Source organism: Bradyrhizobium elkanii USDA 76, from assembly GCF_023278185.1.
GTDB classification, from domain to species: domain Bacteria; phylum Pseudomonadota; class Alphaproteobacteria; order Rhizobiales; family Xanthobacteraceae; genus Bradyrhizobium; species Bradyrhizobium elkanii.
In genome coordinates this window covers 7,861,725-7,918,152 of record NZ_CP066356.1, presented here as the reverse complement: position 1 = coordinate 7,918,152, position 56,428 = coordinate 7,861,725, and the positions used below count along the sequence as shown (strand labels likewise).

Genomic DNA, 56,428 nt, shown 5'->3' with positions numbered 1-56,428 from the left:
GCGGACGCGACGCCGTTCTTGAATAGCCTACCCGGCTATGACGAGTTGAAGGCTGGTGCCGGACACGGCAAAGGACATCTAATGACGCTATCGACGCCGACCGCAATGTCCGGCCCAGACGCCACCACCAAGAAAAACATCACCCGCCTGATCGTCGCGACCTCGGTCGGCAATGCGCTCGAATGGTACGACATCTCGGTCTATGCCTATTTCGCGGTGTATCTCTCCAAGGCGTTCTTCCCGGCCAATGATCCGACCACCTCGCTGCTGTTGACCTTCGGCAGCTTCGGCCTGTCGTTTCTGATCCGCCCGATCGGCGGCGTCGTGCTCGGTGCCTATGCCGACCGGCACGGCCGCAAGGCTTCCCTGATGCTGTCGATCGTGCTGATGACGTTCGGCACGCTGGTGCTGGCGCTGATGCCGACCTATCAGACCATCGGCATCCTGGCGCCGATCGCGGTGCTGCTGGCGCGGCTGGTGCAGGGCTTTTCCGCCGGCGGCGAGTTCGGCTCCTCGACCGCGTTCCTGGTCGAGCACATGCCGGAGCGGCGCGGCTTCGTGGCGAGCTGGCAGTTCGCGAGCCAAGGCGTCAGCGGCCTGCTCGGCGCGGGCTTCGGTGCGCTCCTGACCTCGCTGATGAGCCCGGAGGATTTGCAGTCCTGGGGCTGGAGGCTGCCGTTTCTGTTCGGCGTCTTGATCGGCCCGGTCGGCATCTACATCCGCAACCATGTCGACGATGCGACCCCGCCGCCGGCCGCGAAGCAGGAATCGCCGGTCAGGGAAGTGTTCGCGCGGCAGAAGTTCGCCACGACGCTTGCGATCGGCGCGCTCGCGGTGTCGACCGCGGTCAACTATCTGATCGTCTACATGCCGACCTATGTGGTGAAGACGCTCAACCTCGCGCCATCGGTCGGCTTCATCGCCTCGTTCGCCGCGCAGACCGCGGTTGCGCTGCTGGCGCCGATCGCAGGCATGGTCTCCGACAGGATCGGACGCACCACCCACATGATCGTGTTCGCGCTGCTGCTGCTGGTGTCGATCTTCCCGGCCTTCCTCTTGCTCACCGGCAAGCCGACGCCTGCGATCATCCTGATCGGCGTGCTCTGGCTCGGCGTCCTCAAGTCGCTGTATTACGGGCCGCTCGCCGCGCTGATGTCGGAACTGTTTCCCGCGGCGACGCGTGCGACCGGGCTCGGCCTCAGCTACAACATCGGTGTCACATTGTTCGGCGGCATGGGGCCGGCGATCATGACCTGGCTGGGCGGCTTCGCGGCGATCGGCGAGCTCGCGCCGGGCTACTATCTCACCGCGGTCTGCATCCTCAGCCTCTGTGCGCTGTTCACGATCCGCAGGCTGCGGCTAGCGTAGCGCATGATCCGAAAAAGTGCGAAGCGGTTTTTCGAGAGATCATGCGCAAGCGGCATCAGATTTCGTGATGCGAAATTCAAATATCCTTATTGTTGCACAGCAGCGTAGATAGTCGAAATCAAAGTTTCATCTGACGAAAGTATACGGTGTCCGGCGCACGTCATCCGTCCTAGGATGATGTCCGCCGGGCGCGTCTCTCGTCGTCCCCGGTTCAGGATTTGGAATTGACGGCAAGGAAGGCCAGGGCATGAACGCCTCAACGACTGCGACCGCACGGACCAGCCGCAAGAGGCCACCGCCGCAGCCGGGCCAACCCGACAAGTTCAACGCGATCCAGAAGGTCTGCGCCATCCTGCGCGTGCTGGCGCAGCGCTCGCCGCTGCGGCTCACCGACATCGCCGACACCACCTCGCTGAACAAGGCGACTGCGCTGCGCATCCTCAACTCGCTGATCGAGGAAGGCTTCGTCAGCCGCGTCGCCGGCGCCAAGACCTATGAACTCGGCCAGGAGGCGCGGGTGATGGCGGTCGGCGCGCGCCGTTCGGTCGACATCGCCGAGCTGGCGCAGCCGAGCCTGCTCCGGCTGTCGGAGCGCTCGGCCGATACGGCGCTGCTGTCGGTGCGCTCCGGCGTCGAGGCGCTTTATCTGGCGCGCTCGGTCGGCAACCATCCGCTGCAACCGAACTATCTGCAGATCGGCAGCCGCCGTCCGCTCGGCGTCGGCGCCGGCGCGCTGGCGCTACTGGTCTGGCTGCCGGATGCCGAGATCGAGGCTGTGATCGAGGTGATCGTGCCGCGACTGGCGAAATCGCCGCGCATCACGCCCAAGTTCCTGCGCGAGCGGATCGCCATGGCGCGCAAGGCCGGCCACACCGTGCTGATCGACGCCGCGTTCCCCGGCATGGGCGGTGTCGGCGTGCCGGTCCGCGACGATGCCGGCGAGGTGGTGGCCGCGCTCTCGATCGGCGCCGCGTCCGACCGCATCCGCCGCCGCGAAGGCGAACTCGCCGACATGCTGAAGAAGGAAGCCCAGGTGCTGGCCCGCGCGCTGGCCCAGGCGCCGAAGAACGGACGGGCGGCGAAGATGGGTTGAGGTGGGTTGTTTCCGCGGACTGGCTTCACCTCTCCCGCTTTGCCCCCACCCGGATTGCATCGAAGATGCAATCCGGGTGGGGGCTCTTTCCGCGATGTGACTCGTGGAGATACCCCCACCCCAACCCTCCCCCGCAAGCGCAGGGCTATCGCATATGGGAGGAAATGGATTTGTCCGCACCGTCATGGCCGGGCTTGTCCCGGCCATCCACGTCTTTCTTCGCCTGGAAACAAAGACGTGGATGCCCGGGACAAGCCCGGGCATGACGAGTTTGTGGAGCGACCGAGCTCATATGCGATTCCCCTGCCCGCAAGCGGGAGAGGGGGCGCACCACCGACTTGACGCGACTCAACTCGCTCTCGTCGCGCGCTACGCCCCCTCATCCAGCGCCACCAGCTCGCGCTTCTTGCGCAGCGAGGGCAGCAGCGGGCCGACCAGCAGCAGCAGCGCGAAGGCGAGGCAGATCGCCGAGATCGGCCGCTCCACGAAGGTCATGAGGTCGCCCTGCGAGAGGATCAGCGACTTGCGCAGATTGTTCTCCAGCATCGGCCCGAGCACGAAGGCCAGCACCAGCGGCGCCGGCTCGTAGCCGAGCTTGCGCATGAAATAGCCGATCACGCCGAACGCGATCATCACGTGGACGTCGAACACGTTGTTGCTGGAGCAGTAGACGCCGATGATCGTGAACAGGATGATCAGCGGGAACAGCACGTTGTAGGGCAGCCGCAGCAGCTGCACCCACATGCCGATCATCGGCAGGTTGAGCACCAAGAGCATCAAATTGCCGATATACATGCTGGCGACGATGCCCCAGAACAGCGTCGGGTTCTGCGAGATCATCAGCGGTCCCGGCTGCAGGCCGTGGATCACGAAGGCGCCGAGCAGCAGCGCCATCACGACGTTCGGCGGGATGCCGAGCGTCATCAGCGGAATGAAGGCGCCGCCGGCCGCGGAATTATTGGCCGATTCCGGCCCCGCGACGCCCTCGATCGCGCCGTGGCCGAAGCGCTCCGGATGCTTCGAGAGCCGCTTCTCCAGTGCGTAGGAGGCGAACGACGCCACCACGGCGCCGCCGCCGGGCAGGATGCCGAGGAAGAAGCCGAGCACCGTGCCGCGCGCCACCGGCCCGGCGCTGGCCTTCCAGTCCTCCTTGCTCGGCAGCAATTGGTTGATCCTGGTCTTGATGATGTCGCGCTTGATCGCCTGCTCGGTGTTGAGCAGCACCTCGGCGACGCCGAACAGGCCCATCACAACCGGCACAAGGCCGATGCCGTCGATCAGCTCGAGGCGGCCAAAGGTCAGCCGCGGCTGCGCCGTGATGCTGTCGAGCCCGACCAGGCCGAGCACGACGCCGATGCAGGCCATCAACAGCGCCTTGGCCATCGAGCCCTGGGTGAGGAAGGTCAGCACCACGAGGCCGAGCACCATCAGGCTGAAATATTCGGCCGGCCCGAACGCGATCGCGACGCTGGCGAGCGAGGGCGCCACCAGCATCAGGGCGATCAGCGCGAAGGTGCCGGCGATGAACGAGCCGAAGGCGGAGATGCCGAGCGCCGGGCCGGCGCGGCCCTGCTTGGCCATCTGGTGGCCGTCGATGCAGGTGACGACGGAAGCCGCTTCGCCGGGGATGTTGACCAGGATCGAGGTGGTCGAGCCGCCATACATCGAGCCGTAATAGATGCCGGCCATCATGATGATGCCGGATTCCGGCGTGCCGGACAGCGTCACCGGCAGCAGCAGCGACATCGCCGAGATCGGGCCGATGCCGGGCAGCACGCCGACCAGCGTGCCGATGAACACGCCGATGAAGCAGTAGAGCAGGTTGATCGGCAGCAGCGCGACGCCGAGGCCGTGGGCGACGTTGACGAGAGTATCCATGGGCGCTCAACCGATCTCGAAGATGCCGCTCGGCAGCTGGATCGCGAGCAGGTGCTTCAGCACCCACCACATCCCGAGCGGGGCAAGGATGGACAGCGGGATCGCCAGCGACCAGCGCACCGGATCGATCACGCGGAGCAGCAACAGCATCAGCGGGATCGCCGACAGCAGGAAGCCAAGCGGCTCCAGCGCAAAGGCGAACGCCGTGAGGCAGACGATGACCAGCACCGGCTTGCCCCATCGCGCATTCTCCCAGCGCGAGGCGAAGGTCGGACCGCCCTCGGTCACCGCCGCGATCATGATCGAGGCCGCGAACACGCACATCAGGATGCCGGTGTAGAACAGCACGTAGCCGGAGCCGGGATCGTTGATTGTGCCGAGCTTCAGCTTGAGGCCCGACCAGATCACGAAGGCGCCGAGCCCGAGCCCGATCAGCCCGCCCCAGAGCTCGGAGTTGTTGAGGCGGAATTTGACGTTGGTTTGGTCTGTCATGGGAAGCGGCCTTTAGATCACCGTCGTCCCCCCGCGCAACGGCTTTGCCGTTGTCGCTGGAGCGTAGCCCTCGAAGGGCGGCGGTGCCCGTGTCCATCCTTCGAGGCGCGCAAGAGCGCGCACCTCAGGATGACGCCTGTGTTCGTGGTGAGCCTAACTCGAATTCTCTACTTCTTCGCCAGCCCGAGCGTGTCGATCACCTTGCGCTCGGATTCGGTGACCTCGCCCACGAATTTCCTGTAGTCCTCGGTGCTCTTGTAGTTCGGCACCATGTCGTATTTGGCGAGGGTCGCGATCACCGCCGGGTCCTCGATCGCCTTCTTGAAGGCGTCGTGCAGCTTGGCGACGATCTTGGGGTCCATGCCCTTGGGGCCGGCGATGCCGAACGGCGAGTCATAGACCATGGGGTAGCCGAGCTCCTTCAGCGTCGGCACGTCGGGATAGTTCGGCGAGCGCGCGCCGGTCCACACCATCAGCAGGCGGAGCTTGCCGGCATCGACCAGCGGCCGCCAGCCGGTGGAATCCGCCTGCAGCATGGTGTGCTGGCCGAGCACGGCGGCATTGGTCTCGGCGCCGCCCTTGAACGGCACCTGGGTCAACTTGATCCCGGCCATCAGGGCGATCTGCTCCATGCCGACATGCAGCGAGGTGCCGGTGCCGGGCGTCGCATAGGTCACCTTGCCCGGGTTCTTCTTGGCGAAATCGACCACGTCCTGCCAGGTCTTGAACTGCGACTCCGCGTTGGTGGTGACGCCGAAGGTGTAGCCGGTGAGGTGAATGATGTAGGAGAAATCCTTCGCCGGATCCCAGGACACCTCCTGCATCAAGGGCAGGCGGAACACGGTGATCGGGATCTGGGCGATGGTGTAGCCGTCGGGCTTGGCGCCGGCGGCCATCGTCGCGGGACCCACGGTGCCGCCGCCGCCGGCCTTGTTGTCGACCGCGATCGGCTGGCCCAGCACCTTCGAGGCGCTCTCGGCGATCGCGCGCATCGAGATATCGGTCGAGCCGCCTGCCGGCCATGGCACGATCAGCGTGATCGGCTTGGTCGGATAATCCTGCGCGAGCGCCGCTGTTGACACCAGCATGCCGGCGGCGGCGAGCAGGACCATCAAGCGATTGCGGTGCGACATCTCGATCTCTCCCTTGTGGCCGCGTTCAATCGCGGCCGCGTCTTGTTCGGTGTTGGCAATGATCGTCCCTGTCAGGCTGGGACCGAGGGCGCATTGGACAGAACGGGGCGGGCAACGGAAGCGCGAATTGCGCTCGAAGCGCCGGCTGCGACAATTGGTCTGCCGCGATTTGGCGCGACCTGCCGAGCCGCGGAATTCAATCGGCCTTTGGTCGGACGGATTGGCCGTTCCTGGCAATGTGCCGGGAGGGCGCGGGGTGTGCGCGCCTGACCGGCAAGCCGGGTTTGGTCAAGCGAATAATCAAGGGAACCCAAAGGCATCGGCGCCTTGCGGGATTGCGCGCTTGCCGTCATCATGGCGCCGCCCGCTGCAGGAACGCCGCCCGACAGATGACGCCATCGCCTGACGCCACCGACGACGCTGTGACGAGGGCGTTTGCCGGCCTTCCCGCATTGCTTGACGAGGCCCCTCGGCTGGTTGCGCGCGGGCGGCTGCTCGATTGCGACTGCCTGATCGGCCCGATGGCGCGGCCGTTTCATGCCGCGATCCGCGCCGGGCGCATCGTCGAGCTTGCGCCTTCGCCGGCCCTGATGCGCTCCTGGCGCTTTTCCTATCGCGCGACGCCGCAGGCCTGGTCCGCCTATTGGCAGGCCGAGCCGAAGCCCGGCTGGCACGATCTGCTGGCGCTGACCAAGCGCGGCGAGGCCGTGCTGGAAGGCGACCTGCATCCCTTCATGGCGCATCTGCAATACTTCAAGGACCTGCTGGCGCTGCCGCGGCAGCATTTCGCGGCGGCCGTATCATGAGCGGCAAGATCATGAACGGTCACATCGAGCCGATGATCGGCCGCTACGTTCACGTCGAGATCGGTGGCGAGCTGCACCGCATCTATTTCGAGGAGAACGGCACGGGCATTCCGCTGGTCTGCCTGCACACCGCGGGATCGGACGCGCGGCAATGGCGCCATCTGCTCGCGGATGCGCAATTTGCCGAAAATTTCCGCATCATTGCCTTCGATATGCCCTGGCATGGCAAGTCGAATCCGCCGATGAGCTGGACCGGCGATGAATACCAACTCACCACTGCGCGCTACACCGAGACCATCCGCGCTTTCTGCCGTGCGCTGCGGCTGGAGAAGCCTGTCGTGATGGGCTGCTCGATCGGCGGCCGCATCGTGCTTAACCTTGCGATCGAATATGCCGCCGAGTTCCGCGCGCTGATCGGGCTCGAGGCTGCCGATTTCCAGGCGCCGTGGTATGACACCAACTGGCTGAACCGGCCGGACGTTCACGGCGGCGAAGTCTGCGCCGCGCTGGTGTCCGGGCTGATCGCGCCGCAAAGCCCTGAGCCTGCGCGGATGGAAACACTGTGGGCCTACAAGCAGGGCGGCCCCGGCGTGTTCAAGGGCGACCTGTATTTCTACCGTGTCGACGGCGACCTGCGCGGCCGGGTCGCGTCAATCGAGACTAAAGTATGCAAGCTCTATCTCCTCACGGGCGAGTATGATTTCTCCTGCACGCCCGAGGACACGAGGCGGACCGCAGCGGCAATAGGGGGCGCCAGCGTCACGATCATGGAGAAGCTCGGTCATTTTCCGATGAGCGAGAATCCGGAACAGTTTCGCCGCTACATCGCACCCGTCCTCGCCGATATTCTCACACAGTAAATCGACCGTTTCCACGCAAGGAGTAGACGTATGACACGCAAGTATCTGATCGGCCTCGCGCTCGCCGCCGCGGTCGGCGCGAGCCAGGCGCAAGCCCAGGAGCTGACCGGCACGCTGAAGAACATCAAGGACACCGGCGCGATCACGCTCGGCTACCGCGATTCCTCGATCCCGTTCTCCTATCTCGACGACAACCAGAAGCCGGTCGGCTATGCCATGGACATCTGCTACAAGATCGTCGATGCCGTGAAGAAGGAGCTGAAGCTCGACAAGCTCGAGGTCAAGCTCAACCCGGTGACCTCGGCGACGCGTATCCCGCTGATGGCCAACGGCACCGTCGACCTCGAATGCGGCTCGACCACCAACAATGCCGAGCGCCAGAAGCAGGTCTCCTTCACCAACAGCCACTTCCTGACCGCCAGCCGCTACGTCACCAAGAAGGCGAGCAAGATCAATTCGATCGACGATCTGAAGGGCAAGACGGTGGTCTCGACCGCCGGCACCACCAACATCAAGCAGCTCACCGAGGCCAACCTCGCGCGCGGGCTGAGCGTCAACATCATCCCGGCCAAGGATCATGCCGAGGCCTTCCTGATGGTCGAGACCGATCGCGCGGTCGCCTTCGTGATGGACGACATCCTGCTCGCGAGCCTCGTCGCCGGCTCGAAGTCGCCGGATGACTACGTGATCTCCAAGGACGCGTTCTCCAAGCCCGAGCCCTACGGCATCATGCTGCGCAAGGACGATGCGCCGTTCAAGAAGGTCGTCGACGCCGCCACCGCCGCGCTCTACACCAGCGCCGAGGGCCAGAAGATCTACGACAAGTGGTTCACCCAGAAGATTCCGCCGAAGGGCCTGAACCTCAACGTGCCGCTCGGGCCGGAGATGAAGAAGCAGCTTGCCAAGCCGTCGGATTCACCGGATCCGGATGCGTATCTGGTCAACTGATCGCGTTGCTGCGTATGACCTGCCGCCTCGCGGCGGCGGGTCCTGAAAGTTTGCATGTCCGGCCATTTTTGGAGGAGAATGGCCGGACATTTGCATGGACGCCGCGCGCGATGCCGGCGTAATGCCGTGACCGGCGCGGCCGCGTGGGGGACCTGTGAACTACAATTGGAACTGGCACATCTTCCTTGAGCCGAACCCGATGGGGACCGGCACCTATCTCGACCTGCTGTTGGCGGGGCTGGTGGTCACCATCAAGGTGTCGGTGCTGGCCTGGATCATCGCGCTGGTGTCCGGCTCGGTGATCGGCGTGCTGCGCACGCTGCCGTCGCGGACCGCCTCGTGGATCGGCTTCTGCTGGGTCGAGTTCTTCCGCAACATGCCGCTCTTGGTGCAGCTGTTCCTGTGGTTCTTCGTGCTGCCCGAACTGTTGCCGCGGTCGGCCGGGCTATGGCTGAAGCAGTTGCCGAACGCGCCGTTCTGGACCGCCGCGATCGGCGTCGGCTTCTTCATGTCGGCGCGCGTCGCCGTGCAATTGCAGGCCGGCATCACCTCGCTGCCGCGCGGGCAGAAGCAGGCCTCGACCGCGCTCGGCCTCACCACGGTGCAGACCTATCGCTACGTGCTGCTGCCGATGGCATTCCGCATCATCCTGCCGCCGCTGACCTCCGAATTCCTCAACACCATCAAGAACAGCGCGGTCGCCATCACCATCGGCCTGATCGAACTGACCGGCCAGGCTCGCTCGATGCAGGAGTTCTCGTTCCAGGTGTTCGAGGCGTTCACGGCGGCGACCGTGCTCTACCTGCTCCTCAATTTCGTCGTGGTGACCGCGATGCGCTTCCTCGAGCGCTACGTCGCGATCCCCGGCTACATCACGGGCAAATGACGATGATCGGCAGTTTCGATTTCGACGTCATCCGCCGCTCGCTGCCCTACCTGTTCCTGGAGGGCATGCGCTTCACGCTGACCTTGACCGCGCTCGCCGCGTTCGGCGGCCTGGTGTTCGGCACGCTGATCGCCCTGATGCGGCTATCGAGCTACAAGGTGCTCGGGCGCATCGCGGGCTTCTATGTCGACTTCATCCGCTCGCTGCCGCTGGTGCTGGTGATCTTCTGGTTCTACTTCCTGGTGCCGTATATCGGGCAGTGGCTGACCGGCGCGTCGCGGCCGATCACGGTCGGCGCCTTCGCCTCGTCGCTGATCACCTTCATCGCGTTCGAGGCGGCGTATTTCTCCGAGATCATGCGCGCCGGCATCCAGTCGATCTCGAAGGGGCAGCCGGCCGCGGCCAGCGCGCTCGGCCTGACCTATGCGCAGTCGATGCGCTACGTCGTGCTGCCGCAGGCGTTCCGCAACATGCTGCCGGTGCTGCTGACGCAGACCATCGTGCTGTTTCAGGACACCTCGCTGGTCTATGTGCTGTCGATCCCGGATTTCCTCGGCGCCGCCAGCAAGGTCGCGCAGCGCGACGGCCGCCTGGTCGAAATGTACCTGTTCGCCGCGCTGGTCTACTTCGTCATTTCCTGTGTCGCGTCCTACGGCGTTCGCCGCCTGCAGGCGCGGATCGCCATCGTTCGCTGAGGCATGACCCGGAAAAGTGGGAACCGGTTTTCCGACAAGGTCATGCCTAAACAAAAAAGCTGAGCCATCATGATCGAGATCAACCACGTCAATAAATGGTACGGGCCGTCCTTCCAGGTGCTGAAGGACTGCACCACCAGCGTCGCCAAGGGCGAGGTGGTGGTGGTCTGCGGTCCGTCCGGCTCGGGCAAGTCCACCCTGATCAAATGCGTCAACGCGCTGGAACCGATCCAGGGCGGCGACATCACGCTCGACGGCGTCAAGGTCAACGATCCCAAGACCGATTTGCCGAAGCTGCGCTCGCGCGTCGGCATGGTGTTCCAGCACTTCGAACTGTTTCCGCACTTACGGATCATCGACAATCTCCGCCTCGCGCAGGAGAAGGTGCTCGGCCGCAAGGCTGAGGACGCCACCGCCAAGGGCATGAAGCTTTTGGAGCGCGTCGGGCTGAAGGATCATGCCAAGAAGTTTCCGGCGGAGTTGTCCGGCGGCCAGCAGCAGCGCGTCGCGATCGCGCGGGCGCTGGCGATGGATCCGATCGCGATGCTGTTCGACGAGCCGACCTCGGCGCTCGACCCGGAAATGATCAGCGAGGTGCTCGACGTGATGGTCGACCTCGCCCGCGAGGGCATGACCATGATGGTCGTGACCCACGAAATGGGTTTTGCCAACAAGGTCGCCGATCGCGTCATCTTCATGGACCGCGGCGAGATCGTCGAGGACGCCAAGAAGGCCGACTTCTTCGGCACGCCCCGCAGCGACCGCGCGCAGAAGTTCTTGTCGAAGATCCTGCAGCACTGAGGGGCTGCGCATCGGCCAAACCCGTCATCCCCGCGCAAAGGCGGAGCCTTTGCGCGGGGTGACGGTAGTGGAGTTACGCAGTTCACGGGCGCCGTCGGGAGGGTTTTCCCCCGTCAACAATTTGCGTATACGAAGGCCTGAAACCCCCTTCGTCCGCAGGAGAACTCGCGTGGAAAAGATCGCTTACGTCAACGGCTCGTTCGTGCCGCATTCGGAGGCCAAGGTCTCGGTGTTCGACCGCGGATTCCTGTTCGCCGACGGCATCTACGAGGTGGCGGCGGTGCTCGAGGGCAAGCTGATCGACAACGCCTCGCATCTGGCGCGGCTCAAGCGTTCGGTCGGCGAGATCCAGCTCGCGTTGCCGGAGACGCTGGAGCGGATCGAGGAGATCCAGAAGGAGCTGGTTGCGCGCAACGACCTCGTCAACGGCATGGTCTATCTCGAGGTCACCCGCGGCGCCGACAAGGGCCGCGACTTCGCCTTCCCGAAGGCCGACGTCAAGCCGACCCTCGTGATGTTCACCTCGGAAAAGGACATCATCAACGCGCCCTCGGCCAAGACCGGCATCAACGTCATCACGGTGCCCGACATCCGCTGGGAACGGCGCGACATCAAGAGCGTGGCGCTGCTCGCGCAGGTGCTGGCCAAGCAGGCGGCCGCCGCGGCCGGCGCCGGCGAAGCCTGGATGATCGAGGACGGCAAGGTCACCGAGGGCGGCTCGTCCTCGTCCTTCATCGTCACCCACGACGATGTCATCGTGACCCGGCAGAACGGCAACGAGATCCTGCCTGGCTGCACCCGCAAGGCCGTGGTCAAGCTCGCCGAGGAGCGCCAGCTGCGCATCGAGGAGCGCACCTTCACGGTCGAGGAAGCGCTCGCGGCCAAGGAAGCCTTCATCACCAGCGCTTCCGTGTTCGTGCAGGGCGTGGTCGCGATCGACGGCAAGAAGATCGGAGGCGGCAAGGTCGGCCCGATCACCGACCGCCTGCGCGAGATCTACATCGAGTTCGCCCGCGCGACGGCGGTTTAGGACCGTTGCCGCACTTTACGCTGTCATCGCCCGGCGCGACCGGGCGATCCAGTATTCCAGAGACTGCGGTGCTTGAGTCGAGGCGTCGCGGCGTACTGGATGCCCCGCATGAAGCGGGGCATGACAGCGGAATAGATGGCGGAGAGTATGGTCCTCACGCCGCCGCCTTCGCCTTCACCGGATGCAGTGCGCGGAAGCCGATCGCGATCCGGTTCCAGGCGTTGATCGCGCCGATCAGCGTGGTCAGGTTGACGAGCTCGCTGTCGGAGAACTGGGCGCGCACGGCTTCATAGTCGGCGTCCGGTGCGTGCGTCTCGGACACCAGCGTCAACGCTTCGGTCCAGGCCAGCGCCGCGCGCTCGCGCTCGCTGTAGAGCGGGGATTCGCGCCAGGCGTTGAGCAGATAAAGCCGCTGCTCGGTCTCGCCATGCTTGCGGGCGTCCTCGGTGTGCATGTTGATGCAGTAGGCGCAGCCGTTGATCTGCGAGGCGCGGGTCTTGACCAGCTCGATCAGCGATTGCTCGAGGCCGCTCGCAGCGATCTGGTTCTCCACCGCGACCAGCGCTTTGATGGTCTCGGGTGCGGCCTGGTAGAAATTCATGCGAGGCTTCATGGTCGTTCTCCGTGGTCGTGGTTTGGGTTAGTGCGCACCGCCGCCAGCGAGCTGGCCCGGCTTCTTCAGGAACAGTGTCGCCGCCAGTGCGATGATCAGCGCGACGCCGAGCAGATAGAAGGTATCACTGAAGGCGAGGATGTAGGCCTGCTTCTGCACCACCTTGCCGATCGCCGCGATAGCGCGGTGGGCGGCCGTGGCCTGGTCGGCGACGCCGTGGTTCATGAAATACTGCGTCAGCTGCTCAATCCGGCTGCGCGTGGCCTGTTCCAGCAGCGAGACCGACTGCATCAGCACGTTGGAATGATATTGCTCGCGCTTGGTCAGCAGCGTCTGCAGCACGGCGATGCCGACGGCGCCGCCGAGGTTGCGCATCATGTTGAACAGCGCGGAGGCCGAGCCCGCGTTCTCCAGCTCGATGCCCGCGGTCGCAACCGCCGACAGCGGCGCCATCACCAGCGCCTGGCCGATCGCACGGACGATGTTGGGCCAGAACAGCTGGTCGGTGGCATAGTCGTTGGTCATGAAGATGTTCATGAAGTTGGAGCCGGCGAACAGCGCGAAGCCGACGCTGATGATGATGCGCGGATCGAAGCGCTGCATCAGCCGCGGCACCAGCGGGATCAGCACCAGCTGCGGCAGCCCGGTCCATGCCAGCACCATGCCGATCTGCTCGGCGTTGTAGCCCTGGATGCGCGACAGGTACTGCGGCAGGATGAACACCGAGCCGTACAGCGCGATGCCGAGCAGGAAGTTGGCCAGCATGCCGAAGCCGAAATTGCGGCGGGCGAGCAGGCGCAGATTGAGCAGCGGCTTCTCGACGGTGAATTCGACGATCAGGAAGGCGACCAGCGCGACGGCAGCGATCACCGACAGGCGGACGACGAAGGGCGAGCCGAACCAGTCGTCCTTGTTGCCTTCCTCCAGCACGGTCTGCAGCGCGGCGAGGCCGATCGCCATGGTGATGATGCCGAGCCAGTCGCCGTGGCGGATCAGCGACAGCTTCATCGGGCTCGGATCGAGCGAGACGTACAGCATCGCGATCATCACCGCGCCCGGCACCAGGTTGACATAGAAGATGTACTGCCAGCCCCAGTTCTCGGTGAGATAGCCGCCGATGGTCGGGCCGATCGCCGGCGCGAACGTCGCCGACAGCGCGAACAGCGCCAGTCCGATCGGCTGCTTGGCCTTCGGCAGCAGCGTGATGATCAGCGTGAACGCCATCGGGATCAGCACGCCGCCGGTGAAGCCTTGCACGGCGCGCAGCGCAATCATCTGCGGCAGGTCCTGCGCCAGCGCGCACGCCGCCGAGAACACCAGGAACAGGGCGGCGTTGGTGAGCAGATAGATGCGCACCGAGAACACCTGTGCGAGCCAGCCGGAGAGCGGGATCACCACGATCTCGGCGATCAGATAGGAGGTCGAGATCCAGCCGCCGTCGTCGATCCCTGCGCCGATCGCGCCCTGCACATCGGCGAGCGAGGCGTTGACGATCTGGATGTTGAGCACCGCCATGAACGCGCCGAGCGTCGCCCCGATCACCGCGATCCAGGTTTTCGTGGGGATAGCCGGCGCCGACGGCGATGCGGGGGCGGGGAGCGCGGCGGCGTTCGCTGCGTCGGCTGTGGGCTGAAGTGCGGTCATCGAGGTCGTCCTTGCTGGCCCATGCAAGATGTATTAGGCGCCCGGTTTCGATAATCCGGGAAAGAGCGGAAGGATTGTCCGGCAGTGATTGATAATCGGCCGGTGGCGGTAAGCGCGGCTGCGACCGCGCTGCGGCCAGCGGTACGACGCAGCGTTTGGTCTGCATGATCACGACTGGTGAGGTGAGCACAACTCTCAGGCTCCCTCCCCCCTTGCGGGGGAGGGGTGGGGAGAGGGGTGGCCCCGGGCGCTGAAGTCAGAAGTTTGTGCGAGCTGCTCCAAATCCTGCCGACGCGCTACCAGCGGCAGAAGCGTCCGCTAACCAACAAACGTCAGCGCAAGTGGTACCCCTCTCCCCACCCTCCCCCGCAAGGGGGGAGGGAGCCCTTCCGCCTGTGATCGCGGAACGAAGAAAACGCGATCGACCACCGCGTGGGTGATCGATCGCGCGAGGCCAGTCGTAGTAACTCTCGGCGTTACCCGCCGTTCGCCCGCGTTGCCGACGCCAGCCGCCGCTTCTCTTTGCGCTCGGCCAGCACCGTTGCCTTGGTGTTGACGGTCGGGATCGCCGACATGCCCGGGCGCAGCAATCCGGTGAGGCTGTGATCGTCGAGCACGATCTTCACCGGCACGCGCTGCACGATCTTGGTGAAATTGCCGGTGGCGTTGTCGGGCGGCAGCAGCGCGAATTCGAGGCCGCTGGCCGGCGACAGGCTGTCGACATGGCCCTTCAGTGTGGTGCCGCGAAAACTGTCGACGGTGAGCTCGACCGGCTGGCCGTTGCGCACATGGGTCAGCTGCGTCTCCTTGAAATTGGCGACCACATAGACCGCATCGAGCGGCACCACCGCCATCAGCTGGGTGCCGGCCTGCACATATTGCCCGACGCGCAGCGTGCGGGCGCCGACCGTGCCGTCGACCGGCGCGGTGATCCGCGCGTAGGACAGGTTGAGCTCGGCCTGCTGTTCGACCGCGCGAGCGCGGTCCACCTGCGCTGCGGCCTGGGCGCGCTGCGTGGTCAACACGTCGACCTTGCGTTGCGCCGCCGACAGCGCCGACCTCGCGTGCTGCAATTGCGCGGTGTTGGCCCGCAGCGCCGCGTCGGTCTGTTGCGCGCGCTGAATGGTCCCGGAGCCGGACTTCATCAGCCCGTCGTAGCGGGTCTGCTCTTCCTGGGCGAATTTCAGGTTGGCCTCGGCGGCGGTGACGTCGGCCGTGCTCTGGTCGATGATCGGCTGCTGCAGTTCGAGCTGGGCATCGAGGTTGCGCACCGAGGCTGTGGCGGCGTCGACATCGGCCTTGGCCTGGCCGAGCGCGGTGCGGTAATCGCGGTCGTCGATCTCGGCCAGCAGCTGGCCGGCCTTCACCGGCTGGTTGTCGGTGACCAGCACGCGGGCGATGTAGCCCGAGACCTTCGGGGCGATGATCGTGGAGTCCGCCTTCACATAGGCGTCGTCGGTGGTTTCGAGGTAGCGGCCGGTGGTGACGTAGTCGTAGCCAAAGTCGGCTGCCACGGCGGCGCCGATGATTGCGGCGAGCCCGAGCGTCACCCGCTTGACCGTTTTCCGCGACGGGCGGAGACCGATTTTGGCCGATTCTTCAGGGACATAAGTGGTGGTCGACATGACATCCTCCGGCTCGAACATTTGCGTCCTTCCAGAAAGGGCGCCCAGCATGGCCCCTTAGATGCAATGTCCTCCGCGCTGTGATAATCCCGACAAAACTGGAAGCATTATCAAGCCAGCGCTGATAATCCGGACCTTGCCGAATGGATCGCCTGACCAGCCTGACCGCCTTCGTCCGGGTCGTGGATTCCGGCGGGTTCTCCGCCGCCGGCCGCAAGCTCAACATGTCCACGACCACGGTGAGCAACCACGTGCAGTCGCTGGAGGACCGGCTCGGCGCCCGGCTGCTCAACCGCACCACGCGCAAGGTCAGCCTCACCGAGGTCGGCCAGGCCTATTACGATCGCTGCGTCCAGATCCTCGCCGACATCGAGCAGGCCGACGACATCGCGGGCGCCCAGCAATCGGTGCCGCGCGGCACGCTGCGGATCTTCACCAACACCCATCTCGTCCAGTTCCTGTCGCCCGCGGTCGCCGAATTTCTGGCGAGCTATCCCGAGGTCAAGGTCGATCTCACGATCGGCGAGCGCAATGCCGATCTGATCGACGAGAATTACGATCTCGCCGTGCGGATGGTGCCGCCGCCGGACTCCAGCCTGATCGTGCGCACCATCGCGACCTGGCGCCACGTGCTGTGCTGCTCGCACGGCTATATCGAGCAGCATGGCAAGCCAACGCTGCTGGCCGACCTCTCCGCGCGCAACTGCATGCGTCACGCCAACTATCCCTATGGCGACGAGTGGCGCTTCGCCGACCGCAAGGGCACGCCGGCCGCGGTGCGCGTCTCCGGAAATCTGATTTCCAACAGCGGCGAGACCCTGAAGCTCGCGGCGCTGGCCGGCGTCGGTGTCTTCCTCGCGGCCGGCTTCCTGGTCCGCGACGAGCTGGAGTCGGGACAACTGGTCCGCCTGCTGCCCGAATACCGGCCGGTCGAGCTCACGATGAACGCAGTCTATCCGCACCGCCATCATCTCTCGGCGAAGGTCCGCACCTTCATCGACCTCCTGGTCCGTCACGCCACCGAGCAGCAGAAGCTGATCAATCCGTATTCGTGAGGCGTTGCGCGATACTTCAAGTCCGTCATCCTGAGGTGCGAGCGGAGCGAGCCTCGAAGGATGAATCGGCCAGAGAACGGGCCGTGCATCCTTCGAGACGCGCTACGCGCTCCTCAGGATGACGGGACTAATAGCACAGCGCATCTTTTGCGCGTCATGACGGCCCGGCATCCCTTGCATGGCGTTCGCGTGTATCAAGACGGCACCGTCTGCCGCCGGGGCCTGCCATGCCGCTTCGTCTTCTCGCATCACTCCTGTTCGCGCTCGCAGCAAATGTCCTGCTGCACGTGCCGGCGCGCGCCGCCTATCCCGATCACATCGTCAAGATCGTGGTGCCGTTCGCGCCGGGCGGCGGCACCGATGTCGTGGCGCGGACGCTGGCGCAGGAGATGCAGAAGGATCTCGGCGTCACCGTCATCATCGAGAACAAGCCGGGGGCGGGCACCATCATCGGCACGCAGAGTGTCGCGACGAGTCCGCCCGACGGCTACACGCTGCTGATGGCGACCTTCGCCAACGCGGTCAATCCGAGCCTCTACAGCAAGCTGCCCTATGACGCGCACAAGGATTTTGCGCCCGTGGCGCTGGTGGCGCGCTCGTTCAACGTCGTCGTGGTCAATCCGGCTTCGCCGATCAAGTCGATTGCCGATCTGATCGCGGCCGCGAAGGCCGATCCGGAAAAGCTGTCCTACGGCACCTATGGCACCGGCACCTCGGCGCATCTCGCCGGCGAACTGTTCAAGCACATGGCCGGTGTCAATCTCACCACCGTTCCCTACAAGGGCGCGGCGCCCGCCATCACCGACCTGATGGGCGGCCAGATCCAGGTGATGTTCACCACGGTGGCAAGCTGCGCCTCGCTGGTCGAGGCCGGGCAGCTGCGCGCGATCGGGGTGACATCGGCTGAGCGCTCGGCCGCGTTCCCGCAATTGCCGACGGTGTCGGAAGCCGGCGCATCCGGCTATGTCGCCGAATCCTGGTACGGCCTCTACGCGCCGGCCAACACGCCGCCGGACATCATCGACCGCCTCAACAGATCGGCAGCCAAGGCCGTGCAGGCGCAGGCCTTCAAGAGGCTCAGCGTCAATGAAGGCCTCGTGATGGTGGCCTCACCGCCGGCCGAGCTCGACCGCTACTTTGCCGGCGAGGAGGCGCGCTGGCGCAAGGTGATAAAGGACGCCGGCATCAAGGCCGAATAGGCGGCATGCGCCAGGTGACGATCACATCTTTTTGCGTCGCATTGCCGTAACCGTGATTCTAGACGCAACGAACCGGTTCCTGGATCGCTGCCAATGATCAGCGGAACCTCCCGCCTTGTGTCTTGCGTCAAAGAGTAGGCCATGTGGATTCTGTTGCTGCTGCCGTTCATCGGCTTGCTGTGGGTGCCGTTCTATAATTTCGTCGAGCCCTCCCTGTTCGGCTTTCCCTTCTTCTACTGGTACCAGCTCGCCTGGGTGCCGATCTCCTCGCTCCTGATCTGGCTGGTCTATCGCAGCCGCCGGCCTGATGCCGACGAGACGCGGTGAGGGGACAGCCATGACCGATCATATCGCCTGGGTGGCGCTCTGCGTCTTCATCTTCTTCTTCGCGCTCGTCACCGTGATGGGCTTCTTCGCGGCGCGCTGGAAATCCGGCCCGGTCAGCGAGCATCTCGATGAATGGGGCCTCGGCGGCCGCCAGTTCGGCACCTGGATCACCTGGTTCCTGGTCGGCGGCGATTTCTACACCGCCTACACCGTGATCGCGGTGCCGGCGCTGGTCTATGCGGTCGGCGCCTATGGCTTCTTCGCGCTGCCCTACACCATCATCGTCTATCCCTTCGTGTTCGCGGTCATGCCGGTGCTGTGGAAGAAGGCGCATGCCAATGGCTACGTCACCGCTGCCGATGTCGTCCACGGCGCCTATGGCTCGCGCGCGCTCGAGCTCGCGGTGGCGCTGACCGGCCTGGTCGCGACCATGCCCTACATCGCGCTGCAGCTGATCGGCATGGAGGTCGTGATCAAGGCGATGGGGCTGTCAGGCGAGCTGCCGATCATCGCCGCCTTCGTCATCCTCGCGCTCTATACCTATAGCTCCGGCCTGCGGGCGCCGGCGCTGATCGCCTTCGTCAAGGACATCATGATCTACATCGTGGTGCTGACCGCCGTGGTCGTGGTGCCGGCAAAGCTCGGCGGCTACGGCGCGGTGTTCGCGGCGGCCAACGACGCCTTCACGGCGAAGGGCGGCGCCACCGGCCTGACGTTGAAGCCTTCACAATATCTGCCCTATGCGACGCTGGCGCTCGGCTCGGCGCTCGCGGCCTTCATGTATCCGCACACGCTGACCGGCATCTTCGCCTCGAAGTCGGCGGATACCATCCGCAAGAACGCGGTCCTGCTGCCGGCCTATACGCTCTTGCTCGGCCTGATCGCGCTGCTCGGCTACATGGCCTATGCCGCCAATATCAAGGTGACGTCACCGAACGACGTGGTGCCGATGCTGTTCAAGACGCTGTTCCCCGAGTGGTTCGCGGGCTTTGCGTTCTCGGCGATCGCGATCGGCGCCTTGGTGCCGGCGGCGGTGATGAGCATCGGCGCCGCCAATCTGTTCACGCGCAATGTCTGGAAGTCCTATGTCAATCCGGACATCTCGCATGCGGGCGAGGCGTCGGTGGCGAAGATCACCTCGCTGGTGGTCAAGGTCGGCGCGCTCGCCTTCATCCTGTTCCTGCCGACGCAATATGCGCTCGACCTGCAACTGCTCGGCGGCCTCTGGATCGTGCAGACGCTGCCGGCGCTGGTGTTCGGGCTGTTCACCGTCTGGTTCCGCGCTGAAGGCCTGCTGCTCGGCTGGGCGGTCGGCATCGGCTGGGGCACGTATACGGCGTGGAGCAACGGGCTGAAGCCGCTCGCCAGCATCTCGCTCGGCGATTCCAGCTACAGCTTCTATGTCGGGCTCGGCGCGCTGCTGCTCAACATCGTCGTGGCGGTGCTCGCGACCGTCGTGGTCGGCCTGATATCACCTGCCAAGCGCCGCGCGGCGGCCTGAGCCGTCGCCTTGGTCTGACGGGGCGGAGGCAAGTCGCGCGGTCAGCCGCGCGACCTCCGCCCTGGTCTTTTCGATCGCGGCGTCCTTTACTGGCCCATAGCCGCGGATCTCCATCGGCGCCTTCGCCAGCGCGACGAGATCGGGCAGCCGTGTCTTGTCGAGCCTGCCGAGCATGGTCTCGATCAGCGCCTCATACCAGGGGATCAGCTCGCGCTCGGCGCGGCGCTCCGCGGTGTAACCGAACACGTCGAACGCCGTACCGCGCAGCCCCTTGAGGCGCGCGAGCAACCGCAGCGGCGTCTGGATCCATTGGCCGAACGCACGCTTCTTCGGCCGTCCCCGTGCGTCGCGCCGCGCCGGGAGGAACGGCGGCGCAAGGTGATATTGCACCGTGAAGTCGCCATCGAACTCCTGGCTGAGCACGTCGAGGAAGCCCGACTGCATATGCAGCCGCGCCACCTCATATTCGTCCTTGTAGGCCATCAGCTTGAACAGCGACCGAGCCACGGCGTCGGTGAGCGGGAGTTTGGCCTCGCCGCGAACTCGGTCCGCCTCTCCCGCTTGCGGGGGAGGCCGTAGCGCATCGACAGATGCGCTACGGGTGGGGGCTCTCTCGGCGATGTGACTCGTGGAGAAACCCCCACCCCGACCCTCCCCCGCAAGCGGGAGAGGGGGCGCACCTTGTTCGCGGCTGCTGCCCAGCGCCGATTCTGCGCGCCGCACGCGGTCGATTGTCGCCCGATAGCGCGCGGCGTAAGCCGCGTCCTGATACTCCCTGAGGAAGTCGGCGCGGCGCGCGATCACCTGGGCCAGCGTTTCGGGTACGTTGGCCGCAGCACCGTCGGCCCTCGGCAAAAACTCCGGATCGGCGAAGGCGAGCCGGCCCCAGGCCAGCGCCTGCCTGTTGCGCTCGATCGCGACGCCGTTGAGCTCGATCGCGCGGGTCAGCGCCTCCAGCGAGACCGGCACCAGGCCCTGCTGCCAGGCAAAGCCGAGCATCATGATGTTGGCAAAGACGCTGTCGCCGAGCAGCCGCTCGGCCAGCGCGTTGGCGTCGATCATGGTGAGGTTGCCCGACCCGATCACCCGCTCGATGGCGCGCAAGCGAACCGGCGAGGCGAGGTCGGCATCGCGAAATCGCACCACGTCGCCGGTCGGCATCTCGGCGATATTGACCGCAGCGCGCATTCCCTTGCGATAAGTGCCGGATGCCTTTGCCGACGAGCTCACCACGAGGTCGCAACCGATCAGCGCGTCGGCCGCGCCCTGGTCGATCCGCACCTGATGCAGGGCATCGGGCGCAGCCGCCAGCCGCAGATAGCTCAGCACGGGGCCGAACTTCTGCGCAAAGCCGGTGAAGTCGAGCACCGAGACGCCGCGGCCCTCGAGATGCGCGGCCATCGCGATCAGCGCGCCGACGGTGATGACGCCGGTGCCGCCGACGCCGGTGACAAGGAGATCGTAGGGACGCTGGAGCCCCGCGAGCTCCGGCACCGGCAGCACCGCCGCTCGCGCGAGCGGATCGATCGCGCTTGCCGTCTTCGCCCGCCGCTTGCCGCCTTCGATCGTCACAAAACTCGGGCAGAAGCCGTTGAGGCAGGAAAAATCCTTGTTGCAGGTCGAGAGATTGATCCGGCGCTTGCGGCCGAACGGCGTCTGCTTCGGCTCGACGCTGAGGCAGTTGGATTCCACCGAGCAGTCGCCGCAGCCTTCGCAGACGAGGTCGTTGATGAAGGCGAAGCGCGCGGGATCCTCGATCGTGCCGCGCTTGCGCCGCCGCCGCTTCTCGGTGGCGCAGGTCTGCTGATAGATCAGCACGGTGACGCCGGAAATCGCGCGCAGCTCGCGCTGCACGGCGTCCATCTCCTCGCGCGGATGGATGGTGACGCCGGCGGGCAGATCCGCCGGCGAGAAATGCGCGGGATCATCCGACACCAGCGCGATCCGCGCGACGCCCTCGGCGCGGACAGAGTGCGCGATCGCCTGCACGCTGACCGGGCCGTCGACGGGCTGGCCGCCGGTCATCGCCACCGCGTCGTTGAACAGGATCTTGTAGGTGATGTTGGCTTTCGCGGCGATCGCCTGCCGGATCGCCATCGAGCCGGAGTGATAATAGGTGCCTTCGCCGAGATTCTGGAACACGTGGCTGTTGCCGGTGAATTTCGACGACGCCGCCCAGTTGACGCCTTCGCCGCCCATCTGGATCAGCGACGAGGTCTCGCGGTCCATCCAGCTCGCCATGAAATGGCAGCCGATGCCGGCCAGCGCCTTGGAGCCCTCGGGCACTTTCGTCGAGGTGTTGTGCGGGCAGCCCGAGCAGAAATACGGCGTGCGCGTCGCGCCCGGCACCGCGATCACGCGGTCGCTCTCGGGCACCAGCGCGGCGACGCGACGGGCGAGCCGCAACTCGGGAAACATCGGGTCGAGCCGGCGCGCCAGCACGTCGGCCAGCATCCGCGGCGACAATTCGCCGGTCCAGGAGATCAGCCGCGCGCCGCTCTCGTCATGCTTGCCGACCATCCGCTCCGGCTTGGCGCCGGGATAGTCGTAGAAATACTCCTTGAACTGGCTCTCGATGATGCCGCGCTTCTCCTCGACGACGAGGATCTCGCGCTTGCCCTTCACGAACTTCATCGCATCGTGCAGCGCCAGCGGCCACACCATGCCGACCTTGTAGATGTCGATGCCGAAGCGGCGGCAGGCCGCCTCGTCGAGCCCGACCAGCCGCAGCGCCTCCATCAGATCGAGATGCGCCTTGCCCGTGGTGACGATGCCGTAGCTCGCATCCTTGATGTCGTAGATGTGGCGGTCGATCGGATTGGCTTTCGCGAAGGCGTAGACCGCGTGCTTCTTCGCCTCCAGCCGTTCCTCGATCTGCGGGCCCGGCAGATCCGGCCAGCGATAATGCAAGCCGCCGGACGGCGGCGCGAAATCCGGCTGCACGAAACGGCGCGGCGGCCGCAGCTCGACAGAGGCGCCGGATTCCACGATTTCCGAGATCGCCTTGAAGCCGACCCACATGCCGGAGAAGCGGCTCAGCGCGTAGCCATATTCGCCGAATGCGAGATATTCGCCGACATCGGCCGGATGCAGCGTCGGCATGAACCAGCTCATGAAGGCGACGTCGGACTGGTGCGGCATCGAGGACGACACGCAGCCATGATCGTCGCCGGCGACGACCAGCACGCCGCCATGCGGCGAGGAGCCATAGGCATTGCCGTGCTTCAGCGCATCGCCGGAGCGATCGACGCCGGGGCCCTTGCCGTACCACAGAGCGAACACGCCATCGACCTCGCGATCCCTCTGCGTCTCGACCTGCTGCGAGCCGAGCACGGCGGTCGCGGCGAGGTCCTCATTGACCGCGGGCAGGAATTCGATGCGGCTGTCCTTGAGCTGCTCGCCGATCTTCCACAGTTCGAGATCGACGCCGCCGAGCGGCGAGCCGCGGTAGCCGGAGATGAAGCCCGCGGTGTTGAGCCCGGCGGCGCGGTCGCGCCGCGCCTGGTCGAGCGCGATGCGGACGATCGCCTGCGTGCCGGTGAGGAAGACGCGGCCATGTTCGCGGCTGTAGCGCTCGGACAGCTGGTAGGCGTCGAGCAACGGCATCTGGCCCATGACTGACCCCTCCGGGAATCGCGATGTCTGATCCGACAAGGCTATGCCTGTGGGCCTGGTAGGTCTTGCCTATCTGTTCATTTGGCGAGCCAAGATCGGCAGAAGATTGCTACGAAGACGGCTATTTGGTAGAATCTACCAAATCGGAGGCCTCGCTATGGTCGAAGAGCAGGACGAGAAAATCCTCGCCGAACTGCAGAAGGATGGCCGCGCCACCAACCAGCAGCTTGCGGAAACCGTCGGGATGTCGACCTCCGCCTGCTGGCGCCGGGTCCGTGCGCTGGAAGAGGCCGGCGTCATCTCGGGCTATTCGGCGCTGGTCGCGCGCGAGCGCGCCGGCTTTGCGACCTCGGCGATCCTGCACGTCTCGCTGGAGCGGCACGACGTGAAGTTCGTCGACGAGTTCGTCGCGCGGGTGATGAAGCGCCGCGAGGTGCTGGAATGCTTCGCGACCACCGGCGACGCCGATTATCATCTGCGCGTCGTGGTGCGCGACATGGACGCCTACAACAAATTCCTCGACGAGTTCATGTTCCGCATTCCCGGCATCCGTCACGTCCGCACCAACGTGATCCTGAAGGAGATCAAGACCGGCGTGGCGTTGCCGTTTTAAGATGTGTCGCGATGGCCGCGCCATATATGCGCTGTCGTCCCGGCCTTCGCCGCGACGACGATGTTTGATGCAGCAGCTACGCTTCCACCGACTTTGCCTGCGTCAGCAGCATGAACACCATGACATGGCTGACCAGCAGCAGCGGCACGTAGAGCGCCGGAATGTAGATGCCGGCGCCGAACAGGCCGGGATCACCGATCTTCACGCCGTTGTAATAGGCGTTGAGCAGATCCAGCGTGCCCCAGACGTTGAAGAGCCAGACGATCGGAATCGCGATCGACCAGCGCCAGGACAGCGCCGCCATGGCAACGAGCGCGAGACCGGCGGCGGTGAAATCGCCCCATCCGACCTCGCTGGCGAAATCCGCGCTCAACTGCGGTGACACGAACCCGGCGACCATGAAGTTCATGCCCAGAAACCTGAACGCATGGAACGCTGCGAGCAGTCTGAGCGCGTTGTCACGTGGCATCGCGCGGAGCGCCGGCCAGACGTAGGTGACGGCCACGACAGCACTTGTCAGGAACGCGCCGGCGACGCTGAGGACGAATGGAAGATTGAAGCCCGGGGGCATCGGCGCATTCCCTTGTGGTTGTCGATCGGTGCGGTTGGCTTGCGTTCAGGATCTTGACGCTCAGGGCCTGGCGACCAGCAGGCGGAGCGGCAGCAGCGGGCCGACCCCGATGTACTCATGATCCATCAGATCGAGCTTGGACAACGGCAGACCCTCCATGATCGCGTGCGCCTCGGCGGCATCCTTGGCATCGAGCAGCAAGACCACGCCGCGCCCGTCGGACCGCGAATACCATTCGCGGATCTTGCCGTTGAGATAGAGCTGCACGGTCTGCCGGATTTCGTCCGGCATCACGGCCATCACCTGATCGCGGGTGACGCCGGCTTTCGCGGTGAGGATGACCATCACGCCGGTGGTGACGGTGGAGGCGACTTGGGCTTGTGCCTGAGCTTGGGCAGGGGAGGGAGCGGTCATGGAAGTGGTGCCTGTCAAAGTGAGGGTGAGGGCCAGGATTGTGTGACGGATTGCTTGCATCGGTCGCATGTCTCCGTTCACGACGGATGTCGTGATCGCGTGGGTCAGCGCGCGTCGCGCTGCTTCTGGCTCCGATGTAAGGCGGCTTTCCGCGAGCGACTATTCGCGATAATGTTCACAGGCCATGAAGCAGAGCTTCACAGTCCGGCAGGGCGCGCTCGACGGCGTCGAGGCATTCCTGGCCGTCGCCCAGCACCGCAGCTTTCGCCGCGCGGCGGCCGAGCTCGGCGTCACGCCGTCGGCGATCAGCCAGGCGGTGCGCGCGCTCGAGGCGCGCCTCGGCGCCGTGTTGTTCATCCGCACCACCCGCAGCGTCGGGCTGACCGACGCCGGCGAACGATTTCTGGCGCGCGCAAGACCGGCATTCGAGGAGCTGGTCGCTGCGAGCGGGGCGGCGCGCGAGCTTGGGCAGAAGCCGGCGGGGCTGTTGCGCCTCACCGTGCCGCGCTCGGTGGTGCCGATCCTGCTGGAGCCGCTGATCGCCTCGTTCTGCAAGGCCTATCCCGAGATCGAGGTCGAGCTCGCCGCCAGCGAGGAACTGGTCGACCTCGCCGCCGGAGGCTTCGATGCCGGCATCCGCATGGGCCAGTTCATCAACCCGGACATGGTCGCGGTTCGCCTGACCAAGCCGTTCCCGTTCGCCATCGTCGGCAGCCCGGACTATCTCGCGCGCCGCGGCCGGCCCAAGCGTCCGGACGATCTGCGCGTGCATGCGTGCCTGCGCCTCCGGCGATCGAACGGTGGCCTCGCGCCATGGTCGCTGAACGACAATGGCCGTTCGATCGAGCTTGCCGTGTCGGGATCCTTCATCGGCCATGATTTCCCGACGCTGGTCGGCGCCGCGGTCGAAGGTGTGGGCCTCGCGCAAGTGCCCGCACCGCTGATATCAGGCGCCGTGAAGGAGAAGAAGCTCGTCCGCGTGCTGGATGCATTCGCGTCGACGACGCCGGGCGTGTTTCTCTACTATCCCGGCCACCGCCAGATCATGCCGAAGCTGCGGGCGTTCATCGATCATGTGAAGAGCAGGTCGGTGGCGGCGCGGTGAGCTGAATCCGGAATGATGGTGAGGTGCAAAGTTCGGGCCCATCACGTCGCGAGAATGCGGCATGTGACCCGCAGGCCGTGCAACACTCTCAGTGTCGTCCCGGCGAAGGCCGGGACCCATTACCACGAATGCGATTTGTGATGCAACGCTCGGGCCACAGCCTTCTTCAACAACTCAATCCTGTGGTTATGGGTCCCGGCCTTCGCCGGGACGACACTGGGGAATAAGGCACGCCCCCCTTCACACCTTCTCCTTCACGAACCGGTTCCGCAATATCCCGATCCCCGTGATGTCGATCTCGACCACGTCGCCGTCCTTCAGGTCCGGCGAGGCGCCGTCGGTGCCCATCCAGATCACATCGCCGGGCGACAGCGTGAAGTATTTCGAGAGCTCGACGAGGAACGGCACGATGCCGAAGATCATCTCGTTGGTGCGGAAGCGGCCGGTCTCCTTGCCGTTGACGCGGATCGCGGTCTCCATGCGGTCGAGGTCGACATCGGTCTCGATCCAAGGGCCCATCGGCTTGAAGGTGTCGGCGTTCTTGGCGCGCCACAGCCCGCGATCGGCCTTCTGCCAGCTGCGCTCGGAGACGTCGTTGCCGATGGTGTAGCCGAACACGCAGTCCATCGCGTTGGCCTCGGTCAGATGCCTGGCTTTCTTGCCGATCACGACGACGAGCTCGCCCTCGTAATGGATCTTCTCGGTGGCACCAGCCGGAATCACGACGTTCTCGTCATGGGCGATCAGCGCGTTCTGCGCGCGGTAGCCGATCTCGGGACGGTCAGGCACGTTCGGCACGGTGCCGGCCTTGTCGGCGGCTTCCTTGAGGTGCTTCAAATAATTCAGCCCGACGCAGTAGAAGGTGCGCGGGATCAGCGGCAGCTCGATCTTGACGTCCTTCAACGCATGCGTCTTCGACGTCTTGTTCCATTCGCCGAACGGATCGCCATTGACGGTGGTGACGGTGTCGCCCTCGACGAGGCCCCAGGAAGTATCGCCCGCGGCAGTGAATTTCAGCCAGCGCATGATGATGTCCCTCTATTCCGCGGCCTGCGCGCCGGTCTTCCAGGCGCCCGCGGCGGGGCGCTTGAGCCCGAGATTTTCGCGCAGCGTCGTGCCGGCGTAGTCCTTGTGGAACAGCCCGCGCTTCTGCAGCTCGGGTACCACGTGGTCGACGAAGTCGGCATAGGAGCCCGGCACGTAGCTCGCCGCGACGACGAAGCCGTCGCAGCCGCGATTGACAAACATCTCCTCCAGCCGGTCGGCGATCTCCTTCGGGCCGCCGACCAGCGCGTCCTGCACCTGGCCGCGGCCGGAGAAGGTGATGAAGTCGCGGGTCGAGGGATTGCTCTTGCCGGAGGTGCGCAGCACGCCGTCACGGATGCCGAGCATGCCTTGCATGCCCTGCAGCTCCTCTGATGTCAGCGGCTCGTCGATCGGTTTGGCGCCGAAATCGAAGTTGAGGCCTTCGGCGAGCAGCGACAGCGCGTCGATCTCGAGCGGCAGCTTCTGGATCACCGCCATCCGGTCCTCGGCCTCGGCCTTGGTCGCGCCGGTGACCGGCGTGATCAGATTGCAGAGGAACATCTGGTCGGGATCGCGCCCGGCCTTGGCGGCTTCGCCCCGGATCGCGTCATAGCCCTGCTTGGCATTGGCGAGGTTGCGCGCCGCGGTGAAGATCACTTCGCCCCAGCGCCCGGCAAAGCGCTGGCCGCGGCCGGAGGCGCCGGCCTGGATCACGACGGGGTGGCCCTGCGGCGAGCGCGGCACCGTGAACGGGCCGCGCGAGGTGAAGAACGCGCCCTTGTGGTCGAGCCGCTTCACCTTGCTCGGATCGGCGAAGCGGCCGCTCTTCTTGTCGATCAGCAGCGAGCCGTCTTCCCAGGCATCCCAGTGGCCGAGCACCACCTCCATGAACTCGTCGGCGCGGTCATAGCGGTGATCGTGCTCGAGATGCTGCTCGCGGCCCATGTTGAGCGCTTCGCCGTCATTGACCGAGGTCACCACGTTCCAGGCGGCGCGGCCACCCGTCATCAGGTCGAGCGTGGCGAAGCGGCGGGCGACGTCGAACGGCTCGAAATAGGTGGTGGAGGCAGTCGAGGCGAGGCCGAGCTTGGTGGTGACCATGCCCATCGTGGTCAGCACCACGATCGGGTCCATCTTCACGCAGCGGATGCCGTATTCGACGGTGTGGGCGTGATCGTTACCGTAGCGATCGGGCATTGCGAGACGATCGTCGAAGAACGCCATGTGGAACTTGCCGCGCTCCAGGATGCGCGCGATCTCCTGATAGTAATCCGCCGACATCGAATCGTCGCGCGACTCCGGGTGGCGCCAGGAGCCCGGCAGGTTGGTGCAGTTCTGCGCCTGCAAAAAGCCAACCAGCGCCATTTGCCGTGTCATGTCGTTCTCCTGTGTCCGGAACTATCAGCGAAGGTCGAGCTGGTCGGTGAGCTTGTAATCGGCAGCGAGCGCCTTGAGCTTGTCCCAGGTCGCATCCTCGATCTCGATGCCGTCCTTGCGCCGCTGCTGCTCGCGCAGATATTCGATCTCGCCCGGATAGAACACGCCGCGGCTCCCTTCCGACGGCGGCGTCGATTTCAAATAGCGGGCGAAGTCGGCGACTTCCTTCCTGAAGTCCTTGAGCGGACGGAATGCGGCGACGTTGAACACCGCCATGAAGCAGCCGTCGTTGTGTCGGCCGGTCGGCTCGACGCCGAAGCCGAGCCCGGTCAGGAGGCCGCACAGCACCTCGACCATCGCGGCAAGGCCCGAGCCCTTGTAACCTTCGCTGCCGCCGAGCGGCAGCAGCGCGCCGCCCTTGCGGTAGTCCGCAGGGTCGGTGGTGTCGCGCCCCTCGGCATCGATGATCCAGCCCTTCGGGATGCTCTCGCCACGCGCCACCGCGAGCTGGATCTTGCCGGCGGCGACCGCCGAGGTCGCCATATCGAGGTAAAACGGCGCATCGAGATCGGAGGGCACCGCGATCGACAGCGGATTGGTGCCGAGCCGGGCCTCGCGGCCGCCGAATGGCGCCACGTGTTTCGGCGAGCGGCCGGAATCGGCGGCCGCAATCCCGATCATGCCTTCGCGCATCGCCATCATCGGGTAATGCGCGAGCCGTCCGACATGGCTCTGCCGGAACACGGTGCAGGCCGCGACATTGGCGGTCTTCGCCTTGTTGATGGTCATCTCCATCGCCTTGGCGTTGACGTGGAAGCCGAAGCCCCAATGACCGTCGATTACGGTCGTGGTCGGCGTCTCCTGCACGATGGTCCATTTCGCGCCGGGCACGATGTGGCCGGCCTTGATGCGATCGATATAGGTCGGGATCGCGATCACGCCGTGGGAGTCGTGGCCGGCGAGGTTGGCGTTGACGCAGCCGGAGGCGACGGCGCTCGCCTCCTCCTCCGATGCGCCGGCGCCCTTGAGGAGCGCCGCGCCGATGCGCGTGAGACGGTCGGCCTGGACGATCGGCATGGGATTTTCCTCGCGGTCTGCCCGCGTGCTGCGCGGGTCGTGCTTGCTGTTGTCGACGTCATGCTCTCAAAGCGCCGAGGGGCGAGCAAGGGCAGAAAATCCGGGCGGCCATACCGGGAGCAGGGTGCTCACGGCGATGTTTTCACAGAGTGGAACGGGCGCGGTCGCGTTGCGGAATTTAGCTGCTCCGGCGGCGCGAGCAGGACGTCCATCCGCGCCTCGCCGCCCTCCGCCTCAGGCTGGCACACCGGTGTCCGTAATATCCCGGAAAACCGCCGCCGGCGTTCGTCAGCCGTTTACTTTGTCGTGCAACTTGCCGGATACGCTAACCACCACTTAGGCCTCTCGCGGGCAATGTTCCCCGCCAGATTGGAGGGGTTGGCCCCGGGGCCTTCAGGAATCGTGCAGTCGAGCATCGGGCGTACCTTCGCGGCGTTGAGTGCCACCAACGAAGCGATCCTGTACGCGAAATCACCCGAAGAATTGTACGGCAAGGTCTGCGAAGCCGCGTTCTCGAGCGGGAGCTTCCTGGCCGCGACCGTGTTTTTGCTGGAGCCGGATACCGGTCTCCTGAAGTTCGCGGCTGGCTACGGCGACGATGTCGCGCGACTACGCAGCATCACCATTTCCGCGATCGCCAACACCCCGGAGGGAGAAGGCGTCGCCGGCCGCGCGTTCCGCGACCAGAAGGCCTGCGTCCGCAACGACTATGTCAACGACGCTGTTTCGGCAGCTTGGCGCAGCGGCGCGGCAGCGGCCGGCGTCGGGGCGGCCGCCGCGGTGCCGCTGGTTTGCAACCGGCGCAGCGTCGGCGTCTTCATGGTGACGCGGCGCGAGATCAATTCGCTCAGCGACGAGGCCGTTTCGCTGCTGGAGCGCATGGCCGCGAACGTGTCCTTCGCGCTCGATAATTTCGACCACGAAGCCTCGCGCAAGAGCGGCGAGCGGGCGATGCGCCGGCTCAACCGCATGTTCGGTGCCATCAGCGCAACCAACGAGGCGATCCTTCGCGCCAAGACCGAGCACGATCTCTATCAGCGGGTCTGCGATGCCGCGGTGTTCAGCGGAAAGTCCTTCGCCACGGTGGTGCTGCTGGCCGAACCCGACACGCACTGGTTCGAGCCTGTCGCCGGCACCGGCGAGGCGCTCGACCTGATCACGCAGACGCGCTTCTCGACCGATCCGGACAACGTCTACGGCAAGGGGATTTGCGGCGAGGCGTTCCGGACCCAGCGGCCCTGCGTCGAGCACGATATCCCGATCTCGATCAGCCCGTCGCATATGCCGACCGGCGGCAGCGGCCTGATGGCCTGCGTCGCGCTGCCGCTGACCCGGTTCGGCAAGAGCGTCGGTGTCCTGATCTTCTTCACCGGCAATTCCTGGGCGCGTGACGAGGAGATCATCGCGCTGCTCGCGGGGATCGCCGAGAATGTCTCGGTCGCGCTCGACAATTTCGGCCGTGCCACCGAGAAGGCCAGGGCCGATGCCGAGCGCGAGCGGCTGTCGCGGATGTTCGCGGCGCTGAGTGCGACCAACGAGGCGATCATGCGCGCGAGGTCGCGGCTCGAGATGTTCGAGCTGGTCTGTGCGGCCGCGGCGCATGGCGGTGGGTTCAACTCCACCAGCATCCTGATCGCCAAGCCCGGCGACGATTTCCTGGAGATGATGGCGGTCGCAGGGCCTACCGCGGTAAATGCGCGCCGCCTCAACGTCTCGCGCAGCGAGGCACGCCCCGAAGGGCGTGGCGTCTGCGGCCGGGCGTTCCGCTCGCGGCGCGCCTGCATCAACAACGATTTTCTGGGCGACGTCGCCAGCAACCCGTTCCGCGACGTCATCGACCGCGAGGATGCGCGATCGGGCGCGGCATTTCCGCTGATCGTCGACGACGAGCCGGTCGGCGTGATGCTGTTCATCTCCGCCAAGCGCAACACCTTCTCGGCCGAATTCGCCGAGCTGCTGCAGCGGCTCGCCGACAACGTCTCCTATGCGCTCGGCAGCTTCGACCGTGCCGACGAGAAGGCGCGGACCGAGGAGCAGAAGGAGCGGCTGCGGCGGATGTTCGCGGCGCTGAGCGCGACCAACGAGGCGATCATGCGGGCGAAATCCCGCGGCGAGCTGTTCGATCTGGTCTGCGATGCCGCGGCGGTCGGCGGCCAGTTCGTCTCGGCCACGATCAGGCTGGTGCGCCCCGGCGAGGTCTTCCTGGACAATGTGGCCGCCTCGGGCCCCGATCGGGTGCGGGCCCGCGAGGTTCAACTGTCGGCCGACGCGACGCGTCCGGAGGGACAGACGCTGACCGGCGTTGCGATCCGCACGCGCAGGCCCTGCATCAGCAACGACTATCTCAGCGATTTCGGCCCCGAATCGCACGTCTATCCGGCCGTGCGCGACAGCGGCAGCAAATCGGGCGCAGCCCTGCCGCTGCTCAAGAATGGTGAAGCGATCGGCGCGCTGGTGTTTCTCTCAAGCGAGTTCGGCACCTTCAGCCCGGAGATGATGGCGCTGTTGCAGCGGCTTGCCGAGAACGTGTCGTTTGCGCTGGCCAATTTCGACCGTGCTGACGAGAAGGCGCGGGACGACGAGCAGAAGGAGCGGCTGTCGCGGATGTTCGCGGCGCTGAGCGCAACCAATGAGGCGATCATGCGGGCGAAGTCCCGCGCCGAATTGTATCGACTGGTCTGCGCGGCGGCGGCGACCGGCGGCAAGTTCACCTCGACCACGATCGCGCTGGCGCAGAGCGGAAGCGACTATCTGCGGATCGTCGCGATTGCGGGGCCGGCGGCCGAGGGCGCGCGCCAGGTGACGCTCTCGACCAGCGAGGCGCACCCCGAGGGCCGCGGCGCCTGCGGCCGGGCGTTCCGCTCGGGCAAGGCGTGCATCATCAACGACTATTTTGCCGATGCCGAGACCGCCGCCTTCCATGAGCGCGCCCGGCTCGATGGAACGCAGTCCAGCGCCTCGTTTCCGCTTGTTGTCAGCGGGCGGGTGGTCGGGGTCATGATCTTCGTCGCGCTCGACAAGGACACCTTCACGCCGGAGTTCGCCGAGCTGCTGCAGCGCCTCGCCGACAATCTGGCGTTCGCGCTCGAGAGCTTCGATCGCGCCGATGAGAAGCACAAGGCCGACGAGCGCATCGAATACCTTGCCTCACACGACAGCCTGACCAATCTGCCCAACCGCGAGACGTTCAACGAGATGCTGCATCACGCGATCTCGGCGGCGGATCGCCATCGCCGGCAGCTCGCGGTGCTGTTCATCGATCTCGACCGTTTCAAGGTGATCAACGACTCGCTCGGCCACGACGCCGGCGACATGCTGCTGGTGGCGATCGCCGGGCGGCTGCAAGGATCGTTGCGCGCGAGCGACGTGGTGGCGCGGCTCGGCGGCGACGAGTTCGTGGTCATCCTCGAGGAGACCACCGAACGGGACGACGTCGAGCGCATCGCCGGCGATCTGCTGATCTCGCTCAGCCAGCCGTTGACGATCAGCGGACATGAGTGCCACACCACGGCCTCGGTCGGCATCGCGATGTATCCGGCCGACGGCTCGGACGTGCAGACGCTGACCAAGAATGCCGACATGGCGATGTATCTCGCCAAGGAAGACGGCAAGAACGGCTTCCGCTTCTTCTCCAACGAGATCAGGGCGCAGTCGATCGAGCGCCTGACGATGGAGAGCGCATTGCGCCGCGCGCTGGAGCGCAACCAGTTCTCGCTCGACTATCAGCCCAAGGTCGACATGGCGAGTGGAGCGATCAGCGGCGTCGAGGCGCTGCTGCGCTGGACCCATCCGGAGCTCGGCAAGGTATCGCCGGGGCAGTTCATTCCGCTCGCTGAGGAGATCGGCCTGATCGTGCCGATCGGCCGCTGGGTGCTGAAGGAAGCCTGCGCGCAGAACATGGCGTGGCAGCGCCGCGGCCTCAGGGCCGTGACGATGGCGGTCAACCTTTCTCCGCGGCAGTTCGGCGATCCGAATCTGCTCGACGACATCGACGCGGCGCTGGAGAAGAGCGGCATGTCGCCGGCGCTGCTCCAGCTCGAGGTCACCGAGAGCATGGTGATGCGCAACGTGACGCGCGCGGTGCGCGTGCTCGACGCGATCCAGAATCGCGGCATTCGGCTCGCGATCGACGATTTCGGCACCGGCTATTCGTCGATGTCGCTGATGAAGCAGTTCCCGATCGACACTATCAAGATCGATCGCTCCTTCGTGCGCGACCTGCCCAATGATTCCGAGGACGTCGCGATCGCGCAGGCGATTATCAGCATGGGCAAGGCGCTCGGCATGACCATCGTCGCCGAGGGTGTCGAGACCTCCGAGCAGCAGGAGTTCCTGCGCGCCCATGCCTGCGACGAGATGCAGGGCTTCCTGTTCAGCCGGCCGCTGCCGCCGCGCGATCTCGCCGAATTGTTGAAGCCGTCGCAGGCAGAGGCGTCGCCGCCGCTGCAGCCGTCGCTGGATGGCGAGGCGGCCGGCGAGGCCGGGTCGGATCTAGGGCGGAAACGCGCTGTCGTCTGACGGCTGCACGGGCAGGTCGCGAACGTCGGAATCGGTCGATGCGACCTTGCGCGAGAAATCATAGGGCCACGGCAGGATGTCCTGGCCGGCCAAAGTCTGGCGCAACACAAGGGCAGCCTCCGCAAAGCGCGCACCGTCAGGCAGCCGCAGCCGACGGCTCCAGGCGGCCGGCAGCGGTTCGGCGGCATCGCGCATCTCGAATGCCGGCCCCCACCACCAGGCCGGCGCGGGCGGCCGTTCCGGTTCAGGAATGGCGCGCCAGCGCGCGAACTCGTCGACGATGCGAGCAAATTGCAGCTTGGCGGCGGGATGCATCGAAGGCCCTTTCTTGGGCCGGGATGATAGCATCGCTCCCACCTCGCGCAACGCGGCTATTGGCGGCCGTGCTGCCAATGCGCCGTCACGTCGGAGCCCGATTTGTTGAGGTGGACGTGCTGGTCGACATGGTCGACCCAGGACAGCGGAATGAAGTGATGGTGCTGACCGTCAGGCGAGCTTTGCTTGGTCAGCTTGATCTTGTCGGTGCCTTCCATGTGGTCGACCTTGCCGACCGTCTTCTTGTCCGACGAGATCACATCCATATGTTCCCGAATGTCGGCAGCGTTCGCCATGCGTCATCTCCTCGTCATGATGATGAGGGGATGAAACGCCGCGTGGATGCAAAGGTTGCTAGCCGGTTCCGGCTACTTCTGCTCGACCTCGGTCGCGGTGGCCGGGCCTTCGCCCATGATCAGCAGCACGGCGTCCTCGTCCTTGGCGCCGTCCCAGTGCACCTCTTTGCCGAAATGGGTGACGAAGCTGCCGGCCGGCATCGCCACGGTGCCGTGATCGGGATCGAATTTCGGACCCGAGCCGACCCACCAGGTGCCCTTGAGTACCACGATGTAGCGGTCGTTGGGATGGAAGTGCGGACGGCTGAAGTGATTGCCCTTGGTCCATTTGGTGTAGACCATGTAGAAGCCGGGCTTCGAGGGATCGCCGACCACGACCGCGTTCTGCGCACCGCGCGCATCGACCGGGCTCCAGGGAATCTGATCCGGCAGCTTGTAGGTGACGGCGGCCGGATTGAGCTCGGCCGCGGAGCTGACGCTCAGCATGCCGGCGAAGGCCAGCGGCATCATCAGGTATCGCCATGATCGGTTCGACGCCGTCATCGGTATGCTCCCAGATCGGATTTCCCGGGCGACTGCCGCGCCCGTATGCCGCGCAAGCTAGTCGCCCTCGCTTCCGCCGGGCAAGACGCGTCCGTGCATGTCTGATCTCAGGATTGCGACAGCGATCCGTGACACAACGCAGTTGCAATATGAAAAAGCATTTACGCCGCCGCAGACGATGATAGGTTGCGCGCCAACCAAAAGACGGGAGGACAACCTTGAAGAAGCATCTGTCGATACTGGCGGCGGGACTTGTGATCGGTGCGGCCGCGCTGCAATTTTCCACCACCGCCTCGGGGGACGACGGCTGGGTGACGCTGCTCGACAGCTCCAAGAAGGGTGACTGGGACGAGGTCGGCAAGGCCAATTGGGCGATGAAGGACGGCGCGCTGGTCGCCGACAAGCTCGACGGCAAGGATCTCTCCTATCTCGTCAGCAAAAACCAATACAAGGATTTCCAGATCCGGGCCGAGTTCTGGACCGACGAGGATGCCAACAGCGGCATCTTCATCCGCTGCGAAGGCAACAAGGTGATCGACTCCAAGGTGTGCTACGAGGTCAACATCTTCGACAAGCGGCCGGACCCGACCTACGGCACCGGCGCGATTGTCGACGTCGGCAAGGTCGATCCGATGCCGAAGGCGGCCGGCAAATGGAACGTCTACGAGATCACGGCGCAGGGGCCGCATTTCGTCGTGACGCTGAACGGCCAGAAGACCGTCGACGCCCAGGACTCCAAGCACGCCAACGGCTACATCGCGCTTCAGTATGGTTCGGGCGTGGTCAAGTTCCGCAAGGTGCAGATCAAGCCGCTCTGACGGCGTCGGTTGAGCGGGGCCTCGGTCGCAATGCGATCGGGCCCCTCTTCATTGAGGAGCACTGTCGGTGGTAGAGACCTTCCGATCGTCGCCTTGCGTGCGCAGATGATGGCCGATCACGAGCCCGGTCAGGCACAGCAACAGCCCAAGTGCCGGCGGCGCAAACAGCGCCTCTTCCTGGAAGATGCCGTTCACCAGCACGACCATCGTGCCGAAGGCGGCGAGCCCTTGCATGAGAATTCCCGACGAGGCGTAGAGGCGCCAGGCCTTCAGCGCCATCGCCAGGAAGTAGCCGAGCGGCACCAGCGAGCCGATCCCCATCTGGTAGAGCAACACCCCGACGGCGCTCTCCACCGCGCCGTCCATCGTGCCGGCCGCCTGCGCGGCGTTCCAGTCGATCGAGAAGTAGCCTTCGGAGAGGTTGCCGCCGACGCCAAGTCCGCGGCCGATCGGGTTCTGCCGGAATCCATCCCAGCCGCCCATGAAGCCGATCACGTGGAAGTCGCCGATCTGGAGTCCGATATAGATCGCGGCAATGGCGTACAGCGCGAGCCCGACCAGCGCCACGGCAAGGGTGATGGTGGCGCCGAGCAGCCAGGTTGCCGTCCAGGCCAGGGCCACGAAGATGACCAGGATGAGCGCGCCTTTCACGCTACAGCAAATCAGCAGCGGGATCGCAGCAAGCGCCAGCCAGCGATATCCGACCGCGAACAGGAACAGGATGGAGAAGGCGATCCCGTAACCGAAGCTGATCGGGCTCATATTCGGTCCGAAGATACGCAGCAACGACGAGAGGCCGAGGTCCTCGAACAACGGGCTGTTGAGAAAGCTGAAACGGAAGCGATCGATCAGATCCACCGGCACCCTGCCGGTTGCGCGCATCTCGGCTTCCCAGGATCCGGAACGGGTCGCCTTCAGCTCGTCGAAATGCCAGAACGTGTAGCCGTTGGTGATGGAGAGCCAGAAATCGCGGAACAGCAGTTCGACATATCCGCAGACGATCAGCAGCGCGGCAACGGTCACCAGGAAGGGCGTGATGCGGATCTCGAAGGTTGCGGCCGTCAGCAGCGACAGCTGAAACAGAAACAGCGGCAGCGCAATGTTGCGCAGATAGACCAGGGCCGCGTGCGAATCCTGCGTGGCGCCGAGCAGGAAATACGCGGTCACGGTTGCGAGGGTGATCAACCCCCATTTCATGATCCGGTCGATCTCGGCGGAATGTTTGCGCTCGTGCAGCGCATAGAGCGCCAGCGTGACCAGCCACATCACCGCGCAGACCAGGAAATTGTAGCCCTTGACGAAATCCATCTCCTGCTCGGTCGTCATGTAGGACGACAGAATCGAGACGAAGAGGTTCTGGAAGAAGATGATGAAGATGGCGATCGACGGCGCGTAGGCCGGCACCGCGAGCACGATGGCGCAGCCGATCAGGCTTTCGACGACGATCGCGAGCCCGGCGTTGGCCGCCTGCATGATCGGTGCGAATGCGATCGATGCCACGGCGATGCCGAGTGCAGGAATCAGATCGCCGGCCAACAGCGGCCGCGGGGCTATCTCTGCTCGCACAGGCTCTGACCTAACGTGACCGGACGTGTGGGCGTGCCACACCAGCATCGTCGATCTAGCCGCGCATTGTGTAAGAACCGGTTAACCAGATGGGTCAGCGGGTGCCGAGCAGGGCCCGCAGCGCATCGCGGTCGGCCTTGCCGGTGACGGCGTCGGCGAGGCCGAAGCCCTGCGACAGCTCCCAATGGGTCCAGCCCCAGCATTCTTGCCGGGCGTAGGCCGTCACGCCGGCGAGCCAGCGCAGCCGGCTGTCGCGCGGCGCTCCGGCCTTGAGCACACCGAATTCGTTGATGATGATCGGCCGCGAATATTGCCGCTGCCAGGCGGCGGCAGGCTCGAGCCATTTGTCGATGCCGCGGTCGGGAATGGCGCGGTCCACCATCGCGAGTGCCTTGCGCTTGTCCAGCGCGGTGAGCTGCTCCCGCAGCTGTTGAACCCCGGGATCGTCGGCGCGGACCGGATAAGGCAATCCGGTGACGTCGTGCAGTGGCTCACTCGGATCCCAATGGGCCTGATGGGTGAACACCATCGGATCGTAGAAGTGGATGGCATAGACGACGTTCGGATCGTCGAGCGGCGTGAAGCCCGGCAGCGAATCCGCGCGCTGCCAGTTGACCGGCCCGGTGATCAGCGTGGTCTGCTGCAGCAGGCCGCGAATGAAGCCGGCCAGCTCGCGGACTTCGCCCTGCCATTGCACGGCCTCGACATCCGGCTCGTTCAACAGTTCCGCAAACACACGGTCGGACGGATAGCGCTGCATGACCGTTGCGAGCTCGGTCCAGGCGCGCTTCAGTTCGGTCATCGCACTGGTAGGATCGTCCTTGTGCAGCGCGTTGAAGCGCTCGCCGGAATGCAGGTCGATCGACACCGCATAACCGAGGCCGAGCAGGGTCTTGAGCGCCGCATCGACGGTGCGCAGGCGGCTGTCGATCTCCGCTTTCGCGGCGAAGCGCGGCATGACGAAGTCGGCGGGCACCGGCAGCCGGATGTGGGTCATGCCGGCCTTGCGCAGCTCGAGCAGCAGGCCGCGGGGCGGCGCCGACCGCGGATCGGCGATCCAGCCGTCGGCATTGACGCCGCGCGACAGCGCCTTGAGCCGGTCGGCCGGCACGCCTTCGATCAAGACGGGGCAGGCCCGCGCGGCGACCGACAGCAGAATGGACGCGCTGACCGCGAGGGCAAGGATCGATGGCCGCGTCATGACCGATCGGCGTGCGATGGTTGTCGCGGGATCGTGACGGGTTGCGGGGCGCTCACGAATATACTGCCTGTTGTGTTCGAGCCGGCCGGGGTCGCGGTGGCGTCGTCCGAAAGATAGCTCGGCCAAGCAACGATGCGGTAAAGACGTAACACGAAAATTTAACTTATCCGCCTTCGCCGACTGTCCACGAGAATCGCAAACGAACCGTTTGGTTACGACCGCGCCGTGCTGGCGCTGCGTCACTGTCCGAAACTCTCGGCGCGGCTGAACTAGATCCCTCGGACCACGCCCGGCTGGCCCGGTGCGCATTCCAGCGCAGCACGGTCCCAGTTCGCATTGATGGCCGCCGCCTCATAGCTCGATTGCAGGAATTCGAGCAACGCCTTGTCGGGGTCGGCAGCCGTCCGCACGGCATCGTAAGGCAGGATGAATTCGCCGAGCGCCTCGCTGAAGAAGGCGGCGTCGGGCCGCACCGGCGTGCCGCGATAGCCCGCGGGCTCCGGATAGGCGTAGGAATAGAACGCGGGATAATCGATCGCGCCGCCACCCGGCCAGAAGCCGGCGCTGCTGACCTCGTGCGAATAGGCCTCGTGCGCCACCTCGTCGGGCAAATGGGGCACGCCGCCGGGATGCCGCGGCGCGGTCCTGCCGGAAAACCGCGTCACCGCGAGATCGAAGCTGCCCCAGAAGAAATGCACCGGGCTCGCCTTGCCGAGAAAGCCGGTCCGGAATTGCTTGAACACGCGGTCGCAGTTCACAAGGATCTGGTGAAACCGGCGCACGGCATCGGCGTCATACGACGCATGCTGCGTATCCTGCGAGAACCGGATCGGGTCGGCGACTTCGTTCGGGATCTCGTCAATGGCGACGTCGATGCCGAGGTCCTTCAGATTGGTCATGACCGCCGCGTAGAAGCTCGCGACCGATTGACCGGCCAGCGCGAATTGCCGTTCGGTGCCGTCGCTGGTCGAGATGCGGAGCATGTGATCGATGAAATCGAAGTCGATCTCGAACGTGCGATCGCCGTCGGGGATCGGCGAGGTGGTCAGCCCGCGCGCCGTGACATAGAGCGTGACGTGCCAGGAGTGATTGAGCCAGGGCGACTTCGCCAGCCGGATCTTGCCGGCGATCTGGGTGAAGAGCTGGAGCGTGGCACAGCTGTCGCGCCACGCCGCGGTCGGCAGTTCCGGCCAGCGGGTCTTCTGTGTGTTGGTCATGACAAACCTCTGGGCTGCGCCGACAAGCTGCCTTGCGGCATACCACGAAAATGGTCCCGATGATTTCGGGAACCGGTGCTTCCAAAAACAGCGGACAGGCCGGCAATCGTCAGGGAGAGTGCCGCCCTGTCGCGCAAGAGTCCGGCCGGGTGTGAAACCCAGCCGGCTTCACCGTGCGGCTCAGCCGCGCAGCTTCTTCGCGGTCTCCGCGATCGCACGGCCCTGATAGCGGGCGCCGGCGAGTTCGTTCTCGCTCGGCTGGCGGCTGCCGTCGCCGCCGGTGATCGTGGTTGCGCCGTAGGGCGCGCCGCCGGTGACCTCGTCGAGCCTCATCTGTCCGGCAAAGCCATAGTTCAGACCGACCACCGTCATGCCGAAATGCAGGAGGTTGGTGATGATCGAGAACAGCGTGGTCTCCTGGCCGCCATGCTGGGTCGCGCTCGAGGTGAAGGCGCCGCCGACCTTGCCGTTGAGCGCGCCCTTGGCCCAGAGGCCGCCGGCCTGGTCGAGGAAGTTGGCCATCTGCGAGGCCATGCGGCCGAAGCGGGTACCGGTGCCGACGATGATCGCATCGTAGTTGGCGAGATCGTCGATCTTGGCGACCGGCGCGGCCTGGTCGAGCTTGTAGTGCGAGGCCTTGGCGACTTCGGCCGGCACCAGCTCGGGCACGCGCTTGATGTCGACGGTGACGCCGGCTTCGCGCGCGCCTTCCGCGACGGCATTCGCCATGGCTTCGATGTGACCGTAGGCGGAGTAATAGAGAACGAGAACCTTGGCCATGATGGCCTCCTTTGGGTGGGGGAGAGAAGTTGGGTTAGGGGTTGTCATTGCCGGGCTTGACCCGGCAATCCATCGTTCTCAGAGACTCTTCCGAAGGGGATGGATGCCCGGGTCAAGCCCGGGCATGACGCGTGGGGGTTGGATTACGCCGCGTCGACCAGCACGAGCTCGGCATCCTCGAGCGCGGTGATCTTCAGCTTGGCTTCATCGCGGATCGCGGCGCCGTCGCGCGCATTGACGCGCACGCCGTTGACCTCGATGCTGCCGGCCGCCGGCACCAGATAGAGGTGACGGGCCTTGTCGGCGGAATATTCCGCACTCTCGCCGGCCTTCAGCGTGGTGGCGAGCACTCGCGCATTGGCGCGGATCGGCAGCGCGTCGTCGTCGCCCTCGATACCCGAGGCGATGGTGACGAGTTTGCCGGAGCGGTCCGCCTTCGGGAACGGCTTCGAGCCCCAGGTCGGGTGGCCGCCCGTCGTCGTCGGCTCGATCCAGATCTGGAAGATCTTGGTCTTCGCCGGCTCCAGATTGTACTCGGAGTGACGGATGCCGCTGCCGGCGCTCATCACCTGGACGTCGCCGGCTTCGGTGCGTCCCTTGTTGCCGAGCGAATCCTGGTGCGTGATCGCGCCTTCGCGAACATAGGTGATGATCTCCATGTTGGCGTGCGGATGCGCCGGAAAGCCGGAGTTGGGCGCGATCTCGTCGTCATTCCACACACGCAGTGCGCCGTGGCTGACATTGTCGGGATCGTAGTAGCTCGCGAACGAGAAGTGGTGCTTGGCCTTCAGCCAGCCGTGGTCGGCGCCGCCAAGCTTTGCGAATGGTCTGAGTTCGATCATGGTCATTCCCCTTGATGTCGATGTTGAGGAGCGGGCCGGGCGCTCTGCGCCCGGCGTCTCCAGAAAATTTTGCGATCAGGCGCCGAAGCCGCCGTCGACGTTGAGCACGGTGCCGGTCACGAACGAGGCTTCCGGGCTTGCCAGGAACACGACGCCGGCGGCGACCTCCTCGGGGCGGCCGAAGCGCTGCAGCGCGTGCTGCAGGCGTTGCGTCTCGGCAAACTCGCCGCCGTCCTTCGGGTTCATGTCGGTGTCGATCGAGCCGGGCTGCACCACGTTCACCGTGATGCCGCGCGGTCCGAGGTCGCGCGCCGCGCCCTTGGTGTATCCGACGACGGCCGCCTTGGTGGCGACGTAGTCGGCAAGGCCCGGGAACGAGGCGCGGTCCGCCAGCATCGAGCCGACGGTGACGATGCGGCCGCCTTCACCCATCAGCCTGGAGGCGGCGCGGATCGCGGTGATCACGCCGTCGATGTTGATCGCCTCCTGCCGGGCGAGCGTCGCGGTGTCGGCCTTGGGATCGTCGACCGCGCCGCCCGATGCGACACCGGCGTTGTTGACCAGGATGTCGAGCCGGCCAAAATCCTTGGCGACGGTCTTCACCAGGTGATCGACATCCGAAGACGAGGCCTGGTCGGCCTTGTACGCGCGGGCGTTGACGCCCTTGCCCTTCAACTCGGCGACCACGGCCTCGGCCTTCTCGGGAGAGGCAACGTAGCTGATCGCGACGCTGGCACCTTCCGCGGCGAGTGCACGGGCGCTGGCCGCGCCGATGCCGCGCGAACCGCCGGTGACGAGGGCAACCTTGCCTGAGAGCTTCTTGGTCATTGGATTTCTCCATCGGTTGAATTTGTTGGCACTTGGATATGCCTCCGGCTGTGGTATAGAAATAGAAACTATTGAAACTCATTGTTTCCATTTTGAGCAATCAGGACAGCGGCCCATGTCGAAACTGCCGGACTTCGAGGCGCTCGCGATCTTCGCAAAAGTCGTGGAATTACGGTCATTTGCGGCCGCCGCGACCGAGCTCTCGCTGTCCAAGGCGACGGTGTCCAAGGCGGTCAGCCGGCTGGAGGAGCGGCTCGGCGCCCGGCTGTTCAACCGCACCTCGCGGCGGCTGGCGCTGACCGATGCCGGCCAGAAATTGTCGGAGCGCGCCGCGCGGCTGCTCGCCGATGGCGAGGCCGCCGAGAACGAGGCGTTGGCGCAATCGACCACGCCGCGTGGCCTGGTGCGGCTCGCGGTGCCGATGAGCTTCGGCATCAAGACGGTGGCGCCGCTGCTGCCGGAATTCATGGAGGCCTATCCGGAGGTTTCGATCGACCTGCATTTGAGCGACGCGACGGTCGACCTGATCGGCGAGGGCTTTGATGCCGGCCTGCGCATCGCGCGGCTGCCGGATTCCTCGCTGATCGCGCGGCGGCTGTGCGGCATGCCGCGCTACACGGTGGCCGCGCCGTCCTATCTGAAGCGCCACGGCCGGCCGACCCATCCGATGCATCTCGCCGAGCACAAATGCTTCGGCTACGCCTATCTCTCGACCCAGGGCGTCTGGCACTACACCAACGCGTCGGGCGAGCAGGCGAGCGTGCGTCCCGCCGGCCAGCTCCGGGTCAACAACGGCGAGGCGGTGATGCCCGCGCTGCTCGCGGGACTCGGCATCGCCGATCTGCCCGACTTCATCGTTGGCGATGCGATCGCGCGCGGCGAGGTCGAAGTGATCCTGAAAGGCTGGAAGCAGCCCGAGGGGGCCGTGCATCTCGTCACCCCGCCCGGCGGCCCGCGTCCCGCGCGCGTCGAGGTGCTGGCGGATTTCCTGGCCAAGCATTTCGCCAAAGGGCGCGCCCAGCGGAAATAGAAATCCGCACGCGGACCGGCGGAGGCACATCCGGCCCGCCCCGTCACATTCGTGTCATCCCTTTTAAATTGTATAACTTATGTGAACTAACCCATGATCGTGGGCTGCCGCGATCGTCTATTTCTGCGTCCTGAACCGGTGTTGCCGCAAAGCGCATTTTCGGAGGAACCAGATGATTGATCTGACCAAGCATGATTTCACGTCATTGTCGGTGAAGGACCTGCTCGATGCCCGCGAGGCCTATCACGTGCACCTGGCCCATCTGCAATCGGTCTACGCCACGGCGATCGGGCGCTATCTGATCCGCGACAACGATCGCAACGCGACGGAAAGAAAGGCGCACTCCAAACCGCAGGCGCTCGGTCCACGCACGCTGTTCAATTCGTCGGTCAAGGACTGGTCGTGGCCCTGCATCCTCGTCTTTGTCCGCGACTGGATGAAGCGCTCCGAGCTGAAGAACCATCCCGAGAAGCAGGATCAGCTGGTGCCTCCGTTCCTCTATCTGCCCGACGGTCGCGTCGTGCCCACCTGCGTCGTCAAGGTCGATCCGAACGAGGGCAGCCCCGGCACCATCGATCCGCCGGTGTTCAAGAGCGATCTGGTCGGCGGCGGCTTTCCGGCGCAGACCATGATCCAGGGCAAGATCCACCGTGGCTCGATCGGCTGTCTCGTCACCAATGGCGAGACGGTGTTCGCGCTCTCCAACCGTCACGTGGTCGGCGCCGCCGGCCGCGAGATCTTCGCCGGCTTCAAGAACACCGACCGCCGCCTCGGCGTCAGCGATGCGCTGCAACTCGGCAAGCGCGCCTTCAGCGAGGTCTATCCGGGCTGGCCGGGCTCGCGCGTGGTGGCCAATCTCGATGCCGGCCTGATCCGCGTCGATGACGTCAAGGGCTGGACCGCACAGGTTTACGGCGTCGGCCAGGTCGGCGACGTCGTCGATCTCAATGTCGGCACCTTCCGTCTCGACATCATCAACCAGCCGCTGATCGCGTTCGGTGCGACCAGCGGATTGATGAAGGGCAAGATCCTCGGCCTGTTCTATCGCTACAAGACCGTCGGCGGCATGGAATATGTCAGCGATTTCGTGATCGGCCCGCGCGACGGCGACACGCCGCTCAACAATTATCCGGGCGACTCCGGCACGGTCTGGTTCGTTGACGATCCGGACGCCAGGAGGAACGCCAGCGGCGCGCGGATCCTCAGTCCCCTGGCGCTCGAATGGGGCGGCCAGGAACTGTTCGGATCGAGCGGCAAGGTCCCGATGCAGGTTGCGCTCGGCATCTGCATGGCGACGCTGTGCCGCGAGCTCGATGTCGAATTGATCGGCGACTGGAACGCCGGCCACACCGAGTATTGGGGCGAATGGGGCCACGTCAAGATCGGCGCCTATGCGACCGGTCTGATCGATGCGAAGCTGCCCAAGCTCGCCATCATGATGGACGCCAATTCCGACAATATCGGCCTCGACGACAAGCTGCTCGCCGACCTCAAGCCACATCAGCGAGGCACGTTCTCGCCGTTGGCCGATGTCGCCGACCTGGTCTGGCGCTTCACCCGGCACACCGACGAAAGCAACCATTTCGCCGACATGGACAAGCCGGGCAGGGACGGCAAGACGCTGCTCGACCTTTGCGCGGAGTCGATGCGCAACGTCGATCCGAAGGTCTGGAACGACTATTACGAGGGGATCGGCGAGGACCGGCGCGGCGCGCTGCCGTTCCGGGTCTGGCAGATTTTCGACGAGATGGTCGAGTACGCCGCCGCCAACAAGAAGCTGGAATTTGTCTGCGCCGCGGGCATTGTCGCGCATTACATCGGCGATGCCTGCCAGCCGCTGCACATCTCTCAATTCCACCATGGCCTCGATCCGAACGACAAGGCGCACGCCAAGGTGCACAGCGTGTACGAGACCACGATGATCGGCCGCCACGGCAAGGATCTCATCAAGATGATCCCTGACGCCCGGACCAGCGACGTTGCCGAGATCGTCCTTGGCGGCACGCCGACCGGCCGCGACGCCGCGGTTGCCGTGGTCGCGCTGATGCAGCGGACCGTGAAGCGGCTGCCGCCGATGACCATCGTCAACCTGTTCAATTCGCATATGGGCAGCGGCCAGGTCGAGGCGCTGTGGTCGAAGCTGAAGGACGCCACCGCGGCCTGCATGCAGGACGGTGCCAAGACCCTGGCCCGGGTCTGGGAAGCGGCCTGGCGCGCCGGCGCGGGCGAAGATCGCGGGCAGGGCGGCAAGTTCGATCAGGATAGTTTGAGCAAGCTCTACAACGACCCGAGCTTCCTGCCGGCGTTCCCGCTCCAGCAGCTCACACTGGATGCCGACGACCACCTCGTTCCGATCGGAGGCAGCAGCACGCGGCGCCGCAGCGCGACAACCGCGCGACGCGCGCGTCCGCAAGCAGCGAAGAAGACCGCTAAGAAAGCTGCGAGGGAAACGGCCAGGAAGGCGCCGAAGAAGGCGGTGGCGCGCAAGCGGCCGGCCGCAGCAGCTCCAGTCCGACGCGCGGCCGCCAGCAGGAAGACCGCGACCAAGCGCGGCGCGGCCGGCAAGCGGTCGGTCGGAAAGACCCGCAAGGCGGCGCGCAAGCGTTAGAGCAAGGCGACTTACATCGCATCGCGCAGCGGACTCAGCTTTACCTCGCCCCCCGTGCGGGGAGAGGTATAGGCCGCCTTTGGCGGCCGTTCTCAAGAACGCCGAAGCGGAGCTTCGGCTACGACGCATCGTTAGATGCGTTCCGGGTGAGAGGGAGCCGCCACAAGTCCAACTGTCGCCATTTACGCGGAGGCAGCCCCTCACCCCAACCCTCTCCCCGTAAGAACGGGGAGAGGGAGCACAGCGCCGTCGTTATTCGATCGAATCTCAGCATGTACTCGGCCCGACCCGCCCGGCTCGATCTTCCCCATCGGTCAGTCCGCACCGGATACGGCAGCGGGACGCTTGAGATGCGCCTCTCGCTCCTGCACGATGCCAGCAAGCCGCGGCTCTGACCGCGGCATCGCGATCGGCTGCGATCGCCAAAAATGATTGGGGAGAAACACTCGATGAATCGCCGCGAACTCCTGCGCGCCGCTGCCGCATTGCCGCTTGCGCAGACAGCGCTCGCCAACTCCGCGTTTGCGCAAGGCGCCTATCCCAACCGCAACATCACGATGATCGTGCCGTTTCCGGCCGGCGGCCAGGCCGACCTTGCGGCGCGGCCGGTGGCGCTCGCGCTGGAGCGCATCCTCGGCAAACCCGTGATCGTCGACAATCGCGCCGGCGGAGCAGGCGGATCGATCGGCAATGCACAGGCCGCGCGCGCCGAGCCCGACGGCTACACGCTGCTGATGACGCTGTCCTCGCTCGCGGTGCTGCCGGAGGCCGACCGGCTGTTCGATCGTCCGGTGGCTTATGAGGTGTCGCAGTTCGCGCCGATCGCGCGCGTGCTCGCCGACCCGACGCTGCTGGCGGTGCCGGCCTCGGCGCCGTGGAAGTCGCTGCAGGAATTCGTCGACGACGCGAAGAAGCGCCCGGGACAGATCCCTTACGGCTCGTCCGGTCCGTACGGCACGCTGCATGTCGCGATGGAGATGTTCGCGGCAAGCGCGGGAATAAAGCTGCTGCACGTGCCGTTCCGCGGTGCAGGCCCGGCGCTCACCGCGCTGCTTTCCGGCACGGTGCAGGCATTGGCGTCGGCGCCGGGCACGCTCAAGCAGCAGGTCGAGGACGGCAAGATGCGCGTGCTCGCCAATTGGGGCGCCGAGCGGATCGCGAGCTTCCCCGATCTGCCGACCTTCAAGGAGCTCGGTTACAAGGACGTCGAGTTCTACATCTGGGCGGGATTGTTCGCGCAGTCAACGCTTCCGGTGCCGATCATGGACCGGCTGCGCGCGGCGATGGCCGATGCCGTGAAGGCGCCGGAGGTGATCAAGACCTTCGAAACCGCGGGCAGTCCGGTCGCCTATATGGACGCGCCGGCGTTCTCAAAATTTGTTGCAGACGACAGCGCGCGGTTGATCGCGGCGGTGAAAAAGATCGGCAAGGTCGAATAGGGATCTCCCCAGCGGGCAGACCCTCTTCACTTTTAGTTGTCCGCGCGAACGATCCTTGGCCGCATTCATTGGGCAGCTTTGGAGCAAATCGCGGCGCGGGAACCTGCGCGCGCGGGCCAGTATCTGGAACAACGGGAGCCCGACATGCGATCGCAGCGGATCGTCCTGAGCCTTGCCATAGCGATCGGCGGAGCTGCCACGGCAACGGCCGCGGTCGCCGAGGAGTATCGGGGAACCTGGGAACAGCAGATGGCGTGCACACCGGACGTGTGGCGGCTCTGCAGCGACCAGGTGCCCGACGTGCAGCGCATCGTGGCTTGCCTGCGGCAGAACACGCCGCAACTTTCCAACAATTGTCGTGCCGTGTTCGAATCGAACGCGCAACAGCAACAGACACAAGGCCGGGCTCAACAGCCGCAAATGCAGGGTCGTGCGCCGCAGCAGCCGCAGATGCAGCAGCGGCCGCGTGCACCGCAGCCGGTGCAGCCGGCGCCATCGCGGCCGCCGTTCGACGATGAGGATTAGTTCTCAGGTCTGACTTCGCAGACGTCGACCCATTCGGCCGCGGTCAGCTCCGCCATCCTGTCGGGCGTGATGCGGACTGCGCTGTGGGTCGAGCCCGCGGCCGGCACCACGACGTCGAATGCCTTCAGCGATACGTCGCAATAGACCGGAAGCGGCGTCTTCAGCCCGAACGGACAGACGCCGCCGACCTCGTGACCGGTGATGTCGGCGACCTCGTCGAGGCCGAGCATCTTCGGCTTGCCGCCGAACGCCGCCTTGACCTTCTTGTTGTCCATTCGTGACGTCCCGGCGGCGACAATCAGCACCACGCGGTCGCCGACCCGCAGGCTCAACGTCTTGGCGATCCGCGCCGGCTCGACGCCATAGGCTTCCGCCGCCAGCACGACGGTCGCGGAGCTCGTGGTGGATTCGATCACGGAGATTTCGGGCGCCTTCTCGGCGAAGAAGGCGCGGACGGACTCGAGGCTCATGCTGTTCAGGACCTTGCAGACACCAGGGCAGGAAGTTCGGAGAGACCGTGGATCCGGTGATCGGGCACGACGCCGAGCTCGTCCATCTGGGTACGCAGCGCCTTGAACATCGTCAATGGGGCGACCGTCTCGCTTTCGACGCAGGCCAGCGCCATCGCTTCCGGCGTCACCCGCTCGATCCATGCGACGTTGAGGCCGAACGACTTGGCACCGCAGGCGTCCCACGGATTGGAGGAAATGAACAGCACCTCCGCCGGCGGTACTTTCAGCACTTCCTCGATCAGCGTGTAGGCCTCGGGCGCCGGCTTGAACACCTTGTGGGCATCGACGCTGATGGTCGCATCGAGCATGCGGTCTAATCCTGAGTTGCGCACCAGCGCGTTCAGCATGTCGGGGCTGCCGTTGGAGAGGATCGCAAGCTTCTTGTCCTTCATCGCCTCGAGCGCGGCGACCGCATCCGGATACAGCGCCAGATGCTGATATTTGTCGATGATGCGGGCGAAGGTCGCCGCGTCATATTGCAGGCCGAGGCAGCGCAGCGTGTAGGCGAGGGAGTCGCGCGTTACGACGGCGAAATCCTGGTAGCGCCGCATCAGCGAACGCAGCCAGCTATATTCGAGCTGCTTGATGCGCCAGACCTGCGTGATGATGTCGCCGTAGCCGGGGAACGCATCCTCGGTGACGTCGGCCACCGACTGGACGTCGTAGAGCGTGCCGTAGGCGTCGAAGATGATTGCCTTGATGGTCATTGTGATCTCTCTTGCCCGCCGATTGTCGCATACAGGAATTTCCTGAGTGCGTCGATGGATTGATCCCTGGCCACCTCGTTGAATTCGAGGTGATGACCGAGCAGCTTCTGGGGCGCGCGGAATGACGGTACGTCGAAATCATGATAGGCGCCGGAATAGACGATGAGTTCGATCGGATACCCCAGCTCTTTCTGCCGTGAGATGCCGTAGTCATCGCGGCCTTCGGCCAGATTCCGGCACTCCTTGGCCGGGGTCCAGTCGTCGAGCTCGCCGACCATGATCAGCGTCGGCACCGTCATGTCGCCCTTGATGCTGAGGCAGGGCGGATAGAACGCGACGGCCGCACGGAATTTCTCCTTGGCGTTACGCTCGATCGCGCCGCGCTCGACCGAGAACAGGGCAAGCCACGCGCCTTGCGAGAACCCGATCACCGCGACGCGGGCAGGATCAACCGCCGATTGCCGCGCGAGGAAACTCAGCGCACGATAGGCGTCGTGGACGGTCGCAGCCGGCGGCCCGCTCGCGCAGGTGCTGGTGATGCCCCGTGGGCCGAACCGGTCGACCGTGAGGGTGACGTAGCCCCAGGCCGCCAGCCGCTTGCCCCAGCGCTCGTCGAGTTGCTTAAAAAAGCCGCCGCAGCCGTGCAGCAGCACCACGGCGGGCGAAGGGCCCGGTCCGTCGGGCAATCGCAGATAGCCCTGCAGCGGCTGCGCGCTTGCAAGCGGGCTCTCGAATTCGACGAAGGCGGGCGGTGGCTCGGCGCCGGCTGCGCAGGCAAGCTCCGCGCTTCCGATCAGAAGTGTGGCGAGGGATGCGGCAAGTCCGGCGAAGTTCGTCATGAACCACCTCCGAAGCTTGCCGCCGACAATACTCCCTTAGATCCCCAAAATCTTGCGCGCGTTGGCCTTCATGACCTTCGGCCGGATCTCCTCGCGGATGTCGAGCTTGGCGAAGTCGGCGAGCCAGCGGTCCGGCGTGATCACCGGCCAGTCGGAGCCGAACAGCATCTTGTCCTGCAGGATCGAGTTGATGTAGCGCACCAGGATCGGCGGGAAGTATTTCGGCGACCAGCCGGAGAGGTCGATATAGACGTTCGGCTTGTGGGTCGCGACCGACAGCGCCTCTTCCTGCCACGGGAAGGAGGGATGCGCGAGGATGATCTTGAGGTCGGGGAAATCGGCCGCGACGTCGTCCATGTACATCGGGTTGGAATATTTCAGCCGCATCCCCATGCCGCCCGGCATGCCTGAGCCGACGCCGGTCTGGCCGGTGTGGAACAGCGCGATCGCGCCGCCGTCATTGATGGCTTCATAGAGCGGATAGGCCATGCGGTCGTTGGCGTAGAAGCCCTGCATGGTCGGATGGAATTTGAAGCCGCGGACGCCGTATTCCTCGATCAGCTTGCGTGCCTCGCGTACGCCGAGCTTGCCCTTGTGCGGATCGATCGAGACGAACGGGATCAGCACGTCGAGATGGTCGGAGGCGACCTCGAGCATTTCGTAATTGTTGTAGCGGCGGAAGCCGGTCTCGCGCTCGGCGTCGACCGGGAAGATCACCGCGGCGATGTTCTTGGCGCGGTAATAGGCCGCGGTCTCCGGCACGGTCGGCGGATGCTTGTGCGGCGACTTGAAATAGTCGGCCATCTGCGCCTGGAAGTCGTCATAGCCGTCGTCGCCATGCATGCCGCACGGCTCCTCGGCATGGGTGTGGATGTCGATCGCGGTGACCTTTTCGATGTCGGGCAGTTTGAGCTTGGGCATTGCGCTTCCCCGGCGGCGTGTCATTGGTGATGGAAAATAATTATATGATATAACGATTTTCGCAAGCGCCGAGGAGTTGAAGAACTATGGCCGCGCACCGATCAATCCGGCGCGAGGTCTGGTCGAGGCGGGCGCGAGGAGGACGAAAACGCGATTCGGCGGTCGTGACGCTGTCGTCAAAGGGAGACGGCGGGTCGCCTCGATGGCCCGGATAATTGCGGCTGTCGTCGTTTCCGAAGCGATCTCAAGGGCGTGGCACGATGCCCCAAGCGGGTTCCAGGCCAGGCCAGTCCCGAAAATCGGCCCGTCTCGGTTGACATTTAACGGTCCGATGGCTTAGAACGCGGCCGTCCCGGGCGGCAGGCCGCTTGTCGGGATAAATCCCATTTTGCCAAATATTGGCATTGATCAGGTACGGCCTCCAACACGGGCCTTTCGAAGTAACAGGATTGTCCCATGAAGGTCCGTAACTCGCTCAAGTCGCTGCGCGGCCGCCATCGCAACAACCGTCTGGTTCGTCGCAAGGGCCGCGTCTATGTGATCAACAAGGTCCAGCGCCGCTTCAAGGCGCGCCAGGGCTGATCCGCTAACGCTGATCGACAAGGCTGATCCCGCCCGGATCGCCGGCCGATTCCGATCCTTCCTTCACAGGTCTTTGACGCCGCGCTGCTTTGCAGTGCGGCGTTGTGCGTCTAGACTTCGGCCATGGGATTAAAGCTCGGATTCAAGTTCCTGGGGCCCGCCAACCGCCGGCTGGCGATCCTGATCGCCGCGCTTCTGGCCATGCCTGTTGCAGCCGTCGCGCAGGACGATCCGCGGGTGGTCCCGTCGCCCAAGGCCCAGAAAAAACTACCTGAAGCGCCGACCAAGCTGCCGAAGGTGCCGGCCGACCGCAGCCGCGGACTGGATTTCCTGTTCGGCGCGCTGAAGGCCGCGCCCGACGAGGACAGCGCCCGCCATGTCGAGGCGCGGATCTGGGCGCTGTGGCTGCAAACCCCGAGCGATACCGCGGCGCTGTTGATGGTGCGCGCCAAGGCGGCGATCGACGCCCAGAATGTCGATGTCGCGCTGAAGCTGCTGGACGCGGTGATCAAGCTCCGCCCCGACTATGTCGAGGCCTGGAACCGGCGTGCGACGATCTACTATTTGAAGAACGACTACGTTCGTTCGCTGGGAGACCTGCAGCAGGTGCTGACCCGCGAACCCCGCCATTTCGGCGCGCTGGCGGGCGTCGGCATGATCATGCAGGACATGGGCGACGACAAGCGTGCGCTCGACGCCTTCCGCAAGGCGCTGGCTGTCGATCCCTACCTCGAGAAGGTGCCGCAGATCGTCAAGCAGCTGACCGAAAAGGTCGAAGGCCGCGATATCTGATTGCGTGCGATTGATCGCGATCGTGGGGCGATGGCCGCGAATGGGCACGTTGCTCGCGAGCCTGATGCCTGCTCGCGATACGGTCCGGCGCAGAGGCTAGTGCAAGAACTTGCCGCGGGACGCGGTGTCCTGGGCTACGGCAGCATAGAATTGCTGAAGCTCCGCCTCCAGGTGCTCATTCACCAGCAACAGTGCCTTCAGGGCGCCGCGCAGGTCGCCATTGCAGCTCGCCACGATCTGATCGATGGCCGCATCGCTAGGGTCGGAAATCATGGTACTCCTCCGATTACTTCCCGTTGAACTCGTCATGCGGACGCGGGTTCCTGTGGATACTGTGTACAAGCCAGGAAGCGTTCCAGTAGCGTCCCGGTTTCGATGAAGCCTCGCACCTGATGGCGAAAATGCCACCGCCAATCTATGAAATTACTAATGACGCAGGTATGAACCCGCTATCCACAGGCTGGGCGCATTGTGGACAACTCCTCCGCGCCGGGGCGCGAGCCGGAAAATCGACAATTGGCTTTTCGAACAAGAGCATGCCCGGACAAGGGGCACATCCGCGCGAAACCTGATTTCGGCTACGTCGTAATTGTCAGGTGCCCAATCAGGCGCCTAAGACCTTTCGGATCCCCTCGATGTTGACTGCGATCATTGCGCTGGCGGCCGCCGGGCTGGCGCTGGCCCTGGCGACACAGCTCGGCGCCCTGCTGATCCAGCGCGCCTTCCCGCCGCAGGGGCGAATGATCGATGTGGCCGGGGCGCGGCTGCATGTGGTCGAACTCGGCCCGCGCGACGCGGTCGGGCCGTCGGTCGTGATGCTGCATGGTGCAAGCTCCAATCTGCGCGCGATGCAGCCGCTCGGCGATCGCATTGCCAAAGCGCGCCGGGTGATCCTGATCGACCGGCCGGGTCACGGCTGGAGCACGCGCGCGCGCGTCGCGGATTCGACGCCCGCGATCCAGGGCCGGATGATCGTGGAGGCGCTGACGAGGCTCGGCGTCGAGCGGGCGATCGTGGTGGCGCATTCCTGGGCCGGCGCGCTCGCCTTGCGCATTGCGCTGGATGATCCGGACCGCGTCGCCGGCCTCGTGCTGCTCGCCCCTGTCGCCTATCCGTGGCGCGGCGGCGCCGGACGCTACAATGACGTGATCGCGACGCCGCTGATCGGGCCGCCGCTTGCGCACACGATCACGCTGCCGCTCGGTCTCCTCGTTGCCAGTTCGGCTGCGCGCGGCGTGTTCGCGCCGCAGCCGATACCGGCTGACTTCGTCCACGACAGCGAGGCATTGCTGCTGCTGCGTCCACATGAGTTCATCGCCAATGCGCGCGACCTCGTCACGCTGAAGGCCGCCGTCGTCGAACAGGCCCCGCGCTATGCCGAGATCAGGGCGCCGCTGTCGATCATTTCGGGCGACGTCGACAAGACGGTCTCGACCGGCATCCATTCGCGGCCGCTCGCCGCGTCAGTGCCGAGCGCGAAACTGATCGTGCTGCCGGGTGTCGGCCACATGGTGCAGTACGTCGCGCCCGATCTCGTGGCGTCCGAGATCGAGACGATGGCCGGCCTGATGGTGCGGGACGTGGTGACGGCGCAATAGCTGCCGCGCCTTTGCGCCGCGCGAATGTGATCCGGCAAGGCTTGCGCCGCCGTGTGGCGCCGAACATCATGCGGCTCACCGGTTTTGGATTGCAGCAAAGGACACGTCTCATGCGGATCGACAACATTGCCGACCTCATCGCTGAAACCCTTGCCCAGGCCGGCGTCAAGCGCATCTACGGCGTCGTCGGCGACAGCCTCAATGGCCTGACCGAGGCGCTGCGCAAGCGCGGCACGATCGATTGGCTGCATGTGCGTCACGAGGAGGTGGCCGCGTTCGCCGCCGCCGCCGAATCCCAGATCACGGGCGCGCTCGCGGTGTGCGCCGGCTCCTGCGGCCCGGGCAACCTCCACCTCATCAACGGCCTGTTCGACGCGCATCGCAGCCGCACGCCCGTGCTGGCGCTGGCGGCGCAGATCCCGTCGGCCGAGATCGGCGGCGGCTATTTCCAGGAAACCCATCCGCAGGACCTGTTTCGCGAATGCAGCCATTATTGCGAACTGGTGTCGGATCCGGCGCAACTGCCCTACATGCTGGAGAACGCGATCCGCGCCGCGGTCGGCAAGCGCGGCGTTGCCGTGTTGGTGCTGCCCGGCGACGTTGCGATGCGGACGGCGCCGAAGCGCGACATCGCACCGAACGCCGGCCTGCTGCCGCCGGCGCCGGTGGTGCGTCCGGCCGAACCTGAGTTGAATGCGCTGGCGGCGCTGCTCAATGGCGCGCGGCGCGTCACGCTGTTTTGCGGCCGCGGCTGCGCCGGCGCGCATGACGGCTTGATCAAGCTTGCCGAGACGCTGAAGAGCCCGATCGTGCACGCGCTCGGCGGCAAGGAATATGTCGAATACGACAACCCCTACGACGTCGGCATGACCGGCTTCATCGGCTTTTCCTCCGGCTATGCCGCGATGCATGGCTGCGACGTGCTGCTGATGCTGGGCACCGATTTTCCCTACAAGCAGTTCTTCCCGACCGGTATCAACATCGCGCAGGTCGATATCCGCCCCGAAAATCTCGGCCGCCGCTGCAAGCTCGATCTCGGCATCGTCGGCGACGTCGGCGAGACCATCGCCGCGCTGTTGCCGAAGCTCCATGTGAAGACCGACCGCAAGCATCTCGATGCCAGCCTCGCGCATTACAAGGACGCCCGCGCCGGGCTCGACGATCTCGCCCGCGGCAAGCCGGGCCAAAAGCCGATCCATCCGCAATATCTGGCGCGGCTGCTCAGCGAGCAGGCGAGCGAGGATGCGGTATTCACCGCCGACGTCGGCACGCCGACGATCTGGGCCGCGCGCTATCTGAGAATGAACGGCCGCCGCCGGCTGGTCGGCTCCTGGGTCCATGGCTCAATGGCCAATGCGATGGCGCATGCGATCGGGGCGCAGGCGGCGCAGCCCGGCCGGCAGGTGGTGTCAATGTCCGGCGACGGCGGCTTCGCCATGCTGATGGGGGATTTGATCACGCTGACGCAGGCGAAGCTGCCGGTGAAGGTCGTGATCTTCAACAACAGCGTGCTCGGCTTCGTCGCGCTGGAGATGAAGGCCGCCGGCTTCATCGAGACCGGGGTCGATCTGAAGAATCCGGATTTCGCGGCGATGGCCCGCGCCATGGGCATTCACGGCGTCAGGGTGGAGGATCCCGGCGAGCTCGAGGGCGCGATCCGCGACGTGCTCGCGCATGACGGCCCGGCCGTGCTCGACGTCGTGACCGCGACGCAGGAGCTGTCGATGCCGCCGACCATTACGCTTGAGCAGGTGAAGGGATTCAGCCTTTGGGTGCTGCGCGCGGTGATGAGCGGCCGCGGCGACGAGGTCGTCGATCTCGCCAAGACCAATCTGTTGCCGCGCTGATCGCGGCGGCCGGGCATGATCCGGAACCGGGTGGCGATTTTCCCTCGCGACAAACGCGGGACGCTTTGCGCGGAGATCATGCTCAAATCGGAGAGCCAGAAGGGGATGGCGTTTCGAAGAAAAGCCATCCCCTTCTGACGTCCGCCCTGGCATTGGCGCCGGGCGGACGGCGACCGATACCGCCGATTACTTCTGCTTGCCGTCCTTGTCGAACGAGGAGACATAGGCCCAGAGGTTGTTGGCCTCGTTCTCGTTCTTGATGCCGGCGAATGCCATCTTGGTGCCGGGGATCTTGGCCTTCGGATCCTTGATGTATTCGAGGAAGGTTTCCTTGTTCCAGGTGATGCCGGAA

General features: G+C 65.2%; 52 protein-coding genes (1 of these 52 running past the window's edge). 25 read left to right on the top strand and 27 right to left on the bottom strand.

The features are described 5' to 3' along the window. Positions 1-81 precede the first annotated feature (81 nt). Positions 82-1,368 (top strand): MFS transporter, encoded by a 1,287-nt coding sequence (locus tag JEY66_RS37475; RefSeq protein ID WP_018269741.1) that lies wholly within the window; start codon positions 82-84, stop codon positions 1,366-1,368. A gap of 247 nt (positions 1,369-1,615) precedes the next feature. After that, on the top strand, positions 1,616-2,461 hold the full coding sequence (locus JEY66_RS37470) for an IclR family transcriptional regulator (RefSeq protein ID WP_018269742.1): 846 nt from the start codon (positions 1,616-1,618) through the stop codon (positions 2,459-2,461). 369 nt (positions 2,462-2,830) lie between these two features. Here the strand turns inward: JEY66_RS37470 and JEY66_RS37465 are convergent, their stop codons facing one another. From JEY66_RS37465 to JEY66_RS37455, 3 genes are all read right to left on the bottom strand, one after another. Continuing rightward, positions 2,831-4,339 carry a tripartite tricarboxylate transporter permease gene (locus tag JEY66_RS37465; RefSeq protein WP_016845624.1) on the bottom strand — a complete coding sequence of 503 codons (1,509 nt, stop codon included), beginning with the start codon at positions 4,337-4,339 and terminating at the stop codon, positions 2,831-2,833. 6 nt (positions 4,340-4,345) lie between these two features. Continuing rightward, on the bottom strand, positions 4,346-4,831 hold the full coding sequence (locus JEY66_RS37460) for a tripartite tricarboxylate transporter TctB family protein (RefSeq protein WP_016845625.1): 486 nt from the start codon (positions 4,829-4,831) through the stop codon (positions 4,346-4,348). A 167-nt stretch (positions 4,832-4,998) separates the two neighbouring features. Further along, positions 4,999-5,964: a Bug family tripartite tricarboxylate transporter substrate binding protein gene (locus JEY66_RS37455; protein WP_018269743.1), complete on the bottom strand. Its 966-nt coding sequence runs from the start codon at positions 5,962-5,964 to the stop codon at positions 4,999-5,001. Between the two features lie 389 nt (positions 5,965-6,353). Between JEY66_RS37455 and JEY66_RS37450 the strand changes: the two genes are divergently transcribed. From JEY66_RS37450 to JEY66_RS37420, 7 genes are all read left to right on the top strand, one after another. Further along, on the top strand, positions 6,354-6,770 hold the full coding sequence (locus tag JEY66_RS37450) for a hypothetical protein (protein WP_016845627.1): 417 nt from the start codon (positions 6,354-6,356) through the stop codon (positions 6,768-6,770). Next, positions 6,767-7,630 (top strand): alpha/beta fold hydrolase, encoded by an 864-nt coding sequence (locus JEY66_RS37445; protein WP_016845628.1) that lies wholly within the window; start codon positions 6,767-6,769, stop codon positions 7,628-7,630. Before JEY66_RS37450 ends, JEY66_RS37445 begins: the two co-directional genes overlap by 4 nt. Before the next feature lie 30 nt (positions 7,631-7,660). Beyond that, complete coding sequence (locus JEY66_RS37440) at positions 7,661-8,578, top strand: amino acid ABC transporter substrate-binding protein (protein WP_018269744.1); 918 nt, start codon at positions 7,661-7,663, stop codon at positions 8,576-8,578. Between the two features lie 154 nt (positions 8,579-8,732). Continuing rightward, on the top strand, positions 8,733-9,464 hold the full coding sequence (locus JEY66_RS37435) for an amino acid ABC transporter permease (protein WP_016845630.1): 732 nt from the start codon (positions 8,733-8,735) through the stop codon (positions 9,462-9,464). Between the two features lie 2 nt (positions 9,465-9,466). Next, positions 9,467-10,159, top strand: a complete 693-nt coding sequence (locus JEY66_RS37430) for an amino acid ABC transporter permease (RefSeq protein WP_026192237.1) — start codon at positions 9,467-9,469, stop codon at positions 10,157-10,159. A 69-nt stretch (positions 10,160-10,228) separates the two neighbouring features. Further along, positions 10,229-10,960, top strand: a complete 732-nt coding sequence (locus JEY66_RS37425; RefSeq protein WP_016845632.1) for an amino acid ABC transporter ATP-binding protein — start codon at positions 10,229-10,231, stop codon at positions 10,958-10,960. A gap of 169 nt (positions 10,961-11,129) precedes the next feature. Further along, the gene (locus JEY66_RS37420; protein ID WP_016845633.1) at positions 11,130-11,990 is read left to right on the top strand and encodes a D-amino-acid transaminase; all 861 of its coding nucleotides are present in this window, start codon (positions 11,130-11,132) and stop codon (positions 11,988-11,990) included. 154 nt (positions 11,991-12,144) lie between these two features. Here JEY66_RS37420 and JEY66_RS37415 read toward each other — a convergent pair whose 3' ends face one another. From JEY66_RS37415 to JEY66_RS37405, 3 genes are all read right to left on the bottom strand, one after another. Next, positions 12,145-12,603 (bottom strand): carboxymuconolactone decarboxylase family protein, encoded by a 459-nt coding sequence (locus JEY66_RS37415; protein WP_026192238.1) that lies wholly within the window; start codon positions 12,601-12,603, stop codon positions 12,145-12,147. A gap of 27 nt (positions 12,604-12,630) precedes the next feature. Beyond that, entirely contained in the window at positions 12,631-14,247 is a 1,617-nt protein-coding gene (locus JEY66_RS37410; protein ID WP_026192239.1) for an MDR family MFS transporter, read from the bottom strand. Positions 14,248-14,723: 476 nt separating this feature from the next. Beyond that, positions 14,724-15,872, bottom strand: coding sequence for an HlyD family secretion protein (locus JEY66_RS37405; protein ID WP_041482717.1), 1,149 nt, complete (start codon positions 15,870-15,872; stop codon positions 14,724-14,726). Between the two features lie 143 nt (positions 15,873-16,015). Here JEY66_RS37405 and JEY66_RS37400 point away from each other — a divergent pair, with 143 nt between their 5' ends. The 4 genes from JEY66_RS37400 (at position 16,016) to mctP (ending at position 19,954) form a co-directional block, all read left to right on the top strand. After that, the gene (locus JEY66_RS37400) at positions 16,016-16,927 is read left to right on the top strand and encodes a LysR family transcriptional regulator (protein WP_016848331.1); all 912 of its coding nucleotides are present in this window, start codon (positions 16,016-16,018) and stop codon (positions 16,925-16,927) included. A 227-nt stretch (positions 16,928-17,154) separates the two neighbouring features. Continuing rightward, positions 17,155-18,126 (top strand): tripartite tricarboxylate transporter substrate binding protein, encoded by a 972-nt coding sequence (locus JEY66_RS37395; protein ID WP_018269749.1) that lies wholly within the window; start codon positions 17,155-17,157, stop codon positions 18,124-18,126. Positions 18,127-18,267: 141 nt separating this feature from the next. Continuing rightward, complete coding sequence (locus tag JEY66_RS37390; protein ID WP_018269750.1) at positions 18,268-18,453, top strand: DUF3311 domain-containing protein; 186 nt, start codon at positions 18,268-18,270, stop codon at positions 18,451-18,453. A gap of 10 nt (positions 18,454-18,463) precedes the next feature. After that, entirely contained in the window at positions 18,464-19,954 is a 1,491-nt protein-coding gene (mctP, locus tag JEY66_RS37385; RefSeq protein WP_018269751.1) for a monocarboxylate uptake permease MctP, read from the top strand. Here the strand turns inward: mctP and JEY66_RS37380 are convergent. Then, positions 19,925-23,569 carry an indolepyruvate ferredoxin oxidoreductase family protein gene (locus tag JEY66_RS37380; RefSeq protein WP_018269752.1) on the bottom strand — a complete coding sequence of 1,215 codons (3,645 nt, stop codon included), beginning with the start codon at positions 23,567-23,569 and terminating at the stop codon, positions 19,925-19,927. The two genes, mctP and JEY66_RS37380, sit on opposite strands and share 30 nt — an antisense overlap. 157 nt (positions 23,570-23,726) lie before the next feature. On the opposite strand from JEY66_RS37380, the gene JEY66_RS37375 reads away from it, so the two are divergent. Then, entirely contained in the window at positions 23,727-24,182 is a 456-nt protein-coding gene (locus JEY66_RS37375) for an Lrp/AsnC family transcriptional regulator (protein WP_016846173.1), read from the top strand. A 76-nt stretch (positions 24,183-24,258) separates the two neighbouring features. Here JEY66_RS37375 and JEY66_RS37370 read toward each other — a convergent pair whose 3' ends face one another. Together JEY66_RS37370 and JEY66_RS37365 are read right to left on the bottom strand one after the other, a co-directional pair. After that, entirely contained in the window at positions 24,259-24,753 is a 495-nt protein-coding gene (locus tag JEY66_RS37370; protein ID WP_016846172.1) for a hypothetical protein, read from the bottom strand. 60 nt (positions 24,754-24,813) lie between these two features. Then, a complete protein-coding gene (locus JEY66_RS37365; RefSeq protein WP_240537201.1) occupies positions 24,814-25,167 on the bottom strand; it encodes a hypothetical protein in 354 nt (117 codons plus the stop codon). Between the two features lie 184 nt (positions 25,168-25,351). On the opposite strand from JEY66_RS37365, the gene JEY66_RS37360 reads away from it, so the two are divergent. Next, positions 25,352-26,272 carry a LysR family transcriptional regulator gene (locus JEY66_RS37360; RefSeq protein ID WP_016846170.1) on the top strand — a complete coding sequence of 307 codons (921 nt, stop codon included), beginning with the start codon at positions 25,352-25,354 and terminating at the stop codon, positions 26,270-26,272. A 240-nt stretch (positions 26,273-26,512) separates the two neighbouring features. Here JEY66_RS37360 and JEY66_RS37355 read toward each other — a convergent pair whose 3' ends face one another. Genes JEY66_RS37355 through JEY66_RS37345 form a run of 3 tightly spaced genes read right to left on the bottom strand, consistent with a single transcriptional unit; the run spans position 26,513 to position 29,752 of the window. Continuing rightward, positions 26,513-27,298 (bottom strand): fumarylacetoacetate hydrolase family protein, encoded by a 786-nt coding sequence (locus JEY66_RS37355; RefSeq protein WP_018269753.1) that lies wholly within the window; start codon positions 27,296-27,298, stop codon positions 26,513-26,515. Positions 27,299-27,310: 12 nt separating this feature from the next. After that, the gene (locus JEY66_RS37350; RefSeq protein WP_026192240.1) at positions 27,311-28,675 is read right to left on the bottom strand and encodes an LLM class flavin-dependent oxidoreductase; all 1,365 of its coding nucleotides are present in this window, start codon (positions 28,673-28,675) and stop codon (positions 27,311-27,313) included. Positions 28,676-28,699: 24 nt separating this feature from the next. Then, a complete protein-coding gene (locus JEY66_RS37345) occupies positions 28,700-29,752 on the bottom strand; it encodes an Ldh family oxidoreductase (protein ID WP_016846167.1) in 1,053 nt (350 codons plus the stop codon). A gap of 402 nt (positions 29,753-30,154) precedes the next feature. Here JEY66_RS37345 and JEY66_RS37340 point away from each other — a divergent pair, with 402 nt between their 5' ends. After that, positions 30,155-34,270: a bifunctional diguanylate cyclase/phosphodiesterase gene (locus JEY66_RS37340; protein ID WP_018269754.1), complete on the top strand. Its 4,116-nt coding sequence runs from the start codon at positions 30,155-30,157 to the stop codon at positions 34,268-34,270. On the opposite strand, the gene JEY66_RS37335 is transcribed toward JEY66_RS37340, so the two are convergent. The 3 genes from JEY66_RS37335 to JEY66_RS37325 all read right to left on the bottom strand — a co-directional run bounded on the left by JEY66_RS37335 (position 34,244) and on the right by JEY66_RS37325 (position 35,424). Continuing rightward, positions 34,244-34,585, bottom strand: a complete 342-nt coding sequence (locus tag JEY66_RS37335) for a hypothetical protein (protein WP_016846165.1) — start codon at positions 34,583-34,585, stop codon at positions 34,244-34,246. The genes JEY66_RS37340 and JEY66_RS37335 overlap by 27 nt on opposite strands. A 56-nt stretch (positions 34,586-34,641) precedes the next feature. After that, entirely contained in the window at positions 34,642-34,881 is a 240-nt protein-coding gene (locus JEY66_RS37330; protein WP_016846164.1) for a DUF2171 domain-containing protein, read from the bottom strand. 72 nt (positions 34,882-34,953) lie between these two features. Then, complete coding sequence (locus tag JEY66_RS37325; protein ID WP_016846163.1) at positions 34,954-35,424, bottom strand: cupin domain-containing protein; 471 nt, start codon at positions 35,422-35,424, stop codon at positions 34,954-34,956. 218 nt (positions 35,425-35,642) lie between these two features. On the opposite strand from JEY66_RS37325, the gene JEY66_RS37320 reads away from it, so the two are divergent. After that, positions 35,643-36,242 carry a 3-keto-disaccharide hydrolase gene (locus tag JEY66_RS37320; protein WP_016846162.1) on the top strand — a complete coding sequence of 200 codons (600 nt, stop codon included), beginning with the start codon at positions 35,643-35,645 and terminating at the stop codon, positions 36,240-36,242. A 48-nt stretch (positions 36,243-36,290) separates the two neighbouring features. Here JEY66_RS37320 and JEY66_RS37315 read toward each other — a convergent pair whose 3' ends face one another. From JEY66_RS37315 to JEY66_RS37290, 6 genes are all read right to left on the bottom strand, one after another. Then, complete coding sequence (locus tag JEY66_RS37315; RefSeq protein WP_016846161.1) at positions 36,291-37,778, bottom strand: hypothetical protein; 1,488 nt, start codon at positions 37,776-37,778, stop codon at positions 36,291-36,293. A gap of 124 nt (positions 37,779-37,902) precedes the next feature. Next, positions 37,903-39,009 carry a glycoside hydrolase family 5 protein gene (locus JEY66_RS37310; protein ID WP_016846160.1) on the bottom strand — a complete coding sequence of 369 codons (1,107 nt, stop codon included), beginning with the start codon at positions 39,007-39,009 and terminating at the stop codon, positions 37,903-37,905. 269 nt (positions 39,010-39,278) lie between these two features. Next, positions 39,279-40,226, bottom strand: a complete 948-nt coding sequence (locus JEY66_RS37305) for a DUF5996 family protein (RefSeq protein WP_016846159.1) — start codon at positions 40,224-40,226, stop codon at positions 39,279-39,281. A 180-nt stretch (positions 40,227-40,406) separates the two neighbouring features. Beyond that, the gene (wrbA, locus tag JEY66_RS37300) at positions 40,407-41,006 is read right to left on the bottom strand and encodes an NAD(P)H:quinone oxidoreductase (RefSeq protein WP_016846158.1); all 600 of its coding nucleotides are present in this window, start codon (positions 41,004-41,006) and stop codon (positions 40,407-40,409) included. Between the two features lie 143 nt (positions 41,007-41,149). Then, positions 41,150-41,848 (bottom strand): pirin family protein, encoded by a 699-nt coding sequence (locus JEY66_RS37295; protein WP_026192241.1) that lies wholly within the window; start codon positions 41,846-41,848, stop codon positions 41,150-41,152. Between the two features lie 75 nt (positions 41,849-41,923). Next, a complete protein-coding gene (locus JEY66_RS37290; RefSeq protein WP_018269756.1) occupies positions 41,924-42,676 on the bottom strand; it encodes an SDR family NAD(P)-dependent oxidoreductase in 753 nt (250 codons plus the stop codon). Between the two features lie 115 nt (positions 42,677-42,791). Here JEY66_RS37290 and JEY66_RS37285 point away from each other — a divergent pair, with 115 nt between their 5' ends. The 4 genes from JEY66_RS37285 (at position 42,792) to JEY66_RS37270 (ending at position 48,278) form a co-directional block, all read left to right on the top strand. After that, positions 42,792-43,706, top strand: a complete 915-nt coding sequence (locus tag JEY66_RS37285) for a LysR family transcriptional regulator (RefSeq protein WP_016846155.1) — start codon at positions 42,792-42,794, stop codon at positions 43,704-43,706. A gap of 172 nt (positions 43,707-43,878) precedes the next feature. Beyond that, positions 43,879-46,314, top strand: a complete 2,436-nt coding sequence (locus JEY66_RS37280) for a Nal1-like putative serine protease (protein ID WP_051110072.1) — start codon at positions 43,879-43,881, stop codon at positions 46,312-46,314. A 449-nt stretch (positions 46,315-46,763) separates the two neighbouring features. After that, complete coding sequence (locus JEY66_RS37275; RefSeq protein WP_016846153.1) at positions 46,764-47,753, top strand: tripartite tricarboxylate transporter substrate binding protein; 990 nt, start codon at positions 46,764-46,766, stop codon at positions 47,751-47,753. A gap of 144 nt (positions 47,754-47,897) precedes the next feature. Further along, a complete protein-coding gene (locus JEY66_RS37270) occupies positions 47,898-48,278 on the top strand; it encodes a hypothetical protein (RefSeq protein ID WP_172648577.1) in 381 nt (126 codons plus the stop codon). Here the strand turns inward: JEY66_RS37270 and JEY66_RS37265 are convergent. The 4 genes from JEY66_RS37265 to JEY66_RS37250 are packed head-to-tail and all read right to left on the bottom strand — an operon-like array spanning position 48,275 to position 51,257. Next, a complete protein-coding gene (locus JEY66_RS37265) occupies positions 48,275-48,748 on the bottom strand; it encodes a YbaK/EbsC family protein (protein WP_016846151.1) in 474 nt (157 codons plus the stop codon). The genes JEY66_RS37270 and JEY66_RS37265 overlap by 4 nt on opposite strands. 5 nt (positions 48,749-48,753) lie before the next feature. Next, entirely contained in the window at positions 48,754-49,497 is a 744-nt protein-coding gene (locus tag JEY66_RS37260; protein WP_018269757.1) for a haloacid dehalogenase type II, read from the bottom strand. Beyond that, complete coding sequence (locus JEY66_RS37255; RefSeq protein WP_016846149.1) at positions 49,494-50,336, bottom strand: dienelactone hydrolase family protein; 843 nt, start codon at positions 50,334-50,336, stop codon at positions 49,494-49,496. The genes JEY66_RS37260 and JEY66_RS37255 overlap by 4 nt, the downstream gene beginning before the upstream one ends. A 36-nt stretch (positions 50,337-50,372) precedes the next feature. Beyond that, positions 50,373-51,257 (bottom strand): 4-hydroxyphenyl-beta-ketoacyl-CoA hydrolase, encoded by an 885-nt coding sequence (locus JEY66_RS37250; RefSeq protein WP_018269758.1) that lies wholly within the window; start codon positions 51,255-51,257, stop codon positions 50,373-50,375. A gap of 456 nt (positions 51,258-51,713) precedes the next feature. On the opposite strand from JEY66_RS37250, the gene ykgO reads away from it, so the two are divergent. Next, positions 51,714-51,839: a type B 50S ribosomal protein L36 gene (gene ykgO / locus JEY66_RS37245; protein ID WP_002718645.1), complete on the top strand. Its 126-nt coding sequence runs from the start codon at positions 51,714-51,716 to the stop codon at positions 51,837-51,839. 123 nt (positions 51,840-51,962) lie between these two features. Next, positions 51,963-52,631: a tetratricopeptide repeat protein gene (locus JEY66_RS37240; RefSeq protein ID WP_018269759.1), complete on the top strand. Its 669-nt coding sequence runs from the start codon at positions 51,963-51,965 to the stop codon at positions 52,629-52,631. Positions 52,632-52,727: 96 nt separating this feature from the next. Here the strand turns inward: JEY66_RS37240 and JEY66_RS37235 are convergent, their stop codons facing one another. Next, complete coding sequence (locus tag JEY66_RS37235; RefSeq protein ID WP_018269760.1) at positions 52,728-52,904, bottom strand: hypothetical protein; 177 nt, start codon at positions 52,902-52,904, stop codon at positions 52,728-52,730. A gap of 362 nt (positions 52,905-53,266) precedes the next feature. On the opposite strand from JEY66_RS37235, the gene JEY66_RS37230 reads away from it, so the two are divergent. After that, positions 53,267-54,229: an alpha/beta fold hydrolase gene (locus JEY66_RS37230; RefSeq protein WP_018269761.1), complete on the top strand. Its 963-nt coding sequence runs from the start codon at positions 53,267-53,269 to the stop codon at positions 54,227-54,229. Between the two features lie 110 nt (positions 54,230-54,339). After that, positions 54,340-56,076 (top strand): ubiquinone-dependent pyruvate dehydrogenase, encoded by a 1,737-nt coding sequence (gene poxB / locus JEY66_RS37225; RefSeq protein WP_018269762.1) that lies wholly within the window; start codon positions 54,340-54,342, stop codon positions 56,074-56,076. A 186-nt stretch (positions 56,077-56,262) separates the two neighbouring features. Here the strand turns inward: poxB and cycA are convergent, their stop codons facing one another. Next, positions 56,263-56,428: the end of a cytochrome c-550 CycA gene (gene cycA, locus JEY66_RS37220; RefSeq protein ID WP_018269764.1), read on the bottom strand. 227 nt of this gene lie beyond the right edge of the window; only the last 166 of its 393 coding nucleotides appear in the window; its start codon lies off the right edge, out of view; its stop codon occupies positions 56,263-56,265.

Bases quoted from the DNA above. Each gene is read 5' to 3' on its own strand.
- JEY66_RS37475 (WP_018269741.1), top strand. From the start codon at position 82: ATGACGCTATCGACGCCGACCGCAATGTCCGGCCCAGACGCCACCACC.
- JEY66_RS37470 (WP_018269742.1), top strand. From the start codon at position 1,616: ATGAACGCCTCAACGACTGCGACCGCACGGACCAGCCGCAAGAGGCCA.
- JEY66_RS37465 (WP_016845624.1), bottom strand. From the start codon at position 4,339: ATGGATACTCTCGTCAACGTCGCCCACGGCCTCGGCGTCGCGCTGCTG.
- JEY66_RS37460 (WP_016845625.1), bottom strand. From the start codon at position 4,831: ATGACAGACCAAACCAACGTCAAATTCCGCCTCAACAACTCCGAGCTC.
- JEY66_RS37455 (WP_018269743.1), bottom strand. From the start codon at position 5,964: ATGTCGCACCGCAATCGCTTGATGGTCCTGCTCGCCGCCGCCGGCATG.
- JEY66_RS37450 (WP_016845627.1), top strand. From the start codon at position 6,354: ATGACGCCATCGCCTGACGCCACCGACGACGCTGTGACGAGGGCGTTT.
- JEY66_RS37445 (WP_016845628.1), top strand. From the start codon at position 6,767: ATGAGCGGCAAGATCATGAACGGTCACATCGAGCCGATGATCGGCCGC.
- JEY66_RS37440 (WP_018269744.1), top strand. From the start codon at position 7,661: ATGACACGCAAGTATCTGATCGGCCTCGCGCTCGCCGCCGCGGTCGGC.
- JEY66_RS37430 (WP_026192237.1), top strand. From the start codon at position 9,467: ATGATCGGCAGTTTCGATTTCGACGTCATCCGCCGCTCGCTGCCCTAC.
- JEY66_RS37425 (WP_016845632.1), top strand. From the start codon at position 10,229: ATGATCGAGATCAACCACGTCAATAAATGGTACGGGCCGTCCTTCCAG.
- JEY66_RS37415 (WP_026192238.1), bottom strand. From the start codon at position 12,603: ATGAAGCCTCGCATGAATTTCTACCAGGCCGCACCCGAGACCATCAAA.
- JEY66_RS37410 (WP_026192239.1), bottom strand. From the start codon at position 14,247: ATGACCGCACTTCAGCCCACAGCCGACGCAGCGAACGCCGCCGCGCTC.
- JEY66_RS37405 (WP_041482717.1), bottom strand. From the start codon at position 15,872: ATGTCGACCACCACTTATGTCCCTGAAGAATCGGCCAAAATCGGTCTC.
- JEY66_RS37400 (WP_016848331.1), top strand. From the start codon at position 16,016: ATGGATCGCCTGACCAGCCTGACCGCCTTCGTCCGGGTCGTGGATTCC.
- JEY66_RS37395 (WP_018269749.1), top strand. From the start codon at position 17,155: ATGCCGCTTCGTCTTCTCGCATCACTCCTGTTCGCGCTCGCAGCAAAT.
- JEY66_RS37390 (WP_018269750.1), top strand. From the start codon at position 18,268: ATGTGGATTCTGTTGCTGCTGCCGTTCATCGGCTTGCTGTGGGTGCCG.
- mctP (WP_018269751.1), top strand. From the start codon at position 18,464: ATGACCGATCATATCGCCTGGGTGGCGCTCTGCGTCTTCATCTTCTTC.
- JEY66_RS37380 (WP_018269752.1), bottom strand. From the start codon at position 23,569: ATGGGCCAGATGCCGTTGCTCGACGCCTACCAGCTGTCCGAGCGCTAC.
- JEY66_RS37375 (WP_016846173.1), top strand. From the start codon at position 23,727: ATGGTCGAAGAGCAGGACGAGAAAATCCTCGCCGAACTGCAGAAGGAT.
- JEY66_RS37370 (WP_016846172.1), bottom strand. From the start codon at position 24,753: ATGCCCCCGGGCTTCAATCTTCCATTCGTCCTCAGCGTCGCCGGCGCG.
- JEY66_RS37365 (WP_240537201.1), bottom strand. From the start codon at position 25,167: ATGACCGCTCCCTCCCCTGCCCAAGCTCAGGCACAAGCCCAAGTCGCC.
- JEY66_RS37360 (WP_016846170.1), top strand. From the start codon at position 25,352: ATGAAGCAGAGCTTCACAGTCCGGCAGGGCGCGCTCGACGGCGTCGAG.
- JEY66_RS37355 (WP_018269753.1), bottom strand. From the start codon at position 27,298: ATGCGCTGGCTGAAATTCACTGCCGCGGGCGATACTTCCTGGGGCCTC.
- JEY66_RS37350 (WP_026192240.1), bottom strand. From the start codon at position 28,675: ATGACACGGCAAATGGCGCTGGTTGGCTTTTTGCAGGCGCAGAACTGC.
- JEY66_RS37345 (WP_016846167.1), bottom strand. From the start codon at position 29,752: ATGCCGATCGTCCAGGCCGACCGTCTCACGCGCATCGGCGCGGCGCTC.
- JEY66_RS37335 (WP_016846165.1), bottom strand. From the start codon at position 34,585: ATGCATCCCGCCGCCAAGCTGCAATTTGCTCGCATCGTCGACGAGTTC.
- JEY66_RS37330 (WP_016846164.1), bottom strand. From the start codon at position 34,881: ATGGCGAACGCTGCCGACATTCGGGAACATATGGATGTGATCTCGTCG.
- JEY66_RS37325 (WP_016846163.1), bottom strand. From the start codon at position 35,424: ATGACGGCGTCGAACCGATCATGGCGATACCTGATGATGCCGCTGGCC.
- JEY66_RS37310 (WP_016846160.1), bottom strand. From the start codon at position 39,009: ATGACGCGGCCATCGATCCTTGCCCTCGCGGTCAGCGCGTCCATTCTG.
- JEY66_RS37305 (WP_016846159.1), bottom strand. From the start codon at position 40,226: ATGACCAACACACAGAAGACCCGCTGGCCGGAACTGCCGACCGCGGCG.
- wrbA (WP_016846158.1), bottom strand. From the start codon at position 41,006: ATGGCCAAGGTTCTCGTTCTCTATTACTCCGCCTACGGTCACATCGAA.
- JEY66_RS37295 (WP_026192241.1), bottom strand. From the start codon at position 41,848: ATGATCGAACTCAGACCATTCGCAAAGCTTGGCGGCGCCGACCACGGC.
- JEY66_RS37290 (WP_018269756.1), bottom strand. From the start codon at position 42,676: ATGACCAAGAAGCTCTCAGGCAAGGTTGCCCTCGTCACCGGCGGTTCG.
- JEY66_RS37285 (WP_016846155.1), top strand. From the start codon at position 42,792: ATGTCGAAACTGCCGGACTTCGAGGCGCTCGCGATCTTCGCAAAAGTC.
- JEY66_RS37280 (WP_051110072.1), top strand. From the start codon at position 43,879: ATGATTGATCTGACCAAGCATGATTTCACGTCATTGTCGGTGAAGGAC.
- JEY66_RS37275 (WP_016846153.1), top strand. From the start codon at position 46,764: ATGAATCGCCGCGAACTCCTGCGCGCCGCTGCCGCATTGCCGCTTGCG.
- JEY66_RS37270 (WP_172648577.1), top strand. From the start codon at position 47,898: ATGCGATCGCAGCGGATCGTCCTGAGCCTTGCCATAGCGATCGGCGGA.
- JEY66_RS37265 (WP_016846151.1), bottom strand. From the start codon at position 48,748: ATGAGCCTCGAGTCCGTCCGCGCCTTCTTCGCCGAGAAGGCGCCCGAA.
- JEY66_RS37260 (WP_018269757.1), bottom strand. From the start codon at position 49,497: ATGACCATCAAGGCAATCATCTTCGACGCCTACGGCACGCTCTACGAC.
- JEY66_RS37255 (WP_016846149.1), bottom strand. From the start codon at position 50,336: ATGACGAACTTCGCCGGACTTGCCGCATCCCTCGCCACACTTCTGATC.
- JEY66_RS37250 (WP_018269758.1), bottom strand. From the start codon at position 51,257: ATGCCCAAGCTCAAACTGCCCGACATCGAAAAGGTCACCGCGATCGAC.
- ykgO (WP_002718645.1), top strand. From the start codon at position 51,714: ATGAAGGTCCGTAACTCGCTCAAGTCGCTGCGCGGCCGCCATCGCAAC.
- JEY66_RS37240 (WP_018269759.1), top strand. From the start codon at position 51,963: ATGGGATTAAAGCTCGGATTCAAGTTCCTGGGGCCCGCCAACCGCCGG.
- JEY66_RS37235 (WP_018269760.1), bottom strand. From the start codon at position 52,904: ATGATTTCCGACCCTAGCGATGCGGCCATCGATCAGATCGTGGCGAGC.
- JEY66_RS37230 (WP_018269761.1), top strand. From the start codon at position 53,267: ATGTTGACTGCGATCATTGCGCTGGCGGCCGCCGGGCTGGCGCTGGCC.
- poxB (WP_018269762.1), top strand. From the start codon at position 54,340: ATGCGGATCGACAACATTGCCGACCTCATCGCTGAAACCCTTGCCCAG.